Here is a 56,771-nt window from a genome sequence, read left to right on the forward strand (position 1 = left end):
AAGGGCCCATGGGGTGGGGGTCCATACCAGTGACGCCGGCAGGTGGGAGGTTTTTCGCGACTTTCGGCGGGTTGTTGTCAGCCGCACACCTGCGCAGCCTGTCACCATGGGGATCACACGCCGGATACTCGTCGCGGCCTCAGGGCTTGTGCTGTTGCTGGCCGCCGCCGCACCGACCAGCGCCGCACCGAAGACGACAGCTACAGCAGCACAGTCGGACGACCGTGCCGTGTACGAGATCGGCGCGGCCACACCCACACAGCGCACCGCGATCGCCGCCACCGGTGTCGATGTGCTCGGCGTGCGCGACGGCACGGTGACGATCGTCGCAGACACCGGGCAGGCCGAGTCGCTGCGCACGCTGGGATTCCAGCCACGACTCACCGCGGACCTCGACGCCTCGCTGGCCGAGCGCAATCCCGCGCCGCGTGCCGCGGCCGACTTCCCCGCGGGCGACGAGGGCTATCACACCTACGCCGAGGTGACCGCGGAGTTGGAGGCGACGCGGAACGAACACCCCGATGTGGCGCGGTTGTCCGGCGTCGGCACCTCCTACGAGGGCCGCGCGCTGCACCTGTTGAAGATCAGCGACAACGTGGCACAGGACGAGGACGAGCCCGAAGTGCTGTTCACCTGCAACCAGCACGCCCGCGAGCACCTGACCACGGAGATGTGCCTGCGGATCGTGCAGCGCTTCACCAACGGATACGGCACCGACGAGACCGTCACCGCCCTGGTGGACTCGCGGGAGATCTACGTGATCCCCAGCGTCAACCCTGATGGCGCCGAGTACGACATCTCCGGAGGTCAGTACCACGGCTGGCGTAAGAACCGGCAGGGCTCGGGCACGGATCTGAACCGCAACTGGGACTACCGGTGGGGCTGCTGTGGCGGTTCCAGTGGTAACCCGGGGTCGGACACCTACCGGGGGCCCTCGCCGTTCTCCGCACCGGAGACCGCCGCCGTCGCCGACTTCGTGAACTCGCGTGTGGTAGGCGGCAGCCAGCAGCTCAAGGCGCACATCGATTTCCACAGTTACTCCGAGCTGGTGCTGTGGCCCTACGGCTACACCTACGCCGACACCGCCGAGGGCATGACCGAGCAGGAGGCGCGGCGCTTCGCCGACCTCGGCAGGCGAATGGCGGCGAGCAACGGGTACAGCCCGCAGCAGTCCAGCGATCTTTACATCACCGACGGTTCGGTGAACGACTGGATGTGGGGGGAGCACAAGATCTGGAGCTACACCTTCGAGATGTATCCGCGAAGTGGTGGCGGGCTCGACGGGTTCTACCCGCCCGACGAGCGGATCGAGCAGGAGACCGCGCGCAACGACGAGGCGGTGGACATCCTGCTGGAGGCGGCGGGCGAGTAGGGGCCCCTACCCGCCCGGTGCCGCGGTGTTACCGGGGCCGAGCGCGGTGATCAGGTCACCGACGCTGTGCTCGGCCTCCAGCGGGTGGCGCAGGTGGCCTTCGGGGTTGACGTGGTAGTGGTTGCGGCGGCCGACCCTGGTGCGTTCCACGTAGCCGCCCTCGATGAGGTCGGCGAGGATCAGTTGTACGGCCCTGGGTGTGATCCCGACCTGTTCGGCGATCGAGGGGATGGTCTGGTGCGGGTCGCGCGACAGGCAGATGAGCACGTGTGCGTGGTTGCTGAGGAACGTCCACGTGCCGTTGGAGCCGCCGCGCCGGGGCGAGGCCGGGGTCCGCGCCATGTGCCAGACGATAGCCGACGGCGGTCTTCGTGGTCGCGAGCGACCCGATTGACAGGCGAACTCGAATTCGTCATTCTGGTGGGGGAGGGGAGTACCCACCCGGCCGGGTCCGTCAGTACGGTCCGCCTCGTCGGCGCCCGGGCTCGGCCGCGTCGCGCATGGCCTCGCCACACCGGCGCGGGGAGACCTCCGGTTCGACAACCGGAGGGACCGTCATGGCTGTCGCCTGGTGGGCATGGGCCGCCGTAATCGGTGTGCTGTTGCTGATGCTGGCCGTCGACCTCTTCGCGCACCGAAAGGCCCATGTCGTGGGCGTGCGGGAGGCCGCGGTGTGGTCGGTGGTGTGGGTCGCGCTCGGCGTCGCGTTCGGCGGGGTCGTGTGGCAGGTCTGGGGTGCGGAGTTCGGCGCGCAGTACTACGCCGGATACGTGATCGAGAAGTCGCTCGCCGTGGACAACGTTTTCGTGTTCGCGATCATCTTCTCCTACTTCGCCGTGCCACGTGAGTACCAGCACCGGGTGCTGTTCTACGGGGTACTCGGCGCACTGGTGTTTCGCGGGGCGTTCATCGCGGCCGGTTCGGTGCTGATCGCGAGCTTCGCCTGGATTCTTTACGTTTTCGGGGCGTTCCTCGTGATAACCGGTGTGCGCATGGCCCGTCACCGGGACGAGACGATCGACCCCCGGCGTAGCGTCGCGCTGCGGATGTTTCGCCGCTTCGTGCCGATCACCGATACCTACGAGGGGCAGCGATTCCTGGTGCGGCGCGCAGGTCGGTGGGCGGCAACGCCGCTGCTCGCCGTGCTGGTGCTGGTGGAGGTCACCGACATCGTGTTCGCCGTGGACTCCATTCCGGCCATCTTCGCGGTCACCCGCGAACCGTTCCTTGTCTTCTCGTCCAACGCCTTCGCGGTGCTGGGATTACGCGCGCTGTACTTCCTGCTCGCCGATCTGATGTACCGCTTCGTGTACCTGAAGCTCGGCTTGGCCGTTGTGCTGGTCTGGGTCGGCGCGAAGCTGTTGCTGCTGGAGGTCTACAAGATCCCGACGACGCTGTCCCTTGCGGTCGTCGGTGCGATTCTGGCGGTGGCGGTGACGGCCAGCTGGCTGCGGACGCGGGGCAGTGCCCCCGAACCGGAGCGCGAGTTCACGCGATCGGGTTCGAACTGATGTTCGAATGAAGTGCCATAATGGAGTCGTGACGGATGGTGAGGCCCTGACCCGGCTGACGGACGCGGAGTTGCTGGCGTTTCTGCGGGAGCGCGAGTCGACTCGGCGTCGCGCCTATGCCGAACAGTTGCGCGCGGTCGCTGAGATCGAGGCCCGGGGCCTGGCCGGTGAACACGGCCATCGGGGTGTCGGTGGGTTGGTTCGCGAGATGTTCGCGCTGAACCCGGCCGACGCGCGCCGGATGGTGGCGCATGCCAGGGCACTGAGTTCCGGTGTCGCCCCGTCCGGGGCGGCGGTGGACGCATCACTGCCGAGGGTGGTCGACGAACTCGCGGCGGGTGCGATCGGTCCGGAACACGTCGAGGCGATCCGGGGGGCGGTGGAAGCGCTGCCGCCCTCGGCGACAGTGCAGGAAAGGGCGGAAGCGGAGCGCATCCTGTGCGAGGCGGCCACGACAACCCGGCCCGGCCTCCTGGCCCGGCTGGGGCGCGAGATCAGCGCGCGGCTCGACCCGGACGGCGACCGCCCCCGCGAGGACCTCCTGGAGAAGCCGATGCGCAGGCTGGAGGTGCGGCAGCGTCCTGACGGTGGGGTGAGTGGCTCGTTCGACCTGGACAGTGAAAGCGGTGCGTTGTTGACGAACTTGCTGTCCCCGTTGGCCGTGCCGCGCACGGACGAGGCCGGGCCGGACACTCGCGGCCGTGCGCGGCGTTACGGCGACGCGCTGGCCGAGGTCGTTCGGCTCGCGGCACGCTCCCCTGAGGCTCCCGGCGAGGCCGGTGAGCCGGTGACGCTGCTCGTGTCCGTCGGCTTGGCCGAGCTGAAGCAGGGTGCCGGGCGTGGCTTGGTGGACGGCTACCTGGAACTGCCCTCGGCGCAGCTCCGCCGGATGGCATGTGACAGCAACGTCGCCCCCGTGGTGCTCGGCACGAAGGGGGAACCACTCGATGTCGGGCGCACCACCCGCACCGTGCCTCGGGCCGTGCGCCGGGCGCTCGTTCTCCGGGACGCAGGTTGCACCTTCCCCACCTGTGACCGCAAGGCCAAATGGTGCCAGGCCCACCACGTCAGGCACTGGATCGACGGCGGGCCGACCTCGCTGGACAACCTGACCCTGCTCTGCGGGCCGCATCATCGCCTGCTGCACCACAGCGACTGGGAAGCACGAATGATCAACGGCCGACCGTGGTACTTCCCGCCGGCTCACGTCGACCCCGGCAGGGCGCCTCGGCGCAACGCACTGCACGCACATCGGGCATCCGTTGGCGGGCGCGCGCCCGCCAACGTTCGATCCCGAAACGAGAACCGACGGTGTGGCCAAGCGAATTCGTGGCGCCCTGGTGCGGAGGCAACCCGCGCGAGACCCGCCGCCACAGAGCCGTGTGGGGCCACGGCATCCGGCGAGGACCGATGGGCACCCGCGGCCGGGGGCGGGACGTTCGACCCACCGGGGGTGGGCCGCCCGCCTCCTCACCGCTGGCTCGCGGCCGGGCAGGCTCAGTCCTATGCCGCAGCCCAACCAAACGGAGCTGACGATGGCGGTCGGTGAGCTGCTGAACCGCAGGCCCACCGTGGGGTTTGCCGTGGGGGTGGTGCGCGACGGCGACCTCGAGTTCTTCCACGGACACGGGACCGCGGACATCGCCTCCGGTGCGCCGATCACCCAGGACACCGTCTTTCGCGTCGCCTCCATCACCAAGACCTTCACCGCCGTCGCGGTGCTGCAGTTGGCCGAGCGAGGGCTGGTCGATCTCGACACGCCCGCCAACGACTACCTGCGCGGATTCCGGCTGGTGTCGCCCTCGTCCGATTGGCCACCCGCCACCGTGCGGCACCTGCTCACCCACACCTCCGGCGTCCCGGAGACGGTGCACGCCTCGCGGTCGCTGAAGTACGTCTTCGGTGAGAGCGTCGCCCTCACCCAGCCGCTTCCCACGCTCGCCGACTACTACCGGGGCGGGCTTCGGCTGGTGGCGCGGCCGGGCAGCGGGTTCACCTACACCGACCACAACTTCGCCACGCTCGGCCAGCTCGTCGAGGACGTCAGCGGGCAACGGCTGGACAGCTACTTTCACGAGCACGTGTTCCAACCGCTCGGCATGACCAGTACCGACCTGCTGCGCTCTGACCGGATTCGACCGCACCTGGCGACGGGGTACACCATCGGCAGGCGCGGCCCGAAGCCCGTCACCGACCGGCAGTGGATCGCCGCCGCCGCCTCGTCGATCTACTCCAGCCCCAGGGACATGGCCCGGTATCTGGCCGCACTGCTCGGCGGCGGCGCGAACCAGCACGGCCGGGTGCTGAGTCCAGTCACGCTTGCGACGATGTTCCAGCCGCAGTACCAGCCCGACCCCCGGATTCCCGGCATGGGACTGGCGTTCTCCCGCTTCGACCTCGGCGGCCACGTAGCTGTGGAGCACGAGGGCATCCTGCCCGGCTTCAATTCCGACATCTTTCTCGCGCCGGACGACGGCGTCGGCGTGCTGGCGTTCACCAATGGGGCACGGCAGGCGATGCTGTGGCTACCCGCCGAGGTGGGACGGCTGCTCGGCGACCTGATCGGTGCGCGCGAAGAACGCGTCCGCACCGACGTCGCGCAGCGCCCGGATCTGTGGGGTGAGCTGTGTGGCCGCTATCCCTTCCCCGCACCACTCACCGACCTGCGGGCGCGATCCATGTTCGGTGCCGGGGCCGAGGTGTTCGTCCGGCGCGGCGCGCTGACTGTGCGGCTGCTCAGCCCCGTTCCTGCCGCCTACCGGGGATTCACGCTGCATCCCGACGACGAGAACGACCCCTACGCCTTCCGTATCGATCTGGAGAACTACGGCATCGGCACCGCGAGGGTGGTCTTCGCGCCCGACCCCGACACGGGGCGAACGGCGTTGTTGTTCGAGCTGTTCCCCACCACGTTGCGCAGGCGGGTCGGCCCGCAGTCACCGGGCGGGCGCGTAGCGCGTGCGCTACGTTCCGCCGCGTTGACCGCTCGTGCTAGGCGATCGAACCAAGCGCCGGGCGGTGGCTGACGCGGCCGAGTGCGAAGCAGCGGCGCACGCTCACCACCACCCAGCCCGCCACGCAGCAGGTGGTGACCAGCACCGCCCACGCGAGCGGAGTGCCGTACGCCTGGCCCGCCGTGGCGTCGCCCAGCAGGTTGAGCAGCAGGCTGCCGGTGCCCGTGCCGACCAGGGTGCACAGCCCGAGTAGCCCGACGGTTCTGGTCACGCGATCGACGGGCACGCCGCGACGCGCGTCCCGGCTGAGCCATATCGCGGCGAGGACGCAACCCAACGCCGAACCCACGGAAAGCACGTCGACCAGGGTCGCCAGCCAGGACACCAGTGGTGCCTGCCGGGCCGTGGTCACCGGGTCAGCCAGCCAGACCGCGTCCCACAGCAGCATCAACCCCGGGAATGCCAGTGCCATCCGCGCGGCCGTGCGCCGCCCGTACCCGGCGGTCAACTCGACCTGCAACTGCCGCGCGACCAGCCGGAGATCACCGAAGTCCGAGAGGGCCCTGCGGCGGGCCTCGTTGTCGTCGAACCCTGCGTCGAGGTAGGCGTCTACGGCATCGTGCAGGCCGTCGGCCACCTCGCGAACCAGGTCCTCACGGGCCCGCCCAGGTCCCCGCAGCGATCCCCGCAGCGTCTCGACAGCCTCGCCGACCGGGCAACCGTTCACGTCACACCTCCCAGCACGCTGCCGACGACTCCACTGAACCTGATCCACTCCGACCGCCGCCGGGCGAGTTCCCGCCTGCCCGCACGACTGAGCGTGTACGTCCTACGCCTTCTCCCGCCGACGGTGCTCCATGACCCGTCGATCCAGCGGGCACGCTCCAGCCTGCGCAGGGCGGGGTACACAGTGCCGGTGGGCAGGTCCAGTGCCGCGCCGCTGCGCCGGTAAAGGGCCTCGATGATTCCGTAACCGTGCAGCGGTCCCTCCTCGAGTACCGCCAGCAGCATGCCGTCGAGGTGCCCTCGGATGGCGTCGGGATTCACAGGTAGAAAGGCTACGTCCAACGACTTCCTTCCGCACGGGAAACCCAGGGAACAGTCCGGGATATCTCAGGGTGATCCCTGAGCCATAGGTAGCGTGCCTACACATAGCCTCGACCGCGTGACAACGACCAGCGAGCCGGCGCGGACCGGCCCACGCCAGACGCTGTGGTTGCTGAGGGGCACGGTCACCCTCGGCGCCGTGGCGGTGCTGGCCCAACCCGTACTCGCGGGCGTGTACCTGACCGGCGAGTTCGACTTCCTCGGTTACCACGGCACCAACGCGACGATCGTGCAATCCCTGTTGCTGCTGCAGGGAGTCGCCGCACTGCTGTACTGGCTCGCCGGTAGCGGCTCCGTGCTGCCGTTGCTGTTCACCACAGCGCAGTTCATCGTGACGGGGCTACAGATCGGTATGGGTTACAGCAGGGCGCTGGCGGTGCACATCCCGCTCGGTGTGCTGGTCGTCATCATCTCGTTGCTGGCCTGCGCATGGGTGTACCGCCCGGCGGCGCGTGACCCACGGTCCTCCAGGAGCATGCGATGAGCCTGTCACGACGGGGTTTTCTGGGGTTGCTCGGTGGAGCCGGTGCGCTGGCGGCAGGCGTGGGGGGCTGCGCCGGGACGGCAGGCCAGACCGCGGAGTTGTTGCGCAGCAGGATCGCGCTGCCGGAGAAGTTCGCGGTCCCGCTGCCCGTTCCGCCGGTGAAGCGACCGGTGCGGTCGACGGCGGGGGAAGACCACTACGAGATCACGCAGCGGGTGAGCGAGGTGGAAATCGTGCCCGGCTACCGGACAGCCATCTTCGGCTACGACGGCAGCTTCCCCGGCCCCACCATCGTCTCGCGGTCCGGGCGCACCACGATCGTGACCCACCGCAACGAACTGCCGGTGCCCACCGTCGTACACCTGCACGGCGGGCACACCCCGGCCGAGCACGACGGCTACCCGGTGGACCTCGTATACCCGGTCGACGACCACGCCCGGCGCGTCCGGCACGGCGGCGCCATGGCGGGGGACAGCGGCCAGGGCAGCCGCACCTACGAGTACCCGCTCGATCAGCCTGCCGCGACACTGTGGTACCACGACCATCGGATGGACTTCACCGCACCGCAGGTGTGGCGCGGACTCGCCGGGTTCCATCTCGTCCACGACGACGTCGGCGACCGGCTCGACCTGCCGCACTCCGAACGCGACATTCCACTGCTGATCTGCGACCGGGCGTTCGCCGAGGACGGCTCACTGCTGTACCCGTCGATCGATCCGAACCTGCGCGACACGCCAGGGGTGCACCACGACCACATGGAGGGAGTGCTCGGAGACGTCGTGCTGGTGAACGGTGCGCCATGGCCCACGCTTGAGGTGGACGCCGCGCGGTACCGGCTGCGGCTGCTGAACGCCTCCAACGCGCGGCGGTACCGGCTGGCCCTGCGTCCCGCCCCGCGTGGTGGCGGCGGGTTCGTGCAGATCGCCTCGGACGCCGGACTGTTGCCGGCGCCGCTGCCGCACGACCGACTCGACATCGCACCGGCGGAACGGTTCGAGGTGGTGGTCGACTTCGCCCGCTACCCGGTGGGCACCGAGGTGGTGCTGACCAACGAACTCGGAGCCGGGCCAACCTCGGAAGTCATGCGATTCGTGGTTTCCCGCAGAGCCGCCGACGACAGTGTGCTCCCGCGCAGGCTCACCGAGATCGAGCCGCTGCGGCCAGGTGCGGCGGCGCCGAGGCGGGAGTGGGTGTTCAGCAGGGGTGACGTCGGCGGCGGTCGCGGTTGGACGATCAATGGCAGGCCGTTCGACCCCGAGCGGATGGATGCCAGGCCCCGACTCGGAAGGGCCGAGGTCTGGCGGCTGTACTCCGACCTGCATCACCCGGTGCACATCCACCTTTCGCCGTTCCAGGTCCTGCGCCGCAACGGCCGACCGCCGGGGCCCTTCGACACAGGCTGGAAGGACACCGTTGACCTACGGCCCGCCGAGTACGTCGATGTCGCGGTGCGGTTCGAGCGCTACCGAGGGACTTACCTGCTGCACTGCCACAACCTCGAACACGAGGACATGGCGATGATGTCGGCGTTCGAGACCAGATAGGGCAGCACGCGACGCGAGCAGCCGTTGGTCGGTCCGTCGGGTGTAGCTTCGGCCGCAGCGGTTACCCGGGAGGGCGATGGACACCCCCCGAAGCGGCCACGGCCGCCGCGTGCTCGTCCCATGAGTGCCGCCGCGGAACTCGGCGAGGACGAGAGGCTCGCCGACATGCTGGGGGCCGGGAATGTTCCCCTCCGCACTGCGGGTGGCCGCGCCTGAGCGTGCCTGCATGCCTATACTGCCGCGTGCCCGACCCGCTCTTCGAAGACCCGAGACTGGCCGCGCTCTACGACGTGCTTGACCCCAATCGGGAAGATCTGGACTGGTACGCGGCGATGACCGCGGAGTTCGGCGCGGGCAGAGTGGTTGACGTCGGTTGCGGGACGGGGACGTTCGCCCTGCTGCTCGCCGAACGTGGGCTCGAGATGACCGCACTTGACCCGGCGGCTGCTTCGCTCGACGTGGCGCGCGACAAGTTGGGTGCCCACAGGGTGCGTTGGATTCACGGTGACGCGACAGCGCTGGGAGCCCTTCGCGGTCCGGGATTCGACCTCGCGACGATGACGGCCAACGTCGCGCAGGCGATCGTCGAGCCGAACGCATGGCAGGCCACGCTTCGTGCGATCCATGGTTCGCTGCGACCAGGAGGCAGGCTGGTGTTCGAGACACGAGATCCGGCCGCTCGGGCGTGGTCGAAGTGGAATCGGGCGGCTTCTCGACGCAGCACCGAGCTACCGGGCGGGGGCACGGTGGACAGTTGGGTGGAGTTGCTCGATGTGAGCCCGCCACTGGTGTCCTTTCGCTGGACGTTCGTGTTCGAACCCGGTTCGCGGGTGCTGACCTCGGACTCCACCCTGCGGTTCCGGGACCGCACCGAAGTGGAGGCCGACCTCGCGGCGGCGGGCTTCAGGGTCGAGCAGGTGCGTGACGCGCCGGACCGGCCGGGAAGCGAACTGGTGTTCGTGGCGTCTCGTTAGCCGGAGCGGGCCGCAGGCATGTGTCGCACGGCACAGCTCTACGGTGTCGCTGGTGACGGTGAAGTGAACGGCGTCGTCGAGGGTTTCCTCGCGATCGGGGTTGTGATCGCGGTCGGCTACCTCGTCGGCAGGCTCGGAGTACTCGGTCCTTCGGCCACGCAGGTGCTGTCGAGGGCGGCCTTCTTCGTGGCCAGCCCCGCGCTGCTGTTCGTGACGCTGTCCAGGGCGGACGTGGCTGCCGTGCTGTCGGGCGACCTCGTGGTCACCGCCGTGACCAGCTCACTGGCGTGCCTGCTCTACGTGCCCGTCGGGCTGCTGCGCAGGCGCCCGCCCGGCGAGGTGACGATCGGTGCGATGGCCAGCGGCTACGTCAACGCGGGCAATCTCGGGCTGCCGGTGGTGACCTACGTGTTCGGCGACGCCACGGTGGTTGCGCCGGTGCTGCTGTTCCAGCTGGCCGTGCTCACCCCGGTGTTCACCACCGTGCTCGACGTACAGTCCGAGCGCGCCACCGGCGCCAGGCCGCCGCTGCTGCGCACACTCACCGCACCCGCCCGCAACCCGCTCGCGCTGGCCACGGCGGCCGGGTTGGTGGTGTCGGCGACCGGGATCGTGGTGCCGGGGCCCGTGCTCGCCCCGGTGGAACTGCTCGCCGATTTCGCGGTGCCGGGGATGCTGCTGGCGTTCGGTATCTCACTGCACGCGGCCGCGCTGCCGGGCAGGCAGCGTGACCTGCGCCCTTCGCTGGCCGCCGTGGTGCTGCTCAAGAACCTCCTACACCCGCTGCTCGCGCTGCTGCTCGGGTTGTGGCTGGGAATGGCGGGTGAGCGCCTGCTCGCTGTGGTGGTGTGCGCGGCGCTGCCCACGGCGCAGAACGTCTTCGGGTACGCGGTGCGCTTCGACCAGGGGGTGAGCCTGGCCCGCGACTCGGCGCTGGCCACCACCGTGCTGAGCCTTCCCATGATGTTCGTGGTGGTGGCGCTGCTCGGCTGAGGCCGGAAAGGGCGGGCCCAACGGCCCTGTGCCCGCCCCGTCCCGGCTCGTAGCGTCGGGCACCGCAGGTCACCCGGCCGACGCGCGAAGGGAACCAGCCGATGGCGACAATCCAGGGCGAGATCTTCATCGACCGGCCACCCGCCGAGGTGTTCGACGTGCTGGCCGACCCTCGAAACGAGCCAAGGTACAACCCCCGGATCGTCGGCGTGGACAAGCTCACCGAGGGACCGGTGGGCGTGGGCAGCCGGTTCGCCAGTACCGCGAGAACGCTGGGACGCGAGGGCACGATGACCGTGCGGCTCACCGGTTACGACCGGCCACGGCTGCTGACCTCGACGATCCACTCGGCGAGCATGGACATCAAGGGAGAGCTGACGCTGCGGCAGGCCCACGGCGGCACGCTGGCACGCTGGCGATGGGACATGCGACCACATGGCCTGCTCGCCATGGCCGGTCCGGTACTCGCCTGCGCCGGGCTGCGCACCGAGCGCAGGGTGTGGCGCGGCCTCAAACGCTACCTCGAGGCCGGAGCCGAACGCTGATTCCGCGAACTATCCGTCCGCTTCGGACAACGAAGAGGGGTGTGTGGTCAGCGCTGTCACGGTGACGGTCATGAACGGAAACAGCGGCAGGCTCCACAGTATCTGGTGCAGTTCGTCGGCGGAGTCCACGTCGAACACACTGATGTTGCTGTACTGCCCGACCACCCGCCACAGGTGCACCCAACTGCCCGCTCGCTGCAACTCCAGCGCGCGGGCCTTCTCCGTGGCGATCAGCTCCGCACGCCGACCCGGGTCGAGGTCGTGGGGGATCGCGACATCCATCCGGACATGGAACAGCACGGTGCTCAGCTCCTCGTGAAGGCCTTGACCGCGGCCGGGTCCAGCTCCACACCCAGGCCGGGCCCATCCGGCAGGTGCAGCTCGCCACGTTCGTACCGCAGTGGCGTGGTGATCAGGTCGGCGTTCATCAGCAACGGCCCGAACAGCTCGCTGCCCCACGTCACGGCGGGCGCCGCGCACGCGAGGTGCAGCGATGCGGCCGTACCGACAGGGCCTTCGATCGAGGTGCCGCCGTGGCAGGGAACTCCGGCCGCGGCGGCGATCTCGGCGATAGCCCTTGTCGCCCGCAGTCCGCCGGACTTCGTGGTTTTCAACGAGAACACGTCGGCGGCGCGCAGCCGGGAAAGCCGCAGCGCGTCTCGAGGCGTGCGCAGGCTCTCGTCCGCCATCACCGGGATCGGCAGCGCGCGGTTGATCTCGGCGAGGGCCTCGATCTCGCCACCGGGAACCGGTTGCTCGACGAGTTCGACCCCCGCCTCGGCCAACCTGGGCAGGTAGGTCAGTGACGTGAGCAGGTCCCAGCGGGCGTTGAGGTCCACCCGCACACCGACGGTGCCCGCGAGTTTCTCCGTGACCGCACGAACCCGCGCGACGTCGTCGGCCGGGTCCTGAGCCCCCATCTTGAGCTTGAAGCTGTGGTTGAGTCCCGCTTCCAGCCTGGACAGTGCCTCCTCCGCGACGGCGGCCGCCGGCTCGGTGCCAAGCGCCCAGGTGACAGGAATCGAGCGCCTGGCGGGGCCGCCGAGCAGGGTGTGCAGCGGTGTGTCCAGGCAGCGCGCCCACGCGTCGTGCAGCGCGACCTCCACGGCGGCCTTGGCGAACAGGTTGGCTGCCACCAGGTCGTCGATCTCGCGCAGGATCGTCGCGATGTCGGACACCTGCCTGCCCACCAGCAGCGGGGCCAGGTAGCGTTCGACGACCAGCCGCATGGTCTCCACCGACTCGCCGCCCCACCACGGGCCCCCTGGCACGACGCCCTCACCGACACCGGTCACTCCGCCCGCCGTGCGGACGAAAACCAGCAGCATCGGCTGCGCGGTCATGCCGGTGCGGGCGAACCGGTGCGGGCGGTGCAGCGGGATGTCGAGCAGCACGGTTTCGACGCGATCGATCTGGGTGTCGCGCAACGGAGTTCCTCTTCAGGTAGGGGGAATGCCGGGGAAGGACTCGGGGCAGCGGGGACGGGCGTCCCCGCTGCCCCTGGCCTCACGAGTCGTGCGGTTCGAGCACGAAGTCGTACTCGGCGCGCAGCTTGCCCTCACCGTCCGGACGCGGGTTCAGCACCAGTTCCGGCTTGGTGGCCTGCGCGACGTCGTCCTCCAGCCACTCGCCGCCCTCGAAGTAGAGCTGGGTGGTGATCTGGCGGTGACCGCTCGCCCGCACGATCAGGTGCAGGTGGGCGGGGCGCCACGGGTGCCAGCCCGCCGCCTCGATGAGCTTTCCGGTAGGGCCGTCGGTCGGGATCTGGTACGGCGCGGGTTTGACGGTGGTCACCTCGAACCGGCCGTCGCCGTCGGCCACGACGACACCGCGCAGGTTGCCCTCCGGCAGGTGCGGGGCGAATCCGGAGTAGTAGCCGTCGTCGTCGGCGTGCCAGATGTCCAGTTCGGCGCCTGGAATCGGGTTGCCTTCCAGGTCGCGAACCTGCCCGGACAGCGCCAGCGGGGTGCCCTTCTCGTCGGGCCGCATCGGCAGTGTCGCCACCGATGGCAGCTTGCGCTGGTCCGGCAGGTAGTACGGGCCGAGGATGCTGCCCTTGGTGCCGTGCTGGCGTTGCGCGGTGACCTCCTCGACGACGTGCTCGACGAACACGTCGAGGAACAGTGGCCACTCACCGCCTTCGCCGACCTCGATCAGCCACTGCTTGGCGGCCTGGAACTCGGCGTAGCTGACCTGCTTGGCGCGAATGGCTTCGTGCACGCCCGCGAGTACCGCCTGCACCACGTCGGCGATCCGCTCGCTGGTCACCTGGCCTTCGCCGTCACCTCGGGCCGTGCGGAACGCCTCTGTGGCCGAGGCTCCGGAAGCGGCGGCTGTGGGGGAGTGTTGTGTGGTCGTCATCGCTTGCTCCCGTTGCTGTTGGGGTTGATCAGGTCGGGGACGGTCCAGCCGTCCAGGTCGTACTCGGACATGCACTGCTCGGCGAAGCCCTTCATGGCATCGGCGGCACCGGACTGCTGCGCCGCGAACAGCAGTTCCGCGCGCACACCCTCGTGGTTGCCCGAGTAGTTGCGTTCGTAGAGTTCGTGCCTGCCACCGAACTCGCTGCCGACCGAGTCCCAGATGAGCTTCATCAGCTTCACCCGCTCGATCGCGTCCATGCCGTTGGAGCCGCGCACGTAGCGATCGAGGTACGGCCGGATCTCGGGGGACCGGAAATCGTCGGCGTGCGAGGGCAGGTAGATGAGGCCGGAACCCAGATCCTGCAGGATGATCTCGCGCACCCGCGGGTAGCCGACCGTCATGAACCAGCGGTAGGCCAGCCCGTAGTCAAGGTGCGGCAGCACCGCGCCGTCGATCCACTCGTCAGGGCTCGCCGCCATGGCGTCGGAGATGGCCCAGAACATGTTGCGCCAACCGATCACCTCGCCGACGCGCGTCTGGATACCCCGGAAGTCCTTGGTGCCGGTGGCTTCCACGCCCTTCATGAGCAGCCCCGCGATGAAGTCCAGCTTCACCGCAAGCCGGGTCACGCCGTGGAAGGTGAACCGGTGCAGGAAGCCGGAACCGGGGAAGAAGGTGCTCGCCTTCTCGGCGTCGCCGTAGATGAAGACGTTCTCCCACGGGATCTTTACCCGGTCCAGGATGAAGATGGTGTCGTTCTCGTCGAAGCGTGACGACAGCGGGTAGTCGAACGGAGTCGACGCGCTCTGGGCGTAGGAATGCCTGCAGATCAGTTTCATCCCCGGTGCTCCCATCGGCACCGTGCACACGAGCGCGAACTCGCGTTTCTTGATGGGAAGGCCGTAGTGGGCGATGAAGTTGTAGTTGGTGATCGCGGAGCCGGTGGCCACCACCTTTGCTCCGGAGACGATGAGGCCGTCGTCGCGTTCCTCCTCGACGTGGATGAAGATGTCCTTCACCTCGTCGGGCGCGCGATCGCGGTCGACAGGAGGGTTGATGATCGCGTGGTTCCAGTAAAGGACCTTCTCCTGCGATTCGGTGTACCAGCGGCGGGCGTTGTCGGCGAAGGGTTCGTAGAACTCGGAGTTGGCGCCCAGCGTGCCGAGGAACGCGGCCTTGTAGTCAGGACTGCGGCCCATCCAGCCGTAGGTCATCCTGGCCCAGTGCGCGATCGCGTCGCGGTCGGCCAGCAGGTCGGCACCGCTGCGTGGGGTTCGGAAGAAGGGGTGCGTGTAGCTGTTGTTGCCGGTGTCGGTCGGTGCTGTGACCACGTGCTGCTGCTCGGGGTCGTGCAACGAGTCGTAGAGGCGGGCGGTCATCCGCACCGAGTTGCGAAACGCCGGGTGGGTGGTGACGTCGTCCACCTTGTCGCCGTAGAGGAAGACCTCGCGACCGTCGCGGAGGCTTTCGACGTACTCCTCGCCGGTCATCGGCCGGGTGGTTCGCGAGCCGGAACTCACCGGCGCCGGTTGTTGCTGCATAACCACAAGGGGTTCCCTTCGTCGTCGTTGACGGGTGGTGTGGGTCGGTCAGGCCGCCGGCGCGGCCGGGAACCAGCCGAGGTCGGGGCAGTCGAGCGAAGCGGCCCAGTGCGAGCCGCTGTGGCGAGCGCCGAGCTGGTGGAACTGCCCCGCGTAGAACAGCAGGGGTTCGGTCTCGGTGGAGGCCAGTTCCACCACCTCGCCGAGGACGATGAGGTGGTCGCCGCCGTCGTAGGTACGCCACGGAACGCAGGAGATGGTCGCCGCGTTCCCGGCGAGCGCGGGCGCGGTGGCGCCCTGTGTCCATTCGGGCACGGTGTCCTTGGGCCTGCCCGCGAAATGCCATGCCAGGTCCAGCTGGTCCGCCGCCAGCACGTTGACAGCGAACGGCGCACCGTGCAGGTAGCCGCAGATCCTGGAGCGGCGGGTGACCGTCACCTGACACAGCGCCGGTTCGAGCGAGACGGCCGTGAACGCGTTCACCGTGGCGCCGTGTGGCTCGCCCCGGTCGTTGGCGCAGGTGACAACCGTGACGCCGGTCGCGAAGCGGCCGAAGGTCTTTCGCAGGTCGAGCTGGTCCAGTGTCCGCATCGACACCTCCTGTACGCTGTGCGTACTATCTGACCGCAATGCGTTCAAGGTCGAGAGTGCCCTCGGCGCGCGGCGGAGTCAAGACCTCGGATAAGGAAAGATGTCGACCATGAGCACGGCAGAGAACTCTCGCGATCTCATCCAGAGCATCGAGCGCGGGTTCGCGGTGTTGCTCGCCTTCGACGCCGACCGGCCGAACCCGACGCTCGCCGAACTGGCGGCCGCGACCGGGCTTTCCCGCCCAGCGGTCCGCCGCATCCTGCTCACGCTGCAGCACCTCGGGTATGTGCACGGCGAATCCGGACGGTGGTCGCTGACTCCCCGCGTGCTCAGCATCGGGCAGCACTACTCGGCATCCCACGCGATGATCGAGACCGCGCAACCGCACCTGCTCCGGCTCGCCGAGCACACCGGTGAATCGGCGTCACTCGCCGCGCTCGACGGCACCGAGGTCGTCTACATCGCCCGCGTACCGGTCCGGCGGATCATGAGCATCAACGTGTCGATCGGTACGCGGGTGCCCGCGCACGCCACTTCGATGGGTCGGGTGCTGCTCGCGTGGGCCCCACGGTCGTGCGTCGACGAGGTGATCGAGGCAGGCTTGCCCCGACTGACCGACCTGACCATCACCGACCCGGTCGAGTTGCGCAGCGCACTGCGGACGGTGCGCGAACAGGGCTACGCGATCGTGTCGGAGGAGCTGGAGGAAGGTCTGGTCTCGGCATCGGCTCCGGTGCGCGACCGCTCCGGAGCCGTGGTGGCGGCACTGGCTTCGTCCAGCTCGATCGGCCGCTCCTCGGTGGACGAACTGCGCAGGCACGTCGTGCCGCTGTTGGTGAGTACCGCCGAGGCGATCAGCGCCGACTACGGGCACCGGCGCGGTACCAAGGCGCGCTCCACCGTCACCGGCGAGCACGAGGGGTTCTTCTGATCCGCGCCTGTGACCCGCGACCGAGCGGGCCGACTCAGCTCCTCGGCAGCAGCCGAATCGGGATCTCACGCTCCGGTCCGAGCGTCACCAGCGGCTTGGGCGCGACCGTGACGTCCTCGGCGAGTGTGACGTCGAAGCGCCGCAGCAGGCCCGCGAGCAGCAGCAGCATCTCGGTCAGCGCGAACTGGTTGCCCACGCACAGATGCGGTCCGGAACCGAACGGGAGGTAGGCGCTGCGGTCGCGCTTGGCCGCCTGCTCGGGAAGGAACCGCTCTGGCCGGAACGCCTCCGGCTCGTCCCAGAACTCCGGGTGTCGGTGCACGTGGTAGGTGCTGAAGAAGATGTCGGTGCCCGCCGGGATGCGGTAGCCACCGATCTCGTCGTCCTCCGCCGTGGACCGCCAGCCCTGCCACTGCTGCGGGTACAGGCGCATCGTCTCGTCGATCACGCAACGGGTGAACACCAGCTTCGTGCAGTCGGCCAGAGTCGGGTCGCGACCCTCCAACTCCCGCGCGAGTTCCTGCTGGACGCGCTTTTGCACGTCGACATGCCTGGCGAGCCGGTACAGCACCCAGGTGAGCACATTGGCGCTGGTCTCGTGTCCAGCGAACAGCATCACGAAGATCTCGTCGCGCAACTGCTCGTCGGACATCCGCTCGCCGGTCTCGTCGTCCCGCGTCTCCATCAGCAGCGACAGCAGGTCGCCTCGGTCCACCGGATCGGCGCGCTGCCGGTCGATGACGTAGGTGATGACGTCGCTGACCTTGCGCAGGCTCGCCCAGAACCTGCGGTGGCTCGCGGTGGGTACGGAAAGCGGGACAAGTGGAAACCGCATGTAGGCGGACAGTTCATGGTCCATCCGATCGACCGCCCGCGCGAAGCGCGCGACACGCTCCTCCTCGTCCAGCGAGAACAGCGCCTTGGCGACGACGCGCAGCGTCAACTGCCGCATCTCCTTGTTGGTTTCGAGGATCTCCCCTTCGGCGGCGAGTCGCTGCCAGCGCTGCAGGGTGTCGCCGATGACGGCGAGCATGTGCTCGCTCATGGCCGCGACCCGCTGGTAGTGGAAGGAGGGCTGCACCAGTCGGCGTTGCCGTCGCCACTGCGGCCCGCCCGAGATCGTGGCCAGCCCGTTGCCGAACATGTTGCGTGCCATCTTGTGCGCGGCGGTGTCGCGAGGATAGTTGCCCGCGCGCTGCTGCAGCACGTGCTTGACGTGGTGCGGGTGGCGCAGCACCACGATTCGCGAGGTGGGCAGCCGGAAGGTCAGTACGTCGCCGTAGGTCTTGATGAGGCCACCGATGTAGTCCAGCGGCGACCGCTGGAAGGCGATGGTGCTGCGGAGCATGCTGATCGGTCCCGGTGGGGTGGAGCGGGACTTCGCCGGACCCGTGGACCCCTTCACGGACATGCGTTCCTGTTCCCTTCTGGCAGGATCGGCCGCCGACGACGCGGATGAACCGTCGGCCTCGCGGCATACTGCCAGAGCGAGTCGATCATGGGTAGCGCTCAACGGGTGCGAAACCGGTTCGCGGAAACTGCCTCGGGAGGTAGGACGCCGACTGCGGTAGCGTCCCGGCAACACACCGTCGCTGATCAGTCTGGGGAGAGCGTCATGACCGAGCGGCAGTACGACGCCGGTGACACGGCCGAGACGGCCGAGGAAGTCGAGCCGATCCGGCTGTCCGGACCGTGGTTGAACGAGGACCCGGCTGAGCTGTACGAACGGATCCGGCGAACATACGGGCCGGTGGCGCCGGTGCTGCTGGAGGGAGACCTTCCCGCGTGGTTCGTCTGCGGCTACGCCGAACTGGAGCGGGTGACCGCCGACTCGCGGTTGTTCGCCCGCGACACCCGGCGCTGGAACGCGTGGGACCGGGTTCCCGACGACTGGTCGCTGCTGGCCTACGTGCTCTACAACACGTCGGTGATGTTCACAGAAGGACCGCTGCACCAGCGTCGTTCGGCCGCCATCAGCGACGCGCTGGCCGATGTGGACCAGTTCGAACTCGTGTCCCTGTGCGAGCGCATCGCGGACCGGCTGATCGACGAGTTCGCGGGCAGCGGCAAGGCCGACCTGATCGGCCAGTACGCCGAGCTGATCCCGTTGAGCGCCGTCGCGGCGATCTACGGCATGCCGGAGACCGAAACCCCAGGACTCGTCCGCGACATCGCCAGCTCCATGGACTCCGGCGGGCCGGAATCCATGGAGGCCTACGACCGGGTGCGGGAGCGGATGCGCCTGCTGGTCGAGACCAAACGCGAGCACCCGGCGCCGGACGTGCCGTCCAGGCTCATCGCGCACCCGGCGGGTCTGGAGGACGAGGAGATCGTGCTCGACCTGCTCGTGCTGCTTTCCACCGCACACCAGCCAACGGCGAACTGGATCGGCAACACGATCCGGTTGTTGCTCACCGACGCCAGGTTCGCGGCCGACCTCGCAGGCGGAAGGGCGAGCGTCGGTCAGGCACTGAACGAGGTGCTGTGGCGCGACACTCCCATGCAGAACTTCATCGGCAGAGTCGCCAGCCGCGACACGATGCTCGGCGGCAGACAATTGCGTGCGGGTGACCTGGTGGTGCTGGGGCTGGCCGCGGCCAACGCCGACCCGGCCGTGCGCACGGCCGGGCGGGACACGGCGGGCAACAGCGCTCACCTTTCGTTCGGCCAGGGTGAACACGGCTGTCCCTACCCGGCTCCTGAACTCGCCGAGGTGATCGCCAGGACCAGCGTCGAGGTGCTGCTCGACCGCCTGCCGGATCTGGCCCTCGCGGTGCCGCCGGATGCGCTGCGGTGGCGCGACTCCGTGCTGCTGCGTGGCCTCACCGGCCTTCCGGTGCACTTCTCGCCGACCTACCCCGTCCGAGGCCACTGAACCCCCGCCCTCGGTCGTGGGGAGCGAACTCACAGCACGCTCACAGGCCATTCTTGTCGCTTCCTCAGCCACGCCACGAAGGATGGTGCTCAGGACAGGAGGAGTAGCACTGATGAGCGACGAAACCAACCCACAGCAGCGATACCCACAGCAGCAATACCCACAGCAGCAATACCCACAGCAGGGCGAGCGGCCGGAGGCTGACCGGCCAGCGCAACCGGGCACACCGACAGCAGCCTCCACAGAAACCCCCACAGAAACCCCCACAGAAAACCCCGCCGCATCCGCCGAGCGGCCCCGGCCTCGGCCGGAAAGCGCCGAGCCCGCCGGCACCACCACACCACGGCCGCGTGGTGGCGGGCTGTCGCGCTCGGTACGCGGGCGCGTGGCGATAGCGGCCGCGGCGGTCGGTTTGCTGCTGGTCGGCGGGTTCGGTGGGTTCGCGCTCGGCAACACCACCGACGGTGACGGCGAACGCGCGGGTGATTTCCCCGGCCACGCTCGCGGCTTCGACGGCGGCCGAGGAGGACCGCCGGGATTCGGTGGTCAGGGAGGCGGCATGTCACCGGAGCGCGGCTACCACCAGGAGGGTGCCGAGGACGGTGCGGCTGGCGGCTGACCGGTGACGCCCGCGGAGGCGGGCGTCACCTCGGTGTCACCTCGGCGAGCGCGTCGACCAGCCGCTGCACGCCGGCCTTGACGCGCTCGCGGTACCCGACCGAGTTCCACGGCTCCCAGCCGATGCCGTCGGTGTCTATGCGCCGATCGCCGAGGTGGACGGTGAGTCCGATGCGCTCAACGGGTGTGGTCGTGGCCGTGCGGTCCGGGCGAATCACCAGCGCCCGTTTCGACGAGGGATCGGCCATCCCGAGCAAGCCCCACGGCATCCGCAGCGTGAGCACGTTGCGATCCAGCTGCCACGTCGCGCGGCTGTCGTAGCCGGGCTCACCCGGCCGCATCTCGCCCCGGCGCAGATCACCGACGTCGAAGAACTCGGCGGGCAACTCCTCGCCGGTGCTGGGGATGGTGCGCGGGCCGTTGACGGTGAGCTGCTGCAGCCGCCAGCCGTCGACGGGTTCCGGGCGTGGCAGCGCGCCACGGAGGTTGTCCAGCAGCACCGGGTCCTGCGGCTCGCGTACCCAGGCTTTCGCGGTGTCGGCCGTGCCGTCGTTGATATCGACGACAACGGCGTAGTCCGCACCGTCGGCCGCGATGTCGGTGCCGGGCAGTACCCGCGTGCCGCCCCGGACGACGTCGAAGCCGAACGTGACGAGCCCTTCGAGCCGGTTCGCGCCCTGGATCTCCAGGTACACGTAGGACTCGTCGGTGCCGACCCGGACGGTGCCGCCGCTGTCCTCTGCGATCACCCTGTCCGCCGAGGCCGGTTCCGTGCCCGGGTCGGTGGCCACGACGCCGAAGTACTGCTCGTTGGTGAGCGGGTCGTGCCACAACTGGCGGCGGTCGGCGGGACGTTGTCGTGGTTGGGTGTTCCAGGTGAGCTTGAACCACTCGTCGGTCCAGGAGAACAGCAGCCCACCCGCCATGCCGAGATCACGGATCGTCCGCAGCAGTTCGGCGTCGATGGCCATGGCTTCCTGCTCGGAGTGGTTGCCCTGGCCCCTGCCCAGCGGCGCGAAGTGCGCCGTGCCCAGCGAGGACGGGGTCCCGAACTCCGAGAGCAACACCGGTGTGCCCGCGTGGTGGCGGCGCAGCGCGGCCAGATAACCCGCGTACGGATCGATCTTCCCGCGCCTGCGCATCCGCAGGCCCGGTTCGTAGCGCTGGAAGTCGGGGTAGTGAGGGTAGGCGTGGTAGCTGGCGAACGTTCCACCCGGCCAGGCGCCGGTTGCCTCGATCCGGTTGGCGTCCAACGCCACGAGGTCCTCGCCCTCTCTTGGCTCCTCCGGATGCGTGAGCGGGTCGAGCGTCGGCCAGTTGACGAACGCGATCGGCACGCTCGTTCCGCGTTCGGCCTCCGCCTCGGCCAGTTCGTCCATCCGCGCCGCCAGCCATCGCTCGCTCGGGTTGGCCGCTTCGGTGCTGCGGAAGTAGCGACCCCGGTACGGGGCGAGTCCGGCGTTGCGTTCGTTGGTGGAGCGCAACGCGTAGGGGTCCAGTTCGGCACCGATGATCCAGCCGGTCAGCCACGGCGACACGTCGGCCGTCCACGTGCCCGCGGCCCTGCCCCGCCGCGGAGCGCGCTCCAGCTCCCCGTGCACGGCGGAGGAGGCGTCACGCAGCTCGTTGGTGAACGACGTGGTCATACCGCGCTCGTAGAGGTCTCCGCTGTCCAGATAGGACTCTTCGGGGAGGTAGACGCCCTGCATCAGATACAGCGGAGCGTCCGGATGGTCGGCGTTGTAGTCGGCGAGCTCGGTGTAGAAGTCGGGCGGCATGATCGTGTAAACGCGCACCACGCGGAACCCGAGCTCGCGCATGAGCGGCAGCCAGCGCCGCACGTCCCTCGCGCTGACAGCCAGCTCGCCCGGCTGGTGCCCCGGCGTGGTCGGTCCGAGGTTTACTCCTGGCAGGAAGCCCACGTCACCGTGCCGGGTGTGCAGGAGGTAGCGGTCGCCGCGGGTTTCGGCCAGCGTGCTGAGCCCACCGGCCTGCCGAGGCCGAGGAGCCCAGGACGGCCCTGCCGGTGCGGGGGTGAAGTCCGTTCCGCCGGTCTCCCGGCCGGATCCGGTGCACGCCGCGGCGGCTACGAGCAGAGCGACCACCAGCATGGCCGCCAAGCCGGCTCGTCTGCGCACGGCCGAGACTCCTGACGCGAGGATGCGTGACTGCGGGAAAGCCCGAAACTAGCAGCCTGCCGCGACCGGAGCCGGTTGAGCGACCGAGTTCGGCGATCACCCGGCCAGGTGGTGTGCGCTGCCTACTCGACGATCCAGCCGTGGTGGCGGGCCGACCTGACCAGGTGCTGGCGAATGTTCAGGATCTGTTCCGCGGTGGCGGCGGGCGCAGCCCGCAGCAGGATCTCAGTGACCTCTTCCAGGTACTCCCGCTCGGAGAGCGCGTCGGAGGGCTCGTCCTCGCCGCGCTGCCGGGCAGCACCCAGCACGGGTGTGACGCCACGGGAGCTCTGCTCGAGCAACTGCACATGGGAGGCCTTGAGCCCGCGCTCACCGTCCTCCACCTCGAACTCCACCCGCGCACCGGGGCCGAGCAGGTTCTTGTCGAAGTCGAGGTCGTTGACGTGGATGAACACGTCCTCACCACCGGTGTCCGGCGCGACGAAACCATAACCCCGAAACTCGTCGAACCGGACAACCTTACCCGTAATCGGCACCACGAACTCCCAACCAAGGTGACTGATCCGCCGCGCGGGCGAAGAGGCCGGTGGCGGAATTCCCGCGACAACCCTGCGGGCGCCGCCGAGGATACGGGGCGCTCGATGAGGGCACAACACGGTGGGCCACCCAGCGCGAGCGGCGCCATGTGGTAGCGCGGCCGCGCGGGGAGCGATTCCTCCGAGATCGTCACCCGGTTCAGGTGGGACTCATTCGCCCGGCGGGGCCCGAACCGTCTCACGTCGGTCGCACGTCGAGTTTGCCAGCCTCCCGATCGGCCCGCAGTTGCGTCTTGAGCACCTTACCGCTGGGGTTGCGCGGCAACGCGGGCACGATCGCGACCCGGCGCGGCCGCTTGTACCTGGCGAGCCTGTCCGCGCACCAGGCGTCGAGGTCGGTCGGCGTCGGGGGGTCGTCGGAGTGCCGTGGCGCGATCACCGCGAGCGGGGTCTCGCCCCAGCGCTCGTCGGGCATGCCGATGAGCGCGACCTCGCCGATCTTGGGGTGGGCGGCGAGTACGTTCTCCACCTCGGCGCAGTAGATGTTCTCGCCACCCGAGATGATCATGTCCTTCTTGCGGTCGACCACGTAGTAGTAGCCGTCCTCGTCCTGGCGCACCAGGTCACCGGAGTGGAACCAGCCGCCGCGGAATGCCTCTGCGGTCTCCCGGGGCTTGTTCCAGTACTCCTTCATCACCATCGGGCCGCGGTAGACGATCTCGCCGACCTCGCCCTGCGCCACGTCGTTCATGTCGTCGTCCACGAGGCGCACCTCGACGTTGAGCATGGGCGTGCCGACGGAGCCGATCTTGCGGATCGAGTCCTCGCCGCGCAGCACCGTGGTGACCGGGCTGCATTCGGTTTGCCCGAAGGCGGTGGTGACCTCTGCCTGCGGGAAGGTGTCGATCATGGTCCGCAGCAGGGTCGTCGAGGCGGGCGCGGCACCCCACGAGATCTTGCGCAGCGACGACAGGTCCCGCTCGGCGATGTCGGGCACGGCGCAGATCGCCTGCCACTGCGCGGGCACGAGGAAGCACGACGACACCCGCTCGCGTTCCATCACATCGAGGGTCGCCGCGGGGTCGAACTGCCCGGAGGGCAGCAGCACCGTCCGCCCGCCGAGCAGCAGGTTGGGCAGCATTCCGGAGAGCCCCGCGATGTGGAACAGCGGCGCGGCGGCGAGCCACACCCGGTCGTCGTTGGTCACGCCAAGAGTGGCCATGTTGCTGAAGGCGTGCAACAGCAGGTTGAAGTGGGTCAGCACGGCGCCTTTCGGGCGGCCCGTGGTGCCGGAGGTGTACATGATGAACGCCGGTTCGTGCTCGTCCACCGGCACTTCCTCGAACTGCGGTGAAGTGTCGGCGAGCGCCCGCTCGTAGTCGCCGGCTCCAGGCCCGGCGAGCCCGACCGCCTGCGAGTCGCCGCCGTAGACCAGACACGCGGTCTCGGTGTCGAGCTGGTTCCTTGCCTTGGCCAGCTGTTCGGCCAGTTGTGCCTGCACGACGCACGCCTTGCTCCCGCTGTCGGCGAGCACGTAGGCGATCTCGTCGGCGACCAGCCTGAAGTTCACCGGCACGCAGATGGCGCCGAGCCGGGCACTGGCGAAGAACGTCTCGATGACCTCAAGGGTGTTCAATCCCAGCACGGCGATGCGATCGCCGCTGCGAACCCCCCGCTCGCGAAGCGCACCGGCGAGCCTGCTGACCCGCTCGTCGAGCTGCGCGTACGTGCGGGTCTCGTCCTCGAAGCGGAACGCGACGCGCTCGCCGATGGTTCGAGCGTGCCGGGCGAGCTGGTCACCCATCGTCATGCCACGACCGAGCAGGCGGGGGATTTCGGGTGTCATCGGCGACCTCACCGGGTTCGAGGGTGTGACCTGCCTCATGCTCACCTGCCGACGCTGTCGCGGTCAAGGCTGACTGTTATTCCTCCGCCGGGTGCCGCGCCGGGTCCTCGCCGAAGAGCAGGGTTCGCGCGATCGACTTCCACAGCCGCACGTGCCTGTCCGAACCGGGAGGCCGCTGCTCGAACGCGTACGGCAGCGCGGCGCCCCGCATGCTGGTGAACAGCAGTTCCCGCAGCTCGTCGTAGCGCGGGTGAGCCACCACGGCGGGGCCCCAGATCCGGTCGGCCACTTCGTGGATCGCCTTGCGCAGGCTGCGCTCGGCAGGGCGAAGCGCGGCGGCGAGCGCGGGGTTGGTGCGCGCGGCCGTCCACAGTTCCATCGCCGCCCAGAAATGCGGCTCGTGGAAGGTCAGCCACAGCAGTTCCACGCAGCGGTCGACGCGGCGCGGCCCGGCAGGCTCACCGGTCAGCGCCTCGGCGACCCGTTCCTGGGTCCGGGTCAACCGCTCGGTGGCCAGGTGCTGCGCGGCGGCGACGAGCAGGCCGTCGCGGGAAGGGAAGTGGTGCAGCAGCCGTCCCCGCGACACACCGGCCTTGGCCTGGATCGCCAGCGTGGAGGCACCCGAGTAGCCGTGCTCGACAAGACACTCCACGGCGGCGTCGAGAATCAGCGCGCGGCTGTCCGCGCTGCGTTCCTCGCGGCTACGCGGTGTCGCTCGCGCTCGCTGTGCCGGTTGGGCCATCGGCACAGCGTACTGGCCACCTCCGCCACGCGACAGAAACAGTCGGCATTGACTGATCTTGGTCGACCCTGACAGGCTGCCAGCGGTACCGGCCGCTGGTCCGGGACTCGCGAGTCCCGCTCGAGTCCGTTGGTCGGCACGGGCCGAGCCGGCCGGCCGAGTGAAGACAAGGAGCGGCGATGGATTTCGAGTTGCCCGCCGAGTTGCGCACACGCCTGGCGGAGTTGGACCACTTCATCGACACCGAGATCGTCCCGCTGCAACAGCAGGACGACAACGAGCGCTTCTTCGACCATCGGCGCGAGTTCAGCCGTACCGACTTCGACAACGGCGGCACTCCTCGACCGCAATGGGAGGCGCTGCTCGGCGAGATGCTCGACCGCGCCGACCGAGCGGGCTGGCTACGCTACGGGCTGCCCGAAGAGGTGGGCGGCAGCGGTGGGTCCAACCTCGACATGGCGGTGATCCGCGAGCACCTGGCCGCGAGGGGGCTCGGCCTGCACAACGACCTGCAGAACGAGTCGTCGGTGGTGGGCAACTTCCCGTTCGTACACATGTTCCTCGCCTTCGGCACCCCGCGGCAGCGGGATGAGTTCGTCGAGGACATGTTGGCCAGGCGAAAGCGCGTCGGCTTCGGGCTAACCGAACCCGAGCACGGCAGCGACGCGACGTGGCTGGAGACCACGGCGCGCCGCGACGGCGACGACTGGATCATCAACGGCCGCAAGCGGTTCAACTCCGGGATGCACACCGCCACCCACGATGTCGTCTTCGCGCGCACCTCGGGCGAGCAGGGACAGGCCCGCGGCATCACCGCGTTCATCGTGCCCACCGACACCCCTGGCTTCACCGTCGACTTCCACTGGTGGACGTTCAACCTGCCCACCGACCACGCGGAGGTGACGCTCGCGGACGTGCGCGTTCCGTCCTCGGCGGTGTTCGGCGATGTCGGCGAGGGACTCGCGCTCGCACAGCACTTCGTGCACGAGAACCGCATCCGGCAGGCGGCCTCCGGGGTGGGTGCCGCGCAGTACTGCATCGACCGCAGCGTGGCCTACGCCAGGGAACGTGTCGCGTTCGGACAGCCGCTCGCCGCGAGGCAGGCGGTGCAGTGGCCGCTGGTGGAGTTGCAGACCGACGCCGAACTGGTGCGCACGCTCGTGCGCAAGACGGCATGGGAACTCGACCGCACCGACCACGCTTTGATCAGCGACAAGGTGTCGATGTGCAACTACAGGGCCAACCGCCTGGTGTGCGAGGCCGCCGATCGCGCGATGCAGGTGCACGGAGGCATGGGCTACACCCGGCACCTGCCGTTCGAGCACATCTACCGGCACCACCGCCGCTACCGAATCACCGAGGGCACCGAGGAGATCCAGCTACGCAAGGTCGCGGGCTACCTGTTCGGGTTCGCCGGGCCGGGGAGGCGGGCCAAGGCGTGAGCGACGAACTCGCGGGCCTGCTCGGGCAGCGGCTGAGCCGGCTGTGGGGAACCGCCGTCGATATCCGTGGCCTGCGTCGACTCACCGGCGGCGCCAGCAGGCAGACGTGGGCGTTCGAGGCGGTACCCGCGCGGGGGCGGGCCGTCCGGCTGGTGCTGAGGCGGGACCCGCCGGGGCACGGCGACGCGCGGACGATGGCGATGGAGGCGGCGCTGCTGGCCTCGGCCGCCGAACAGCGGGTGCCGGTGCCACGGCTGGTCGACCACTGCGGCGACGACGACGTACTGGGCGCGCCATACATGCTCACCGAACACGTCGACGGCGAGACCATTCCGAGGAAGCTGCTGCGCGAACCCCGGTTCGAGCGGGTGCGTGCCACGCTGGCCGCCGAGCTGGGGCGCGTGCTGGCACGCCTGCACCGAATCCCGGTCTCCGCCGTGCCCGGACTGCCCGACGCCGATCCACTCGAGGCGCTCGTGCGGACCTACGACCAGCTCGCCGAACCGCTGCCGACGGTGGAGGTGGCACTGCACTGGCTACGGGCCAATCGCCCACCGGCTGCCGAGGAGACCGTGGTGCACGGTGACTTCCGCAACGGCAACCTCATCGTCGACACCGACGGTCTGCGCGCGGTGCTGGACTGGGAACTGGCACATCGCGGCGACCCCGTCGAGGACCTGGGGTGGCTGTGCGTCAAGGCGTGGCGCTTCGGCTCCGCACTACCGGCGGGCGGTTTCGGCACCAGGGAGCAGCTGCTGGCCGGGTACGCCGAGGTGGCAGGTACCCGCCCCGATGCCGCTCGGCTGCACTGGTGGGAGGTCTACGGCACGGCGAAGTGGGCGGTGTACTGCCGGTATCAGGCGCAGCGCCACCTCAGCGGGCAGACCCGCTCGGTCGAGCTTGCCGCCGTGGGACGCAGGGTGTGCGAGCAGGAACACGACCTGCTGCTCGCGCTGGGGTTCGGGGCGGCACGCGCCGCCGATCGCGAACCCGCCGACCCGGTGCCGCTGCACGGAAGGCCAACGGCGGCCGACCTGGTGGAGGCGGTGGGGGAGTTCCTGCGCACCGAGGTCGCCGCGCAGGCCGACACCGCTTTGCGTTACCACGCGCGGGTGGCCGCGAACGTGCTCGACATCGTGCGCAGGGAGCTCGCGGTGGGCGCCGCGCAGGAGGCCGACCACACGCGACGCCTCGCGGGCCTGCGGATGCGTGACCGGCGGGAGTTCGCTGCCGCGCTGCGTGATGGCAGGCTCGATCCGTTCGAACCGGCAGTGCTCGACGCCGTGCGGGCCGACGTCGCCGACCGGCTGGCGGTGGCCAACCCCGGCTATCCGGACCAGCCGCACTGAGCTGCTCGGGCCGCGCGCCGCCTGGTCAAACTCTGGCGTGCCGGGCGAGCTGGGTGAGCAGACCCCTCCCGGGAGCAGTCTGTCGCGCTCACCGCGCCCGCTGATCGGCGGAGAAACCCGAGCGGTGTCGAGCACGGGCGCGTTCACACGCCAGCCATGCCCGACTGGTGCGATTCGGCGGCCTTGCGCACCGTGGTGGCCGTGAACACCACCGCCGCCGCGGCGACAATCGCCAGCGCTCCAAGGCCGAGCGCGTAGCTGCCGAAATTGCCGTAGACGGCACCCATCACCAGCGGGGGAACGAAGCCTCCCAGACCACCCGCCGCGCCGACCACACCGGTGACCGCGCCCACCTTGTCAGCCGGGGCCAGCAGCGCGACCAGTGCGAACGTCGCGCCACTGGCGGCGCCGAGTGCCGCGGCCATGGCGAGGAACGCGATGGTGGCCACCGGCATGAGGCTGAGGGTGAAGCTCTGTGTGACCGCGCCGAGCGCGACGACGGCCATCGAGCCCGCGAGCACGCGGATCGGGCCCAGCCGGTCGGAAAGCCAGCCGCCGATCGGTCGCATGAGGACCGCCAGCAACACGAAGCCCGCCATGCGGTTCGCCGCGTCGACGGGGGAGAGCTGGTACGCGGTGCGCAGGTAGGCGGGCAGGTAGACGGAGAACGCGACATAACCGCCGAAGGCCACGGCATAAAGCGCCGAGGCCTCCCAGGTGGCGGGCAGCCGCAGCGTGGCGGCGAGCCGGTGGGCCAGCGACTCCGGCGGTGGTGTGTGCGCGGGGGAGTCCCGCATCACCACGGCCGCCACGACGGCGTACACGGCGAGCGCGATCGCGGTGAACACGAACGGCGCGGTGATCCCGAAGGCGTTGGCGAGGTCCACTGTGGTAACCGCGCTGATCGCCGTACCGCCCATACCGGCGCCGAAGATGCCGATCGCCAGTCCCCTGCGGTGCGGGGGAAACCAGGCGCTGACGAACGGCACCCCGATGGCGAACGCGGTACCCGCGAGACCGAGGAAGAAGCCGCCGATCAGCAGGGCGGCCAACGAGCTGTGTCCAAAAAGGCCGAGGAAGAGTATCGGCACGATCGTGCCGACGGACACCAGCGGGAACATGACCCTGCCACCGTAGCGGTCTGTGAGCGCACCAACGGGGATTCGCCCGAGTGAGCCGACGATCACCGGCACCGCCACGATCAACGCCACCTCGAACGCACCGAGCGACAGTTCCTCCTCGAACCGAGGCCCGAGCGGGCTCAGCAGTGCCCACGCCCAGAAGTTGAGGGCGAAACCCAGCGTGGCCATTCCGAGCATGAACCACGCTGTGCGACCGTGTTCCCCGCTGTGTGCGGGCGAGGCTGAGTTCGGCATCGACGCCATCCGTTCGGTGCTCGGGGAAGAACTTCGGGCAGCTACCGAGTATCCGGGCGCACCGCCCGTGCGAGTAGGGATCGCGGGCCCGGGCAATGCAGCCCGAACGTCCGCACCGACCAGGGGCCTTGGTCCCTGGCACGAGCGTCATCCGGTCGGATGAGGTGATCAGTACGCCCTATCAAGGGCAAGGAGGGTCCGCCGTGCTGGCCGGCCGGATCCAACACTTGTGCCGAGAGCTCCGCTGGCGTACCAGCCCGGCTGGTGGGCGCGTGGTCGGCCCCGATCGCGTACCTGTGGCGATCCGGCCCGCGCCGATCTGCCTGCCGACCGGCGCGGGACTCGCGGGCGAGAGTGCAGAACTCGCGGGCGGGAGCGGGGGACTCGCGGGCGGGAGCGGGGGACTCGCGGGCAGGGGTCAGAACTCGCAGCTGCGCCCCGCGCACCCGCCGGTGAACGTGGTGTCCGCCGTCGGGGCGGGCTCGGCCAGGGTGAGCACCTGGTCCTCCTTGCTTCCGTAGCGGTACACCGTGATGCCCTTGACCTTTGCCCGCCAGGCGGCGAGGAAGGTGGAGCGTACGTCGCCGACGGTGGCGCCGGCGGGCAGATTGATCGTCTTGGACACGGCCGCATCGACGTGCCGCTGCACGGCGGCCTGCATCCGCAGGTGCCAGTACGGCGCGATCTCCAGCGCGGTGGGGTAGGCGGCGCGCACGTCGGCGGGCACGTTCGGGTTGTCCCGCACGCCGCCGGTGCGTGCGATGTTCGCTGCCAGTTCGTCGGTGTAGAAACCCCGATCCCTGGCCAGCCGTTCGAAGTGCGGGTTGGTTTCCAGTAACTGCCTGCCAAGCACCGTACGCACGTAGGCGATCGCGAACATCGGTTCGATGCCCGACGTGGTGCCCGCGATCAGCGAGATGGTGCCCGTCGGAGCCACGGAGGTCACCTGGGCGTGCCGCCGTGCCGTCTCGCGCGGCCGCGCGCCGCGTTCGAACGCGGGATAGGGGCCTCGTTCCCGCGCCAGCCGCTCCGACGCGGCGTGGGCATGCCGCCGCACGTGTGAAGCCACCCGCCCGGCGAGGCGCACCGCGTCGTCGCTGTCGTAGGGAATGCCCAGCGAGGCGAGCAACTCGGCCAGGCCCATGAAGCCGAGGCCGATCTTGCGGCCTGCCTTGGTGGCCTGTTCGAGTTCGGGGAACGGGTAGCGGCTGACGTCGATGACGTCGTCCAGGAACCGCACCGAGAGTTCGGCTGCTTCCCCGAGGCGGTCCCAGTCCACCCGGCCGCCCGTGGCGAACCTGGCCAGGTTGAGCGAACCCAGGTTGCAGGACTCGTACGGCAGTAGCGGTACCTCGCCACAGGGGTTGGTCGCCTCGATGCGACCCAGCCGCGGCAGCGGGTTGGCCCTGTTGATGGTGTCGAGGAACAGCAGCCCTGGATCTCCGCTGCGATGCGCGGCCTCACACATGGCGTCAAGCAACTCGGCTGCGGGCACGCGCGCCACCTTGCGGCCGCTCCGGGGGTTGACCAGCCACTGCGTGCCTCCGCTCTCCGCGGCACGCAGGAAGGCGTCGGAGACCCCGACCGAGAGGTTGAAGTGCGACAGCTCGCCGGGCGCGTTCGCCTTGGCGGCGAGGAACTCGCGGATGTCGGGGTGCGACACGTCCAGCACGGCCATGCCCGCGCCTCGCCTGCGACCACCCTGCTGGATCACCTCGGACGCGTGGTCGTACAGCCGAAGGAACGACAGCGGGCCGCTCGCGGTGCCGCCGGTGCTGACGATGCGGTCACCTCGCGGCCGCAGGTGCGAGAACGCGTACCCGGTGCCCCCGCCCGCCTGGTGGATCAGCGCGCTGTGCCCGAGCGACGAGAAGATGGACCGTAGCGAGTCCTCCACGGGGAGTACGACACAACCGGAAAGCAGCCCGATCGGGGTGCCTGCGTTCATCAGCGTCGGCGAGTTGGGCAGGAACTCCAGCCCCCGCAGCAGGGCGGAGAAGCGCGACGCCCACCGCTGCGACGAGCCCGCGCGGTAGTCCTCTTCCGCCTGCGCGACGAACGTCGCGGACCGGTCCAGCAACTCGCCGGTGGATTCCACCGGACGGCCTCGCGCGTCGGTGAGCAGGTACCGCTCCCGCAGCACGGTCACGGCGGCGAGGCTCAGCTTGAGCTCGTCGCGGACCTCCAGCAGGGCCTTGGCGTCGCGCAACTCGGCGCGGTGCCTGCGGTAGACGAGATAGGCGCGGACGGTTTCGGCGTGCCCGGCGTCGATCAGCTCCCGCTCGACGACATCCTGGATCTGCTCGACGGTCGGGGGCTCGCGCCGGTACCGGCGCGACAGCGTGTCCACCACGGCCTCGGCCACCCGCTCGGGCAAGGCGGGGTCGGTGGAGCCCGCCTCCCTCGCCGCGCCTGTCACGGCGGCCTCGATCCGGGCCGCGTCGAACGCCACCAGCCTGCCGTCACGACGGCGCACCCGAGCAGGTGGCCGCCGCCTGGTCGACGAGGCAGCCATTCGAGGTTCGCGCTAGGCCTGCCTGCTCAGCGAGCTGACGACATCGGTGAGGTTGTCGATCTGCTGGCGCAGGTCGCGTAGCTGGTCTTGCATCTCGGCGTGTTCGGCGTGCTCGTCGTAATGCGCCTGCGCCGCGCGTTCGGCAGCTCCGGCGCGTGCCGCGGTCACCTGCGGTGAGAACAGCTCGCGCAGATCGTGTGGCAACTGCTGCAACGCGTGCTCGAGGGTCCCCGGTGAGAGCAGCTCGGACATGCCGGTGGAGACCCCGGTGATGGTGTTGCGGACATCGGTGCGGCGAACGGTCGCCTGGGTGGAGAAGCGCTCGATGCATTCCTCGGTGCTGAAGCGCACCGGGACCCTGCTCGGTACCCAGCCGTCGTAGTAGGTGCCACGCAGTAACTCCGGCAGCTGCGCGGCGAAGTGGGCGGCGGCCTCCACGGTCAGCCGGTCACGTAGCGCGTGCAGCCAGGCGCGTAGCGCGCGATAGGTGTAGCGGCGGTCCTGCGTGCCGAGCGCGTCCGAGATCGTCGCCAGCCACTCGTGTGCGCTGTTCTGGGCCCTGGCGAGCGGGTCTTGATGGTTGGGCATGGTGTCCTCCCTGCTGGTGCCGGTTCGGCTCCAGTGCTCGCGGCTTGAGCGAGAGCAAAGGCCCGCCCGGTGCGGTTTCCCGCCACCGGGCGGGTCACCGGGTTTCCCCGGCACTCGCAGCATGACCCCGGTTGCGAGGGCCTGTCATGGGGCCGAAGGTCCCTTTGGGACGCTTCCACGAACCGCACGCCATCGGGTGGGTGCGGGTTTGCGCCGGGTCGTGCCCTGCTATCCGACTTCGATGGGTATCGGGAACGTGGGCACCGAGAACATGGGCACCGAGAATCCAGCGCCACGGATCGTGTCCGGCAGCGCGAATCCCGCACTGGCCGCGGGGGTCTGCGCGCTGCTCGGGGTCGAGCAGGTGGAGGCGGAGCTCGAGCGCTTCCCCGACGGGGAGCTGCGCCCCGCCGTCGGCGACGTTCGCGATCGTGACGTCTACGTGCTCGGCACCACCGGCGGCGGGCACGTGCACGACCAGCTCATGGAACTGCTGTTGCTGCTGGACGCCTGCCGCCGTTGCGGCGCCGCGAGGCTGACCGCGGTCGTGCCGTACTTCGCCTACGCCAGGCAGGACCGCCGCACCGGCCCGGGGCAGGGAATCGGCGCCAAGGTGGTGGCGGACCTGTTGGTCGGGGCAGGTGCGCAGCGGCTTGTCGTCGTCGACCCGCACACCGAGGCGCTGGCGGCGATGGTGCCCTTGGTCGTGGAAACCGTCAGCGCCGTCGACATCCTCGCGGCGGCACTTCGACCGGTGCCGCCGGACGCCGTGCTGGTCGCACCGGACCTCGGTGCGGCCAAGCTGGCCGAGCGCTACGCGGCCCACCTCGACCTGCCCGTCGCCGTGGTGCGCAAGACCCGGCTCAGTGGCACGGCGGTGCGGGCGGAGCGGCTGGCCGGTGACGTCTCGGGCAGGCACCCGATCGTCGTCGACGACATGATCAGCACGGGCGGCACCGTGGAGGCCGCGGCAGCGCTGTGCGCCGACGCGGGATCAACCAGGGAGCTGACGGTGGTCGCCAGCCACGGGCTGTTCTCCGGCTCCGCACCCGCCGTGTTCGGTGAGTTGCCGGTGAAGCGACTACTCGTGACCGACAGTGTCACCCCGCCGGAAGGCATCCCGGTACGGGTGTGTTCGCTCGCGCCGCTGCTCGCGGACACGATCGCGCGACTGTCGGGAATGCGCTCGGTGCGTTGAGACACCGCCCGCGGGCGCTGTGCGGCGTCAGGACCGGCCCCGCGCGAGCAGGATCTGGTGTGCCTCCCGGGCGGCCCGTGTTCCCCGGTCGCCGATCGGCTCGTCCACCGGTGTCTGTTCCAGTCCCTTCGCCAGCGCGCTGACGGCACCGATCAACGCCTCCACCGATGCCTCGAGTTCGCGCAGCCTTGACTCCAGTGGTGGCGCGGTGCGTTCCCGGACCCGCTCGCCGGAGAGCGTCTCGCTCAACCTGCGTGGCAGCAGTTCGAGCAGCCGGTCGATGTGGCCGGGTGAGCACAGCTCTCGCACGGCGGCGGTGGTTGCCTCCGCCAGCGTCGGCACCTCATCGGCCGAGACGTCCGCCTCGCGGGCAAAGCGCTCGGTGAACTCGCCCGGCTCGAAGTGGGCTGGGACCCTGGCGGGGTCCCAGCCTTCGAAGAACGTTCCGCGCAGCTGCTCCGGCAACTGGCCCGCCAGGTGGGCGGCGTCCTCGACCCCGAGCAACTCCCGCACCGTGTGCAACCAGGCTCGCAGCACCCGGTAGCTGTAGTGCCGGTCCGCTCCGCCCAGCCGCTCGCCCACCACGGCGAGCCAGTGTTGCGAGGTGTACTCCGCCCGTACGACCGGGTCGCTTTGTCCCTGCTGCCACGTGGTGTCGGCCGCTTCGCGCTCCTGTGCGGTGGCCATGGTGGTCAGCTCTGGGCGGTGATGGTTTCGACGAAGCGGGCGATGGCGTGTTCGGGCAGGTGCCTCGCGATGTCGGCCTCGCTGATCATCCCGACGAGCCGGTGGTTGTCGCTCTCGACGACGGGTAGCCGGCGGATCTGGTGCTCTTCCATCAGGGTGAGCACGTCATCGATGTCGGTGTCGGTGTCGGTGTAGTAGGGAGTGCCCTGGGCCAGTTCGCCCGCGGTCATCGTGTTGGGGTCGGCGCCCTGGGCGACGCATTTGATGACGATGTCGCGGTCGGTGATGATGCCGTGGAGCCGGTCGTCGTCACCACAGATCGGCATGGCGCCTATGTCGAGTTCGCGCATCCGCTGAGCGGCGTGGGCGAGGGTCCGGTGTTCGCCGATGCACTCGGCGCCGGTGTGCATGATGTCTTTTGCTTCAGTCATGGCTGCACCGTGCGCGGTGCGCGCGAGAGCAGGGAAGGGCCGAAAGTCCCAGGCCGGTACCGATGTCACCGGGCAGAGGGAGGACAGGCCGAACGGCCCTGCCGTGCCGTCGTCGTGGGCCGCACGCTTCGCGGTATGGCCGGTTACTGGTACACGCTCGGGCTGGTTGCCGTGCTGGTCGTGCTCAACGCTCTGCTCGCCGGCAGCGAGGTAGCCCTGGTGTCGCTGCGGCAGGAGCAACTGCGGTTGCTGGAACAGCGTGGCGGCAGGCGCGAGCGGCTACTGGTCAGGCTCGCCCGCGATCCGAACCGCTTTCTCGCCACCATCCAGATCGGCATCACACTGGCGGGGTTTCTCGCTTCGGCGACGGCGGCGGTGTCGCTTGCCCAACCGCTCGCCCGTCCCTTGGGGTTTCTCGGGGCGGCCGCGGAACCGGTGGCGGTCGGGTTGGTCACCCTGGTGCTGACGTTCATCACACTCGTGCTCGGCGAGCTCGCCCCGAAACGGCTGGCGATGCAGTACGCCCAGCAGTGGTCACTGCTGGCGGCCAAGCCACTGCACTGGCTTTCCGTGGTGTCGCGCCCGGTGGTGTGGCTGCTGGGCAAGGCGACCAGCCTGGTGGTGCGGGTGTTCGGCGGCGACCCGACAGCAGGCAGGGAGGAGCTGACCCTCGACGAACTGCGCCACGCCGTGGCGGGCAGCCAATCGCTGACTCCCGAGCAGCGTGCCATCGTTACCGGCGCGCTGGATTTGCGGCGGCGCACGTTGCGTGAGGTGCAGGTGCCTCGTGGCAGCGTGTTCACCCTCACCGCCGACGTGCCCGCGCCGCGGGCCCGGGCCGCACTGGCGGCCTCGGGGCATTCCCGTGCACCCGTGGTCGGTGGCCGCGACCTCGATGACGTGGTCGGTGTGGTCAGCCTGCGCGAGCTGGTCGGCAGGGACGACCAGGATGTCGCGGGCGCGGCGCGGCCCGCCCAGGTGCTGCCCGGTGTGGCGGTGGTGGGCGACGCGCTGCTGCGAATGCAGGCCGAGCGCGAACCGTTCGCCCTTGTCGTCGACGAGCACGGTTCGGTGACCGGCATCGTCACGGTGGAGGACCTGCTCGAGGAGATCGTGGGCGAGATCTACGACGAGACCGACCGCGACCTCGCCGCCGTGCGTGTCGAGCAGGACGGCGCGTTGACGCTGCCAGGCACGTTTCCCGTGCATGATCTTGCCGACCTAGGGGTCAGGCTGACCGACGCCCCGCGCGGCGACTACGTCACCGTGGCGGGCCTGGTGCTGACCGAGCTCGGGCGCATTCCCACCACACCCGGCGATGTCGTTAGCCTGTCCGGCTGGTCGTTCGAGGTGGCGGCGGTGCGGCGCAGGGCGGTCACCTCCGTGCGCGTACGGCGACGCGCGCAGCCGCGCCCGGCGTAACGTCGCTGGTCCGGATGGGTCACGCAGGCGGGGACCAAGTGCCCTAGGTAGGCCGTGGCGCGGTGGGAACAGTGGGTGCCATGACGCCAACCAGCCGGCACGAACAACCGGCCGTGCACGTGAGCACCCACGGCAGGGTGGATCCAGCCGTTGTTGGCTACACCCTCGACCGGTTGCGCGGCCTCGGCAGCGACTACCCGGTCGACGCGGTGCAGGTGGAACTCGCCAGGCAGGGGCGTGGAATGCGAATAGAACTGACGGCTGTGCTGGCCGGAAGGCAGGTTCGCGCGGTGCACACAGGGGACAGCCCGAGAAGCGCCATCGACCACGCCCACAACGAGTTCGTCCGCCAGGTCGAACTCGCAGGCCGATGGACCCGACTCCTTCGCTCCGAACATGGCATCCGGTGACGACCACACCCGCTCCGACGGCCGCGACGAGTGGCTGATCCGGCGCGCAACCGAGGACACCGAAAGCCGCAGGGTCGACGACACGCTCTTCACTCTCGGCGCGGGTGGGTACGCCGTGCGCGGCTCGAGCGAGGACGAGCCGCCAGGCGATGACCCGGTGGTGCTGGTGTCCGGTGTGTACACCGGTTCCGGCTCCGATCAGCGGCCTATGGCGGGTCCGGACTCCACCAGGCTGGATGTCACCCCAGCTGCCGCCGCCGACGAGCGGGTTCTCGATCTGCGCGCGGGCATGCTGTGGAGGCAGGAGCGGGGCACGCCCTCACCGTTGCGTACGTTGCGGTTCGTGTCGGCACGCAGGCCGGGCGTGATGGCGCTGCGGGCGCAGGCCGAGGAGGGCAGGCTGCATCCCGGCGAGCCGTTGCGGGCGTCCCAGGACGGCGAGCCGGTGCGGTTCGGGCACGACCGGGATTCGGCGTGGGTGCGCGTGGGCGGCGAGCAGTCGATCAGCGCCGCCGCCGTGCAACGCAGCTGGCTAGAGCGCGGCACGCGCACCGTGGAGCGGCTGGCCGCCTACGGCACCGGCGGCGTCGAGGAGACCCGGGCGGCGGCTGAGGTCGCCGGTGCCATCGGTTTCGAGCGGCTGCTCGCCGAACACCGCGAGATCTGGGCCGACCGGTGGGAAACCGTCGACGTGCGGGTGCCCGGTCATCCGGACGTGACGCTGGCCGCGCGGTTCGCGCTGTTCCAGTTGTGGTGCAACGTCGGTGGTCAGGGTGAGGCGGCCGTCGGCCCGCGCGGGCTGTCCGGATACGGCTACGCAGGGCACGTGCTGTGGGACGCCGACGTCTTCGTGCTTCCCGCGATCGCGAGCATGAACACGGAGCTGGCACTCGACATGGTCGACTACAGGGTGCACCGGCTGCGGGCCGCCCGCGAGGCGGCCCGTTCCTGCGGCAGAGCGGGGGCCCGGTTCCCGTGGGAATCGGCCGTGGCAGGCGACGACGTCACCCCGACCTCAGGTGACCTCGCCGGCAGCCACGTGCCGATCAGGACGGGTCAGCTGGAGGAGCACATCACGGCCGATGTGGCGTGGGCGGTGCTGCACTGTGCGCGCTGGACCGGTGAGGAGCGGTTCCGGCGGGGCGGGCGAGCCGCGCTGGTGGTGGAGACGGCCAGGTACTGGGCGTCTCGACTGCGCGTGGACCCGGGGGGAAGGGCGCACATCGACGCGGTGATGGGTCCCGACGAGTACCACGAGCCGGTGTCGGACAACGCTTTCACCAACGCGATGGCTCGCTGGAACCTGCGCGCCGCGGCGGAGTTCGTCGACGAACCCGAGCGCGGGGAGTTCCTCGACCTCGCCGAGCGGATCGTGGTCGGTTACGAGTCCGAGACCGGCCGCTACGAACAATTCGCGGGCTACTTCGATCTCGAGCCACTGGTGGTCTCGCGGGTCGGTCCGCCGCCGCTGGCCGCCGACGCCGTGCTCGGCGGTGAGCGGGTCGCCGGCTCGCAGGTCATCAAGCAGCCCGACGTGTTGATGCTGCATCACCTGCTGCCCGACGAGACGGTGCCGGGTTCGTTGCGGCCGAACCTGGACTTCTACCTGCCGCGTACCTCACACGGCTCGTCCTTGTCGCCGGGGGTCTGCGCCGGACTGCTCGCCCGTGACGGGCGGCCCGACGAGGCGCTGGACCTGCTGCGGATCGCGCTGCGCATGGACCTCGACGACCTCACCGGCACCACGGCCAACGGGTTGCACATGGCAACGATGGGCAGCGTGTGGCAGGCGTTCCTGTTCGGGTTCGCGGGCGCGTGGGTGCGCGACGGGGTGCTCGACCTCGACCCGGTGCTGCCGAGCGAGTGGCCGTGCCTGCAACTACGGTTTCGCTGTCTCGGCCGCAAGGTGCGGCTGGAGGTCGGCCACGACACCGTCGAGGTCACCGCCGACGGTCCGCTCGCCGTGCGGCTTCGCGGTGGTGAGGTGACCGAGGTGACCGGACCCACCAGGTTCGAACTGACCCGGCGGGAGGCCCGGCTACCCACCTGACCCGCGAGTTCCCCGCTCCCGCCCGCGAGTTCCCCGCTCCCGCCCGCGAGTTCCCCGCTCCCGCCCGCGAGTTCCCCGCTCCCGCCCGCGAGTTCCCCGCTCCCGCCCGCGAGGGGGGCCGCCGCGAAACCAGGCACATCAAGTTGCTAATGTCTGCAACTGATAAACCAGCAAACGTCGCAGGTCTGGTGGCGCGAGAGGAGACTCTTGAGCAGGCCCCTCTACCAGTTGAAGGCCGAGTTCTTCAAAACCCTGGGCCACCCGGCACGGATTCGGGTGCTCGAGTTGCTGAGCGAGCGCGAGCACGCGGTTGCGGAGTTGCTGCCGGAGATCGGGGTCGAGCCCGCGAACCTGTCCCAGCAGTTGGCGGTGCTGCGACGCGCTGGTCTGGTGACCACTCGTAAGGAAGGTTCCACCGTGTTCTACTCGCTGACCAGCACTCACGTGGCCGAGTTGCTCGCGGTGGCGCGCAAGATCCTTACCGGGGTGCTGTCGGAACAGGTCGAGTTGCTCGACGACCTGCGTACCCCAGTGCCAGGGGAGCGCTGAGGTGTTACGGCTGTGGCGCGCGATCCGGCGGGCCGGCCGCATCGCCGAGCCCGCACCAGAAGCACCGGCGACGGCGGCGCCCCCGGCCGCCGAGCTGGCGGGCTCGGTGCAACTGCGGCACGTCGACGCCGGTTCCTGCAACGGCTGTGAGATCGAGATCTCTTCGGCCTTCGGCCCGGTGCACGACGCGGAACGCTACGGCGCCCGCCTGGTCGCCTCGCCACGGCACGCCGACGCCCTGCTGGTGACCGGCCCGGTGACCCGCAACATGGCGGAGCCGCTGCGCCGCACCTACGAGGCGGTGCCGGAACCGAAGTCCGTGGTGGCCGTCGGCGACTGTGCCCGCGACTGCGGCGTGTTCGCCCGTGCCTACGGCGTGGCGGGACCGGTGTCGCGGGTGGTGCCGGTCGACCTGGAGATCCCTGGCTGTCCACCGAGACCGGAGGCGATCGTCGAGGGGCTGCGAAAGCTGACCGGCCGATGAACCTGGCGGCGACGGGCCTCGGTGCGGCCATCTCACTGGGGTCGGCGACAGCGCTGGCCGCTCTGCTCGTTCCCGGCACCGCACGCCCTGCCGTGGGTGGAACGGGTACCGCGCTCACCGGCCTGGCGGGGATGCTCGCGGGCGCTGCCGCGCTGGCAGGCCAGTCGTTCTCGCTGAACCTTCCGATGCTGCTACCGCTGTCGGGGGTGTCGCTGACCCTGGACGCGCTCGGCGGCCTGTTCACGGTGGTGACCGGTGGCGTCGCCGTCGCGGCCGGGGTGTACGGCATCTCCTACGGCGGGCACGGCTTGCGGCGCAGGGGCGTTCAGGTCGCGTTGCCGCTGTTCGTGGTGTCGTTACTGCTGGTGCCCAGCGCGGCCAGCGTGGCCACCTTCTTGCTGTGCTGGGAACTGATGGCGCTGGCCTCACTCGTGCTCGTGGTGGCCGAACACACCAGCCGCCCGGAGGTCGCCTCAGCGGGCCGCTGGTACGCGGGCATGACGCAACTGGGTTTTCTGACCATCCTTATCGGACTGTTGCTGTTCACCGCGCACGCGGGCGACGACTCGTTCCAGCGACTGCGGGCCGCCGCGGCCGAGCTCCCCGCGGGAGTGGCCGGTGCGGTGTTCGCGTTGACCCTTGCGGGGTTCGCCTCCAAGGCGGGGATCGTGCCGCTGCACGCTTGGCTGCCGAGGGCCCACCCGGAGGCGCCGAGCCATGTCTCGGCGTTGATGTCGGCCGCGATGGTGAACCTGGGCGTGTACGGGATCGTGCGGGTCGGCTTCGACCTGCTCAGCGGTGGCCCGGCGCTGTGGTGGCTCGTCGTACTCGGGATCGGGGCCGCCTCGGCGGTGTACGGCATCCTGCACGCCGCGCTGAGTAACGACCTCAAGCGCCTGCTCGGCTACTCCACCACCGAGAACCTCGGCCTCGTGCTGGTCGGCATCGGCGCGGCGGGGCTGTTCAACTCCTCTGGCCACCGGGCGCTCGCCGGGGTGGCGCTGGCCGCCGCGCTACTGCACGTGGTGGGGCACGCAGCCTTCAAGACGGTGCTGTTCCTCTCCGCCGGCTCGGTGCTGCACGCCACCGGAACCCGCGATCTCGACGCGCTCGGCGGCCTGCGCGGGCGGATGCCGGTGACCACCGCGTTGTTCGGGCTTGGCGCGTTGGCCGCCTCCGCGTTGCCACCGGGAACGGCGTTCGTGTCGGAGTGGCTGCTGCTGCAAGCCCTTGTGCACGGTCTGCCAGCCGCGGGAACCGTCACCACCGTCGCGATGCCGGTCGCGGTGGCGGCCGTCGCGCTGACCGCTGGGCTGGCAGTGGTCACCTTCGTGAAGGCGTTCGGGGTCGGGTTCCTGGCGAGACCGCGAGGCGAGGGAGCCGAACGCGCGCACGAGAGCCCGGTAACCATGCTGGTCGGGACGGCTATCGCGGCGGTGCCGACCGTGGCGCTCGCGCTGGCCCCCACGGTGCTGTTGCCCGCACTCGGCGCGGTGAGCGCCGACCTGGTCGGCGGCCAGGACCCGGTGTCGGGGGCGGTGACGTTGCGGCTCTCCGGTGTCGCCGGTTCGCTGTCGCCGCTGCTGCTTGCGGCCGCGCTGCTGGCCGCGACCTTGACGGTGACCCTGCTGGTGCGCACGTTCGCCGGGCGCCCTGGCAGGCGGGCCGCAAGGCTGTGGGACTGCGGGGCGGGCCCGTTGTCGGCGCGGATGGAGTACACCGCGACCTCGTTCACCGAGCCGGAGCAGCGAGTCTTCGACAGCATCGCCCGGCCGCAGACCGAGGTGGACACCCACCACCACGACCGGGACCGCTACCTGGTGAGGGCCGTGCGCTACCGCAGAGTGCTGCCCGACCGCATCGAGCGCTACCTCTACCGGCCGGTACTCGCGTTCCTCGCCGCGTGGGGCAGGACGGGACGGTGGCTGGCCACCGGTAGCGTGCATCGCTACCTCGGTTACGGGTTCTACACGCTGTGCGGTGCGCTGCTCCTGCTGGCGGTGACCCGGTGAGCGCGCTCGGCGTCCTCGGCGCGGCGACGCAGGCGGTACTCGTGGTGGCAGGGTCGCCGCTGCTGGTCGGCGTGATGCGGCAGATCCGCGCGCGGCTCGAGGGCCGCGCGGGCGCGGGTGTGCTGCAACCCTGGCGTGATCTGCGCAAGCTGACCCGCAAGGAGCGGCTCGCTCCACGCGGCACGAGCGAGTTGTTCCGGTCCGCCCCGGTCGTGCTGGTGGCGACCACGCTCGTCGTCGCCGTGGTGGCGCCGCTGGTGACCGCGACACCCGCCTCGGGCGCGCTTTCCGACCTGTTCGCCGTGGTGGCCTTGCTCGCGCTGGGCACCGTGGCGCTGGCACTGGCCGGACTCGACACCGGCACCGCGTTCGGCGGGATGGGCGCGAGCAGGGCGATCATGATCCTCGCCCTTGCCGAACCCACGCTACTGGTGGCGATCTTCGCGCTGTCGGTCCGGGCGGGCTCGACCAACCTCGGCACCATCGTGTCGTCCGCTGTGGACGATCCGGCCGGCGTGTTCTCCCCGGTGACCGTGCTCGCCGCGGCCGCGCTCGCGATCGTGGTCGTCGCAGAGGCGGGCAGGCTACCCGTGGACAACCCCTCCACCCACCTCGAGCTGACGATGGTGCACGAGGCCATGGTGCTGGAGTACACCGGCCCTGACCTCGCACTGGTGGAACTCGCCTCCGCCATGCGGCTGACTGTGCTGCTGGCACTGCTGGCCAACCTGTTCCTGCCGTGGGGTGTGGCCACCGACGGCACACCGCTCGCGTTGCTGGTCGGCGTAGCGGCATTGGCGGCCAAGGTCGGGTTGCTCGGCGCGTTGCTGGCCGCCGCGGAGGTGTTCCTCGCGAAGCTTCGGCTGTTCCGGGTGCCGGAACTGCTCGCCGGGTCGTTCCTGTTCGCCCTGCTCGCCGTCGGCGCGTCGTTCCTGCTGGGCTGAGTGGAGTGGACATGACCGAGACGCTGTACGCGCAGGCACTGAACCTGGCCGCTGGGGCGCTGCTGCTGACCGCCATGCTGATCCTGTGGCGCCGCGAGCTCGCCATGACCATCCGGGTGCTGGCGGCGCAGGGTCTGGCGCTCGCCCTGCTCGTCGCCGTGCTCGCCGCACGGGAGGGTGGCTTCGAGCTGTGGATCGCCGCCGCCGGGCTGGCGCTGCTGCGGGCGGGGCTGCTGCCGTGGCTACTGTGGCGGGCGCTCGCCGAGTCGGCGGACGGGCAGCCCGCGCGGGAGACCCGTCCGCTGGTCGACGTGGCGTCGTCACTGCTGGCCGCCGCGGCGCTGGCGCTGCTCGCCTACGCGGTGTCGCGCCCGCTGGTGGAGCTGGCACCGTCCGCGGCGACCCGTGCCATCCCCGTCGGGCTCACCGTGGTACTGCTGGGCTTCTTCGTACTCGTCACCCGCCGCAGGGCACTGTCGCAGCTCGTCGGTTTCCTGCTGCTGGACAACGGCATCACCGCCGTGGGTTTCCTCACCACCGAGAGTGTCGGTCTCATGGTGGAGCTGGGCGTCTCGCTCGATGTGCTGCTCGCGGTGCTCGTGCTGCGCGTGCTCACCACCAGGATGCGGGAGACCTTCGGCGACACCGACCTCGACGAGCTCAGAGAGTTGCGGGACTGATGACGCCACCTGTGCTTTCCGTGTTGCCACTGGCCGTGCCAGCCGTGGCCGCGCTCGCTTTCGCGGTATTCGGCAGCCGACCGGCCGCGCGCTGGATCGGTGCCGCGAGCTCGGTGGCTCTGCTTGCCGTGGCCGTGACACTGGCCTACGCGGTGGTGACCTCGGGGCCGGGTGCCGCTCTCGGCGGGCTGCTGTGGCTCGACGCCGTTTCGGTGTTCATGCTGCTGGTCATCGCCGCGGTCGCGGTGCTGGCGACCTCGGGGACACCCGGCCACTTCCGAGCCGAGATCGCGGAGGGGAGGGCGGGCCCGCGCACGGCCGCGAGGCACGGCGCGCTCGTACAGGCGTTCATCGCCGCGATGAACGCGGCCGTGCTCGCAGCCAACCTCGGCATGCTGTGGATCGCGATCGAGGCCACCACGATCATCACGGCGTTCCTCGTCGGGCAGCGGCGCAGCAGGGCCGCCGTGGAGGCGGCATGGAAGTACGTGGTGCTGTGCTCGACGGGCATCGCGCTGGCGCTGCTGGGCGCGCTGCTGCTCAACTACGCGAGCAGCACCGGGGGCGGGGGCGCCGGGCTGAACCTGGTGGCGCTCGCCGACAGCGCTCACCTGCTCGATCCCGACGTCACCCGCATCGCCGTGGTGCTGTTGATCCTCGGCTTCGGCGCCAAGGCCGGGTTGGCGCCACTGCACGCATGGCTGCCGGACGCGCACTCGCAGGCTCCCGCACCGGTGTCGGCGTTGATGTCCGGTGCGCTGCTCGCGGTGGCGTTCTACGCCGTGCTGCGGGTGAAGGTCGTCGCCGACGCGGCACTGGGAGCGGGCTTCGCCAGGGCACTGCTCACGGTGATGGCGCTCGCCTCGCTGGCCGTAGCGGCGACCCTGCTGCTCGCGCAGCGCGACTACAAGCGGATGCTGGCCTACTCCAGCATCGAGCACCTCGGGCTGGTGGCGCTGGGCGCCGCGATCGGTGCCCCGCTGGCCGTGGCGGCCGCGCTGTTGCACGTGCTCGGACACGGGCTGGCCAAGGCGGCGCTGTTCCTAGGCGCTGGCCGGGTGCTGCAACTCACCGGCAGCAGCAAGATCGCCTCCGTCCGTGCTCTGGCCGCCCGCGCGCCGGTGCTGGCGGGGGGCGCGGGTCTTGGCGTGCTCGCGTTGACGGGACTGCCGCCGTTCAGCCTGTTCGCCAGCGAACTGGGCATCGCACGCGCGGGGCTCGCGACCCCGGGCATGGGCTGGGCCACCACCGCGGCGCTGCTGCTCGTCCTGGTAATAGCTGGCACGCTGGTGTGGCACAGCAGCCGCATGCTGCTGGGTGCCCCCGCCGACGTGCCGGGCGCGGCCGTCGCACCCGTGCGCACCGACACCACCGTGGTGGTGCTGGTCGTTGGGCTGCTGGCCTGCGCGGCGCTCGGGGTCACGGTGGGTCCACTGGACACTTTGCTGGAATCGGCCGCCGACATCCTCGTGGGGGCATCGTGACCACATTGGACCCGATCGTCGCAGGGCAGGCAGCCGGGCACCGGCGCAGCGCACTGACCGTGGCCGCCGACGACCTCGCCGACACCGCGAACGCGCTGCTGCGTGGCGGTTTCCGGGTGGCGCTGGTGTCCGGACACGACGAAGGGGACTCGTTGCGGGCGGTGTACCTGTTCACCGCCACAGGCCCGGACCGGCGCGTCGAACTGCACGTGCCGCTGCGGCGTGCCGATCCCGTGGTGCCCAGCCTCGCCGCGATGTCGTTTCCCGCAGGCCGGTTCGAACGGGAAATGCGTGACCTGTACGGCATCGTGCCGAGACATCACCCGCTGCCGCGCAGACTCGTGCGGCACTTCCACTGGCCCAAGGGCTGGTACCCGATGCGGGCCGACGCGGCCGAGGCACCGCGGTTCGGTACCGCCGACGGGCCTTATCCCTTCCGCACCGTGGAGGGCCAGGGCGTGTACGAGATCCCGGTGGGGCCGGTGCACGCGGGCATGATCGGGCCAGGCCACTTCCGCTTCTCCGTGGTGGGCGAGACCATACTGAACCTCAAGGCGCGGTTGTGGTTCACCCACCGCGGTGTGGAGAAGCTGTTCGAGGGCCGCCGTGCGCCCGAAGGTGTGGAACTCGCCGAGCGGGTGAGCGGGGACACCTCGGTCGGGCACACGCTCGCCTACTGCCAGGCCGTCGAGGACGCCCTCGGGCTCGACGTCGACCCCGCGGCGCTTCGGGTACGGGCGATCCTGCTCGAACTGGAGCGGCTGTACAACCACGTCGCCGACCTCGGAGCACTGTGCAACGACGTCGGGCACGGCATTCTCAACACCCACGCGCTGCGTATCCGGGAGGAGCTGCTGCGGCTGGGGGACCTGGCGACCGGGCACCGGCTGTTGCGCGGCGCTGTCTACCCCGGTGGTGTCAGCGTCGCTGTGTTGCCCGACGTGGCCCGGCTCGCGGCCGTCGGTGAGGACATCGCCGAACTGGTCGAGCTGGCGCTCGGCCACAGTGTCGTGCGAGACCGGTTCACCGGCACCGCCACTCTCACCCGGCAACAGGCGTGGGACCTTGGCACGCTCGGATATGTCGCCAGGGCAAGCGGGTTGGGTTTCGACGCGCGGCACGACCACCCGCAGTTCCAACCGCCGCTGCCGAGGTCGGTGCACAGCCGGACCGACGGTGACGTGCTGGCGCGCTTCCTGGTGCGGGCGGAGGAGGCCGCGGCGTCCGTCGAGCTGATCCAGGCTCTGCTTGCCGACGTGGCAGGCTACCGGGGCGCGCCACCGGACCCGGCGAGGTCGCTACCCGCCGTCGCGGGGTCAGGGGTGGGCATCGTCGAAGGCTGGCGAGGCACGATCGTGCACCGGATCGAGTTCGCCGACGACGCGACGCTGGCCAGGGTGAAGATCGTCGACCCGAGCTTCTTCAACTGGCCCGCGCTCCCGGTGGCCCTCGCGGACACGATCGTGCCCGACTTTCCGCTGGCCAACAAGAGCTTCAACCTCTCCTACGCTGGCAACGACCTCTGAGTCCGTGCGAGCGGTGAACTCGCGGGCGGGAACGCAGAACTCGCGGGCGGGAACGCAGAACTCGCGGGCAGGAGCGGGGGACTCGCGGGCGGGAGCGGGGGACTCGCGGGCGGGAGCGGGGGACTCGCGCGGTCAGGTGAGTGCGGGCAGGAGTGGGGGAGTGTCCGGGGTCGGCCACTCCAGTAGTACCAGCGTGGCGTCGTCGCGGAGTTGCCCCTGCTGGTGGTCGAGCACGGCGTGGCTGAGCCGCCGCAGCGTTTCGGGCGCGGGCAGCCCGGCGGCGCTGTGCCGCTCCACCAGGTCGGTCAGCCGGTCGAGCCCGAACTGCTCACCCGCGTCGTCGCGAGCCTCGATCACCCCGTCGGTGTAGAGCAGCACCCGGTCGCCCGGTTCCAGCCGCTCGGTGGCGGGCTCGGTCTCGGTGTCGTCCAGGTGCCGCAGGCCGAGCGGCAGCCGCCTGCCCCCGTCCAGCGTCTTGCGAGCCTTGCCCGCGCGCAGCAGCACCGGCGGTGGGTGACCCGCGTTGAGGTAGGACAGCACGCCGGTGTCCAGCCGCAGCCGTGCCAGCACCGCGGTGGCGAACCTGCGTTCCGGCGCGTTGCCGCGCAGCACCTCGTCGGCGCGGGCGGCGATTGCGGGCAGCGACGCGTCCCGCCTGCGCGCGTTGCGGGTCGCAGCCATCGCCAGCGAGCACACCGTTCCGGCGAGCAGGTCGTGCCCGGTGGCGTCGAACACCGCCACGTCGCCCACCTCGTTGTCGGCCGCGTAGTCGAAGCCGTCGCCGCCTGCCTCGTCGTAGTACTCCACGGTGGCGCTGATGGTCATGTCCCTGCACGCGAACGTGCGCGGGGGCAGCAGTTGCCACAGCAACTCCGCCGACACCGTCAACGGCCTGGGCCTGCGAATGCGGTGCAGGTAGTCGCTGAAAGGCAGCTTGGTGACCAACACCGTGCCGAGCAGCCCGGCCAGCGCCCAACAGTGTTCGCGTAGCCGCCGGTCCGTGGGATCGGTCCGCTCCGGCAGCAGGAGCTGCAACACCCCCAGCCTGCTCGCCCCATCCAGCACCGGGACCCACAGTATCGGCCGCCGGGTGCGTTCGTCGGTGGCGGCCAGCAACTCCACCAGTTGGAACGCCCTACCCGCCAGCGTGCTCTCGATCGACACCGACTCGGCGAGGTCGGCGCGTACCGGATGCAGGTCGCGCTGCGGGACATCAGCCAGGTAGAGCTCGGCTTCCATACCGACCTTCGCCGCCGCGTTGGTGAGTATCCACGGCAGGTCGCTTCCACTCGCGAGATGCGCCTGCGCGATCACCTCGCGCAGCACGCCGTAGAAGTCCGAACGGGAGTCCACGAGTCCACCGTAGACGCATGCGGGGCAGGCCGCTCCACCTCGAGCGGTACACCTGCGACGGACCAACGGCTGTCCCACGGCCGGGTGTAATTCGCCGGAGAACCCGGTGGCCGCAGCGCGGCGTGCTGCGGAGCGAGCCGAAGCGACCGATCCTGCTTGCAGACCCGCGAGCCTCGTCGACCGTGTGGGGGTGCCCGGCTGTGACCTCGGATGCGCTCGACCTCGCCCGTTGGCAGTTCGGGGTCACCATCGTCTACCACTTCCTGTTCGTGCCCGTGACCATCGGGATGGCCTGGTTCGTCGCGGGTATGCAGACCGCGTGGCAGCGCACCGGCAAGGAGCGCTACCTGCGCGCCACCCGGTTCTTCGGCAAGCTCTTTCTGATCAACTTCGCGCTCGGGGTCGTCACCGGCATCGTGCAGGAGTTCCAGTTCGGGATGAACTGGGCGCTGTACTCCCGCTACGTCGGTGACGTCTTCGGCGCGCCGCTGGCCATCGAGGCGTTGGTGGCCTTCTTCCTCGAGTCCACCTTCATCGGGTTGTGGATCTTCGGGTGGGACCGGCTGAGGCCGAAACTGCACCTGGCCACGATCTGGCTCGTCGCGATCGGCACCACCGCGTCGGCCTACTTCATCCTCGCGGCCAACTCGTGGATGCAGAATCCGGTCGGCACCAGGGTCACCGAGGACAGGGCCGAGATGGTGTCGCTGGCACAAGTGTTCTTCCAGCCGTTGCAGGTGTGGCATTTCGTGCACACCCTCGCGATCGCGCTCATCACGGCGGGGCTGCTGGTGCTCGCCGTCGCCGTCTACTGGCTGCGGCGTGGTAAGGACGTACGGCTGTTCCGGGCGGTCGGCAGGAACGCGCTGCTGGTGACGTTCGTGTCGTCCGTGGTCGCCATCGGCGCTGGCCACTTCCAGGCGCAGATCCTCACCGACGTGCAGCCGATGAAGATCGCCGCCGCCGAGGCGCTGTACGAATCCGCCTCACCGGCCCCGCTGTCGCTGTTCGCGGTGGGGCCGTGGGAAAAGCGCCCCGAGCGCGTCGACGTGAACATCGAACTGCCGTACGCGCTGTCGGTGCTGTCCACCAACAGTGTCGACGGGCGGATCAAGGGCATCAACGAGGTGCAGCAGGAGTACCGGCAGCAGTACGGCCCCGGTGACTACACACCGATCATCGGCACCATCTACTGGACCTGGCGAGTCATGATCACGATCGGGTTCGCCGTACTGATCTTCAGCGCCGTCGGGCTGTGGCTGACGCGGAAGGGCAGGCCACTGGAGCGAGCGCGCCGGTTCCACACCTGGGCCTACCTGTTCCTGGCCACTCCCTTCATCGCCGCGACGGCGGGCTGGCTGTTCACCGAGATGGGCCGCCAGCCGTGGATCGTGCAGGGCCTGCTGTTCACCAGGGAAGCGGTCTCGCCCTACGTCGGCGTCTCGTCCGTGGTGTTCACCCTCGTCGGGTTCACGCTCGCCTACACGATCCTCGGTGCCGTGGAGGTCTGGTTGATCACCAGGGCGGTGAAGAAGGGTCCGGAGGAGAAGTTCGAAGGCGCGTCCACGAAGGCGCCGCTGCCGCCGATGCTGTACTGACGAAGAGAGTTACCGCGAATGGTCGCAGACCCTGGACTGCTCAACCTGGAAACGCTGTGGTTCGTGCTGATCGCCGTGCTGTGGATCGGTTTCTTCGTGCTGGAGGGTTTCGACTTCGGTATCGGGATGCTGTACCCGTTCCTGGGCAGGGACGATCCCGAACGGCACGCGTTGCTGGCCACGATCCTGCCGGTGTGGGACAGCTACGAGGTGTGGCTCATCGTGGCGGCCGGCGCGATGTTCGCCGCGTTCCCCGGCTGGTACGCGGGCCTGTTCTCGGGCTTCTACCTGCCGCTGTTCGGCATCCTGGTGGCGCTCATCGTGCGGGGTGTGGCGATCGAGTACCGCAACAAACACACCGGCGGTAGCTGGCGGCGCACCTGGGACGTGGCGATGCCGATCTCGTGCCTGCTGGCGTCCTTCCTCTTCGGTGTGTTGTTCGCGGGGATGCTGAACGGGCTTGAGATGGACGCCGACGGGCTCATCACGGTGGGTCCGGCCGCGCTGTTCAGTGGCTACGCCGTGCTCGCCGGGCTGACGTTCGTGGCGGTGTTCCTGCTGCACGGCGCGCTGTTCCTCACCCTGCGCACGCGTGACGAGCTCGAGGTCCGGTCACGTCGCGCGGCGTTGTTGTGCTGGCCTGCCGCCGCCGCCTTGCTGACCGGCTTCCTCGCCTGGACGGGGGTGCGGGCCGCCTCGCCCGACCCGCAGAACATCCTCGTGCTGGCGCTGATCAGCGCCACCTTTCTCGCCGGTGTCGCCGCGGGCCCGCTGGTGTGGCTGCGGCGCGCGGGCAGCGCGTTCGCGGCGACCTCGGCGGCCATCCTGCTGCTTGTGGCCTCACTGCTGGTGTGGCTGTACCCCAGGGTGCTCGTCTCCGCCAGCCCTGGTGTGCAGAGCCCCACGGTCTTCTCCACCGCTTCCAGCAGGTACACCCTCGTCGCGATGACGATCGTGGCGATCATCTTCGTGCCGATCGTGCTGGCATACCAGGCGTGGGCGCTGCGAGTGTTCCGCGCCCGGTTCAGCAGGGACGACTTCGCCGACCCGCCCAGCGCGGCGGACCTGTTGCGTCGTGGCCCGCTCGGAGGCGGCGCGAGTGACCGCGGCGCCACCGACAGCACCGACAGCACCGACACCACCGACACCACCGACGGCGAACCCGGTGGGCAACCGGGAACCGGGCGGTAGCCGCCGATGCGGGTGGTCGATCCGCGACTGCTGCGGCACGCGCCGAGCGCACGGCGGTTCCTGGTGTTGGCCGGGCTGCTCGCCGCGTTGTCGGTGGCGGTCACGATCGCACAGGCGGTGCTGTTCGCCCATATCGTGGTGGCGGCGTTCCTCGAAGGCAGCGGCGTGGCGACACTGCTGCCCGCGCTTCTCGCCTTCGGTGGTCTCGCGCTGGTACGCGGGGCGCTCACGTGGGCGCTGGACAGCGGCGGCAACCTGGCCGCGCAGCGCGTCGCGCGGGAGCTTCGTGCGCGGGTACTGGCGCACGTGGTACGGACCACGCCCGGAGACGTGCCGACCGCGGAGGTGGCGACCGCCACCACCGAGGGCACCAGCGCGCTCGAGCCGTACTTCGCGCGGTTCCTGCCGAGGCTGTGGCTGGCCGTACTCGCACCGACGGCGATCCTGGTATGGGTCGCCGTCCACGACCTGCCTTCGGCACTGGTGATGCTGGTGACGCTGCCGCTGATCCCGGTCTTCGGCGTGCTCATCGGGAAACTGACACAGGCCAGAACCCGCGCACGCTGGCAGGCGCTGGCGCGGATGAGCGCGCACTTCCTCGACGTGGTGTCCGGGCTCACCACGCTTCGGGTGCACCGGCGCGGGGTGGCGCAGGCACGCGGTATCGCCGACACAACGCAGGCCTACCGGCGCGAGACGATGGGGGTGCTGCGGGTCGGCTTCCTGTCGGCGTTCGTGCTGGAACTGGCCGCCACCGTGGGGACGGCGCTGATCGCCGCAGAGATCGGTATCCGGCTGGTGGCAGGCGGGCTGACCCTGCAGCCCGCACTGATGGTGTTGCTGCTGGCGCCGGAGCTGTACGGCCCGCTGCGCGCCGTGGCGTCCGACTTCCACGCCAGCGCCGACGGGGTGACCGCCGCGTCGCGCCTGCTCGACCTGCTACGGCGACGTCCCGCCGTCGCCGTGCCGGAGCCGGCCCGCCCGCCGCGTTTCGGCGTGGTGCGGTTCGAGGACGTGGTCGCCGCCTACCCCGGCAGGGGCACGGTGCTGGACGGGGTGAACTTCGAGCTGCGGCCGGGGGAGCGGGTCGCGCTGGTTGGCGCGAGCGGAGCGGGCAAGACGACGCTGCTGGCGCTGTTGCTGCGGTTCGCCGACCCGGTGGCGGGCCGGATCACGGTGGACGGGGTGGACCTGCGCGAGTTCGATCCCCGCGAATGGCGGCGGCTGCTGACCTGGCTGCCGCAGCGGCCCCGGCTGCGGCCCGGCGCGGTGCGCGACGCGGTGCTGTGTGACGGCGGACCGCGGATCGCCGAGCGCCTCGGGGTGGGCGATCTGCTGGAACGCTCGGTTGGCGAGGACGGGGCGGGCCTGTCGTCGGGGGAGGTGTCGCGGCTGGCGCTGGCTCGCGCGCTCGGCCGAGACGTCTCGCTGACCCTGCTGGACGAGCCGACCGCACATCTCGACCCGGCCTCGGCCGCCGTGGTGGCCGCGACGCTGCGAGAGCTGCCCGCCCACCGAACCGTCCTCGCCGCGACCCATGACGCCGACCTGCTCGGCGTGGCCGACCGCGTGGTCGAACTGAGAGACGGCCGGGCACGGCAGCCACAGCGGGCGGTGACATCGTGAGAAGCAATCCACTGTGGAGGATGTTGGGCTTTGCCCGCCCACTGGCGCGCCGGTTCTGGCTCGCCGCACTGCTCGGTGCGCTGGCCGTGGGCTCGGCGGTCGCGCTGCTGGCGACCTCCGGCTATCTCATCTCGCAGGCCGCGCTGCAACCGCCCATCCTCTCGCTGGCGGTGGTCATCACCGCCGTACGAGCCTTCGGCCTCGCGCGCGCCGTTTTCCGCTACGCCGAGCGGCTCGTCTCCCACGACGCCGCCCTGCGGCTGCTGCGCAGGCTGCGGGTACGGTTCTTCCGGCGGCTGGAGCCGCTGGTTCCCTCCGGGCTTCCGGGCGCGAGGACGGGTGACCTGCTCAGCGGCTTCGTCGCCGACGTCGACGCCGTGCAGCACCTTTACCTTCGTGGTCTCGCCCCGCCGCTGGTGGCACTCGTGGTGGCTGCCGGTGCGGTCACGGCGGCGGCGCTGTTGCTGCCCGCGGCCGGGGTGTGGCTGGCGGTGGGGCTCCTGCTGGCGGCTTTCGGGCTGCCACTGGCCACGGCGGCGTTGGCGCGCGTGGCCGCCCGCAGGCAGTCCACCGCGAGGGCGCGGCTGTCCACGGAGGTGGTCGAGTTACTGGAATCCGCCCCCGAGTTGATCATCCACGAGCGCGAAGGCGAGCAACTACGCCGGGTCGGCGCGGCCGACGCGGCACTGGGCAGGATCACGCGCGTCGACGCGCTCGGCGGCGGCCTCGCCGAGGGTGCGGTGGACGTGCTCACCGGGCTGACGACAGTCGCGGTGCTCGTGGCGGGTGTGGCCGCCACCGAGGCGGGCACGTTGCCTGGTGTGCTGCTCGCGGCGGTGGCGCTGCTGGCGACCGCCGCGTTCGAGGCCGTCCGCCCGCTGCCGGAGTCGGCAAGGCACCTCGCGGGCTCGGCGGGCGCGGCCAGCCGGCTGCTGGAGCTCACCGACCGGGAGCCGCCCGTGCGTGAGCCCGCGCGGCCGCTGCCACCGCCCGCCGGTGAGTTGCTTCGGGTAACGGACGTGCGCGTGCGCTACGCCCAGGACGGGCCGTGGGTGCTCGACGGCGTCGATCTGGAGCTTCGACCTGGCCGCCGGGTGGCGCTCGTCGGTGCCAGCGGCGCGGGCAAGTCGACACTGGCGGCGTTGCTGGTGCGGTTTCGCGACCCCGACGCCGGAACCGTCACCCTCGACGGCCGCGACCTCACCCGCTACGCGCAGGACGACGTGCGCAGGCTGGTCACGCTCGCGGGCCAGCAGGCCCACCTGTTCCACACCACGATCGGCGAGAACGTGCGGCTGGCGCGGCCCGAAGCCGGGCGGGCCGAGGTCGAGGACGCGCTGCGTCGCGCACGGGCACTGGACTGGGTGCGGTCCTTGCCGGACGGCCTGGAGACCGACGTCGGTGAGCACGGTTCGCTTGTATCCGGCGGGCAGCGGCAACGCATCGCGCTGGCGCGCGTGTTGCTGTCGAACGCCCGGTTCCTCGTGCTGGACGAGCCGGCCGCGCACCTCGACCCCGGCACGGCGGACGAACTCATCGCAGACATGCTCGACGCCACGACGCAACGCGGCGTGCTGCTGATCACCCATACGCTGCGCGGGCTGGCCGAGGTCGACGAGATCGTCGTTCTCGACCGCGGCCGGGTGGTCGAGCGGGGTCGTCACCCGGATCTGGTGGCGCGCGACGGGCACTTCGCGCGGCTGTCCGGTGTGACCCACGTCGCGCGCTGACCGCTTCGCGCGGGACTTTGTCCCCTACCTCACGCCGGGTCTTTCGGCCAGATTGTCGCCTGGCGGGACATAGGTGAGGAGGCGAACAGGTGCGGATCGGCCGGGCAGGCGGGCCTGCGGACATCGTGGTGGAGACAAGGGGAGAGGTCGTCGAAAGCGCACGCGAATACGTACGTGGCCAGCTCGCGGCGCTAGCGCGGCGGCTGCCGGACAGCGTCACGCAGGCCAGATTGAAGTTGACCGCGTTCACCCGGCCCAGTGCGCCGGTGCCCGCACTCGTTCAGGCCAACCTCACCGTGGGGGGTATCGGGGTGCGGGCACAGGTGGCCGCCGCCTTCCTCCCCGAAGCGGGCAAGCTGGCGCGGCAACGGTTGCGCGAACACCTGGCGCGGCTGGCCGGTGCGGGCCACGCCCGGCCCTGGCAGGGCACACCGGCGGCACGGTGGTGGTCGCAGCAGCCTGCCGCGCCGAGGATCGTGCGAGACAAGAGCTACCAGCTCACCCGGTGCCACCCCGGCGAGGCGGCGCGCACCATGGACGTGATGGACTACGACTTCCATCTCTTCGTCGACGACGAGACCGGTGAGGACAGCATCGTGTTCCGCATCGGGCCCACCGGCTACCGGCTGGCGAGGCTGCGCTCGCTCGCCCCGCCGACGGCACCGGTGGATGTCCCGCTGACCGTGAACGTGCACCCGGTGCCCAGCGAGACCACCGACACGGCTACCACGTGGCTTTCGACCTGCACCGACCTGCCGTTCCGGTTCTTCAAGGACACCGAAACGGGCAGGGGCACGGTGCTGTACCGCCGCTACGACGGCGACTACGGCCTGCTGCGCGGACGGTGACGCCGGTTCACAAGCCGAGCGTCTTGCCGATGATGTCGCGCTGGATCTCGCTCGTCCCGCCGTAGATGGTGGAAACCACGGTGGAGCGCACCAGCCGTTCCATGCCGTACTCGGTGGCGTAGCCGTAGCCGCCCAGCATCTGCATGCCGTCCAGCGCCATCGCCTTGGCGAACTCGGTGGCCTTGAGCTTGGCCATCGAGGCCTCGCGAGGGAACAGTTCGCCGGGGTTGGCGTCCATCCTGCGCGCGACGTCGTGCACGAGCAGGTTGGTGCACTCCAGTTCGGTGGCGTGGTCGGCGATGCGGTGCCGCAGGGCCTGGAACTTGCCGATCGGGCGGCCGAACTGCTCGCGCTGCTTGACGTAGGACAGCGTGTTGTCGAAGGCGCGCCTTCCGACGCCGAGCATGTTGCCAGCCAGGATCATCCGCTCGATGTTCAGCCCTGCCATGAGCTGCGGCCACGCGCGGCCTTCGACGCCGACCACGGCGTCCTCGCCGAGCCCGCAGTCGGTGAAGTAGAGGTCGTTGACCTCCTTGCCGCCCATGGTCTCGATACCCTTGATCTCCAGCCCCGCCGTCTTCGCTGGCACGTTGAACATGGTCAGGCCCTCGTGCTTGCCGCCCCCGGTGGAGGTACGGGCCACGAGCAGGATGTGCTCGGCGATGTGCGCGTTGGAGCACCAGGTCTTCTGACCGTTGACGACCCAGCCGCCGTCACGCTTCTCGGCACGGCAGGTCAGCGCGCCCACGTCCGAACCGGCGCCCGGCTCCGACATGGAGATGGACAGCACCTTGCCGTTGACGAAGTCGGTGAGCACCCGCTCCTTCTGGGCGTCACTGCCGAACTTCTCGTACGCCGCAGCGGCGATGACCGAGGTGGCGAAGCCGCTGATGGGCGCCTGCCAGTAGCCGGTCTGCTCAAGGAAGAGCACCAGCTCGGCCATGCCCTGCCCGGAGCCGCCGTACTGTTCCGGCATCGTGATGCCGAGCCAGCCCAGCTCCGCCATCTTGCCGTACAGGCCGGGGTCGTGCGGGAACTCGGTGGCGCTACCCACCTCCCTTCGGCAGAAGTCGGCTACCGCCTCGACAAAAGCCTGCTGTTCCTGGGTCAGTTCGCGACTCACTTCGCTGCCTCCTCGGTGTACAACTCGCTGATCTCGCCGGCGTAGACCTGCCCGATCACCCTGCGCTTCAACTTCATGGTCGGGGTCAGTTCGCCGGACTCGGGGGTCCACGGCCGTTGCAGGACGCGGAACTTCTTGACCTGCTCCGGTCGTGACAGCTGCTCGTTGGCGGTACGCACGGCGGTCTCGATCTCGGCGAGCACCCGGGGGTGCTTGGCCAGTTCGCTCACGTCGGTCGCCTCGATGCCCGCTGCCTTCGCCCAGGCGGGCGCCACCTCTTCGTCCAGAGTCAGCAGTGCCGTGAGGTAGGGCCGGTTGTCGCCGATCACCGCGGCGTACCCGATCAGCGGGTGGGTGCGCAGCAGTCCCTCCGCCTTGCTGGGCGCGATGTTCTTACCGCTGGAGGTGATGATGAGTTCCTTCTTGCGGTCGGTGATGGTGAGGAACCCGTCCCCGTCCAATGTGCCGATGTCGCCGGTGGCCAGCCAG

At 70.0% G+C, this 56,771-nt stretch carries 51 protein-coding genes and 1 pseudogene (1 of these 52 running past the window's edge); 30 read left to right on the plus strand and 22 right to left on the minus strand.

Translation table 11 applies throughout. The features are described 5' to 3' along the window. Positions 1-106 precede the first annotated feature (106 nt). Complete coding sequence (locus tag FHU38_RS11595) at positions 107-1,372, plus strand: M14 family metallopeptidase (RefSeq protein WP_167170069.1); 1,266 nt, start codon at positions 107-109, stop codon at positions 1,370-1,372. A gap of 6 nt (positions 1,373-1,378) precedes the next feature. Here the strand turns inward: FHU38_RS11595 and FHU38_RS11600 are convergent, their stop codons facing one another. Beyond that, the gene (locus FHU38_RS11600) at positions 1,379-1,714 is read right to left on the minus strand and encodes a helix-turn-helix transcriptional regulator (protein ID WP_167170072.1); all 336 of its coding nucleotides are present in this window, start codon (positions 1,712-1,714) and stop codon (positions 1,379-1,381) included. Positions 1,715-1,929: 215 nt separating this feature from the next. On the opposite strand from FHU38_RS11600, the gene FHU38_RS11605 reads away from it, so the two are divergent. From FHU38_RS11605 to FHU38_RS11615, 3 genes are read left to right on the plus strand one after another with little or no spacing between them, the layout of a single operon-like run. Beyond that, positions 1,930-2,883 carry a TerC family protein gene (locus FHU38_RS11605; RefSeq protein WP_167170075.1) on the plus strand — a complete coding sequence of 318 codons (954 nt, stop codon included), beginning with the start codon at positions 1,930-1,932 and terminating at the stop codon, positions 2,881-2,883. Positions 2,884-2,911: 28 nt separating this feature from the next. After that, positions 2,912-4,432 carry an HNH endonuclease signature motif containing protein gene (locus FHU38_RS11610; protein ID WP_167170078.1) on the plus strand — a complete coding sequence of 507 codons (1,521 nt, stop codon included), beginning with the start codon at positions 2,912-2,914 and terminating at the stop codon, positions 4,430-4,432. Then, a complete protein-coding gene (locus FHU38_RS11615; protein ID WP_208415639.1) occupies positions 4,419-5,909 on the plus strand; it encodes a serine hydrolase domain-containing protein in 1,491 nt (496 codons plus the stop codon). The genes FHU38_RS11610 and FHU38_RS11615 overlap by 14 nt, the downstream gene beginning before the upstream one ends. On the opposite strand, the gene FHU38_RS11620 is transcribed toward FHU38_RS11615, so the two are convergent. Beyond that, the gene (locus FHU38_RS11620; protein ID WP_167170084.1) at positions 5,875-6,564 is read right to left on the minus strand and encodes a permease prefix domain 1-containing protein; all 690 of its coding nucleotides are present in this window, start codon (positions 6,562-6,564) and stop codon (positions 5,875-5,877) included. The two genes, FHU38_RS11615 and FHU38_RS11620, sit on opposite strands and share 35 nt — an antisense overlap. Further along, the gene (locus FHU38_RS11625; RefSeq protein ID WP_167170088.1) at positions 6,561-6,884 is read right to left on the minus strand and encodes a PadR family transcriptional regulator; all 324 of its coding nucleotides are present in this window, start codon (positions 6,882-6,884) and stop codon (positions 6,561-6,563) included. The genes FHU38_RS11620 and FHU38_RS11625 overlap by 4 nt, the downstream gene beginning before the upstream one ends. Before the next feature lie 118 nt (positions 6,885-7,002). Here FHU38_RS11625 and FHU38_RS11630 point away from each other — a divergent pair, with 118 nt between their 5' ends. The 5 genes from FHU38_RS11630 to FHU38_RS11650 all read left to right on the plus strand — a co-directional run bounded on the left by FHU38_RS11630 (position 7,003) and on the right by FHU38_RS11650 (position 11,484). After that, entirely contained in the window at positions 7,003-7,428 is a 426-nt protein-coding gene (locus FHU38_RS11630) for a hypothetical protein (RefSeq protein WP_167170091.1), read from the plus strand. After that, on the plus strand, positions 7,425-8,972 hold the full coding sequence (locus FHU38_RS11635) for a multicopper oxidase family protein (protein ID WP_167170094.1): 1,548 nt from the start codon (positions 7,425-7,427) through the stop codon (positions 8,970-8,972). The genes FHU38_RS11630 and FHU38_RS11635 overlap by 4 nt, the downstream gene beginning before the upstream one ends. Positions 8,973-9,214: 242 nt before the next feature. Further along, positions 9,215-9,946 carry a class I SAM-dependent methyltransferase gene (locus tag FHU38_RS11640; RefSeq protein ID WP_167170096.1) on the plus strand — a complete coding sequence of 244 codons (732 nt, stop codon included), beginning with the start codon at positions 9,215-9,217 and terminating at the stop codon, positions 9,944-9,946. A gap of 63 nt (positions 9,947-10,009) precedes the next feature. After that, a complete protein-coding gene (locus FHU38_RS11645; protein WP_167170099.1) occupies positions 10,010-10,939 on the plus strand; it encodes an AEC family transporter in 930 nt (309 codons plus the stop codon). Positions 10,940-11,040: 101 nt separating this feature from the next. Continuing rightward, positions 11,041-11,484, plus strand: coding sequence for an SRPBCC family protein (locus FHU38_RS11650; protein WP_167170102.1), 444 nt, complete (start codon positions 11,041-11,043; stop codon positions 11,482-11,484). A 9-nt stretch (positions 11,485-11,493) separates the two neighbouring features. Here FHU38_RS11650 and catC read toward each other — a convergent pair whose 3' ends face one another. The 5 genes from catC to FHU38_RS11675 all read right to left on the minus strand — a co-directional run bounded on the left by catC (position 11,494) and on the right by FHU38_RS11675 (position 15,980). After that, positions 11,494-11,784, minus strand: a complete 291-nt coding sequence (gene catC, locus FHU38_RS11655; protein WP_167170105.1) for a muconolactone Delta-isomerase — start codon at positions 11,782-11,784, stop codon at positions 11,494-11,496. Positions 11,785-11,789: 5 nt separating this feature from the next. Beyond that, positions 11,790-12,911 (minus strand): muconate/chloromuconate family cycloisomerase, encoded by a 1,122-nt coding sequence (locus tag FHU38_RS11660; protein WP_167170108.1) that lies wholly within the window; start codon positions 12,909-12,911, stop codon positions 11,790-11,792. Between the two features lie 79 nt (positions 12,912-12,990). Further along, positions 12,991-13,845, minus strand: coding sequence for a catechol 1,2-dioxygenase (gene catA, locus FHU38_RS11665; RefSeq protein WP_167170111.1), 855 nt, complete (start codon positions 13,843-13,845; stop codon positions 12,991-12,993). Beyond that, a complete protein-coding gene (locus tag FHU38_RS11670; protein ID WP_167170114.1) occupies positions 13,842-15,389 on the minus strand; it encodes a 4-hydroxyphenylacetate 3-hydroxylase family protein in 1,548 nt (515 codons plus the stop codon). The genes catA and FHU38_RS11670 overlap by 4 nt, the downstream gene beginning before the upstream one ends. Positions 15,390-15,437: 48 nt before the next feature. Next, complete coding sequence (locus tag FHU38_RS11675; protein WP_167170116.1) at positions 15,438-15,980, minus strand: flavin reductase family protein; 543 nt, start codon at positions 15,978-15,980, stop codon at positions 15,438-15,440. A 100-nt stretch (positions 15,981-16,080) separates the two neighbouring features. Between FHU38_RS11675 and FHU38_RS11680 the strand changes: the two genes are divergently transcribed. Continuing rightward, positions 16,081-16,911: an IclR family transcriptional regulator domain-containing protein gene (locus tag FHU38_RS11680; protein WP_167170119.1), complete on the plus strand. Its 831-nt coding sequence runs from the start codon at positions 16,081-16,083 to the stop codon at positions 16,909-16,911. 34 nt (positions 16,912-16,945) lie between these two features. Here the strand turns inward: FHU38_RS11680 and FHU38_RS11685 are convergent, their stop codons facing one another. Continuing rightward, positions 16,946-18,322: a cytochrome P450 gene (locus tag FHU38_RS11685; protein WP_167170122.1), complete on the minus strand. Its 1,377-nt coding sequence runs from the start codon at positions 18,320-18,322 to the stop codon at positions 16,946-16,948. Between the two features lie 204 nt (positions 18,323-18,526). On the opposite strand from FHU38_RS11685, the gene FHU38_RS11690 reads away from it, so the two are divergent. Then, positions 18,527-19,786 carry a cytochrome P450 gene (locus tag FHU38_RS11690; protein WP_167170125.1) on the plus strand — a complete coding sequence of 420 codons (1,260 nt, stop codon included), beginning with the start codon at positions 18,527-18,529 and terminating at the stop codon, positions 19,784-19,786. A 112-nt stretch (positions 19,787-19,898) separates the two neighbouring features. Beyond that, entirely contained in the window at positions 19,899-20,405 is a 507-nt protein-coding gene (locus FHU38_RS11695) for a hypothetical protein (RefSeq protein WP_167170127.1), read from the plus strand. Positions 20,406-20,430: 25 nt separating this feature from the next. Here FHU38_RS11695 and FHU38_RS11700 read toward each other — a convergent pair whose 3' ends face one another. The 4 genes from FHU38_RS11700 to FHU38_RS11715 all read right to left on the minus strand — a co-directional run bounded on the left by FHU38_RS11700 (position 20,431) and on the right by FHU38_RS11715 (position 25,666). Beyond that, entirely contained in the window at positions 20,431-22,542 is a 2,112-nt protein-coding gene (locus FHU38_RS11700) for a hypothetical protein (RefSeq protein WP_167170130.1), read from the minus strand. A gap of 122 nt (positions 22,543-22,664) precedes the next feature. Then, a complete protein-coding gene (locus tag FHU38_RS11705) occupies positions 22,665-23,078 on the minus strand; it encodes a cold shock domain-containing protein (RefSeq protein WP_167170133.1) in 414 nt (137 codons plus the stop codon). Between the two features lie 238 nt (positions 23,079-23,316). Further along, positions 23,317-24,924 carry a long-chain-fatty-acid--CoA ligase gene (locus tag FHU38_RS11710; RefSeq protein ID WP_167170136.1) on the minus strand — a complete coding sequence of 536 codons (1,608 nt, stop codon included), beginning with the start codon at positions 24,922-24,924 and terminating at the stop codon, positions 23,317-23,319. Positions 24,925-25,000: 76 nt separating this feature from the next. Next, complete coding sequence (locus FHU38_RS11715) at positions 25,001-25,666, minus strand: TetR/AcrR family transcriptional regulator (protein ID WP_167170138.1); 666 nt, start codon at positions 25,664-25,666, stop codon at positions 25,001-25,003. A 179-nt stretch (positions 25,667-25,845) separates the two neighbouring features. Between FHU38_RS11715 and FHU38_RS11720 the strand changes: the two genes are divergently transcribed. Both FHU38_RS11720 and FHU38_RS11725 read left to right on the plus strand, forming a co-directional pair. Continuing rightward, on the plus strand, positions 25,846-27,108 hold the full coding sequence (locus tag FHU38_RS11720; protein ID WP_167170141.1) for an acyl-CoA dehydrogenase family protein: 1,263 nt from the start codon (positions 25,846-25,848) through the stop codon (positions 27,106-27,108). Further along, positions 27,105-28,457, plus strand: a complete 1,353-nt coding sequence (locus FHU38_RS11725) for a phosphotransferase family protein (RefSeq protein ID WP_167170144.1) — start codon at positions 27,105-27,107, stop codon at positions 28,455-28,457. Before FHU38_RS11720 ends, FHU38_RS11725 begins: the two co-directional genes overlap by 4 nt. A gap of 143 nt (positions 28,458-28,600) precedes the next feature. Here FHU38_RS11725 and FHU38_RS11730 read toward each other — a convergent pair whose 3' ends face one another. From FHU38_RS11730 to FHU38_RS11740, 3 genes are all read right to left on the minus strand, one after another. After that, positions 28,601-29,833: an MFS transporter gene (locus tag FHU38_RS11730; protein WP_167170147.1), complete on the minus strand. Its 1,233-nt coding sequence runs from the start codon at positions 29,831-29,833 to the stop codon at positions 28,601-28,603. Positions 29,834-30,251: 418 nt separating this feature from the next. Further along, positions 30,252-32,309, minus strand: a complete 2,058-nt coding sequence (locus tag FHU38_RS11735; RefSeq protein WP_208415641.1) for an adenosylcobalamin-dependent ribonucleoside-diphosphate reductase — start codon at positions 32,307-32,309, stop codon at positions 30,252-30,254. Between the two features lie 51 nt (positions 32,310-32,360). Then, entirely contained in the window at positions 32,361-32,936 is a 576-nt protein-coding gene (locus FHU38_RS11740) for a DUF2267 domain-containing protein (protein WP_167170153.1), read from the minus strand. Between the two features lie 241 nt (positions 32,937-33,177). Between FHU38_RS11740 and FHU38_RS11745 the strand changes: the two genes are divergently transcribed. Continuing rightward, positions 33,178-34,134, plus strand: coding sequence for a ribose-phosphate diphosphokinase (locus tag FHU38_RS11745; RefSeq protein WP_243852239.1), 957 nt, complete (start codon positions 33,178-33,180; stop codon positions 34,132-34,134). Between the two features lie 27 nt (positions 34,135-34,161). Here the strand turns inward: FHU38_RS11745 and FHU38_RS11750 are convergent, their stop codons facing one another. Both FHU38_RS11750 and FHU38_RS11755 read right to left on the minus strand, forming a co-directional pair. Continuing rightward, positions 34,162-34,821 (minus strand): DUF2267 domain-containing protein, encoded by a 660-nt coding sequence (locus FHU38_RS11750; RefSeq protein WP_167170156.1) that lies wholly within the window; start codon positions 34,819-34,821, stop codon positions 34,162-34,164. Between the two features lie 5 nt (positions 34,822-34,826). Continuing rightward, the gene (locus FHU38_RS11755) at positions 34,827-35,252 is read right to left on the minus strand and encodes a CBS domain-containing protein (RefSeq protein ID WP_167170159.1); all 426 of its coding nucleotides are present in this window, start codon (positions 35,250-35,252) and stop codon (positions 34,827-34,829) included. 135 nt (positions 35,253-35,387) lie between these two features. Here FHU38_RS11755 and FHU38_RS11760 point away from each other — a divergent pair, with 135 nt between their 5' ends. The 3 genes from FHU38_RS11760 (at position 35,388) to FHU38_RS26960 (ending at position 39,134) form a co-directional block, all read left to right on the plus strand. Further along, positions 35,388-36,674, plus strand: coding sequence for a hemolysin family protein (locus FHU38_RS11760; protein ID WP_167170162.1), 1,287 nt, complete (start codon positions 35,388-35,390; stop codon positions 36,672-36,674). A gap of 80 nt (positions 36,675-36,754) precedes the next feature. Beyond that, the gene (locus tag FHU38_RS11765) at positions 36,755-37,084 is read left to right on the plus strand and encodes a hypothetical protein (protein WP_167170165.1); all 330 of its coding nucleotides are present in this window, start codon (positions 36,755-36,757) and stop codon (positions 37,082-37,084) included. Further along, positions 37,071-39,134 (plus strand): glycoside hydrolase family 65 protein, encoded by a 2,064-nt coding sequence (locus tag FHU38_RS26960; protein WP_208415642.1) that lies wholly within the window; start codon positions 37,071-37,073, stop codon positions 39,132-39,134. Before FHU38_RS11765 ends, FHU38_RS26960 begins: the two co-directional genes overlap by 14 nt. 14 nt (positions 39,135-39,148) lie before the next feature. On the opposite strand, the pseudogene FHU38_RS28170 reads toward FHU38_RS26960, so the two are convergent. After that, positions 39,149-39,271, minus strand: a pseudogene (locus FHU38_RS28170) (hypothetical protein); the annotation flags it as partial. Positions 39,272-39,341: 70 nt separating this feature from the next. Between FHU38_RS28170 and FHU38_RS11775 the strand changes: the two are divergent. The 7 genes from FHU38_RS11775 to FHU38_RS11805 are packed head-to-tail and all read left to right on the plus strand — an operon-like array spanning position 39,342 to position 46,813. Next, positions 39,342-39,683 (plus strand): ArsR/SmtB family transcription factor, encoded by a 342-nt coding sequence (locus FHU38_RS11775; protein ID WP_167170169.1) that lies wholly within the window; start codon positions 39,342-39,344, stop codon positions 39,681-39,683. Between the two features lies 1 nt (position 39,684). Continuing rightward, positions 39,685-40,167 carry an NADH-quinone oxidoreductase subunit B family protein gene (locus FHU38_RS11780; RefSeq protein WP_167170172.1) on the plus strand — a complete coding sequence of 161 codons (483 nt, stop codon included), beginning with the start codon at positions 39,685-39,687 and terminating at the stop codon, positions 40,165-40,167. Continuing rightward, on the plus strand, positions 40,164-42,179 hold the full coding sequence (locus tag FHU38_RS11785) for a proton-conducting transporter transmembrane domain-containing protein (protein WP_167170175.1): 2,016 nt from the start codon (positions 40,164-40,166) through the stop codon (positions 42,177-42,179). The genes FHU38_RS11780 and FHU38_RS11785 overlap by 4 nt, the downstream gene beginning before the upstream one ends. After that, the gene (locus FHU38_RS11790; protein ID WP_167170178.1) at positions 42,176-43,123 is read left to right on the plus strand and encodes a respiratory chain complex I subunit 1 family protein; all 948 of its coding nucleotides are present in this window, start codon (positions 42,176-42,178) and stop codon (positions 43,121-43,123) included. Before FHU38_RS11785 ends, FHU38_RS11790 begins: the two co-directional genes overlap by 4 nt. A gap of 11 nt (positions 43,124-43,134) precedes the next feature. Further along, the gene (locus tag FHU38_RS11795; protein ID WP_167170181.1) at positions 43,135-43,803 is read left to right on the plus strand and encodes a hypothetical protein; all 669 of its coding nucleotides are present in this window, start codon (positions 43,135-43,137) and stop codon (positions 43,801-43,803) included. Then, a complete protein-coding gene (locus FHU38_RS11800) occupies positions 43,803-45,287 on the plus strand; it encodes a proton-conducting transporter transmembrane domain-containing protein (RefSeq protein WP_167170184.1) in 1,485 nt (494 codons plus the stop codon). The genes FHU38_RS11795 and FHU38_RS11800 overlap by 1 nt, the downstream gene beginning before the upstream one ends. Then, on the plus strand, positions 45,284-46,813 hold the full coding sequence (locus FHU38_RS11805) for a hydrogenase large subunit (protein ID WP_313886746.1): 1,530 nt from the start codon (positions 45,284-45,286) through the stop codon (positions 46,811-46,813). Before FHU38_RS11800 ends, FHU38_RS11805 begins: the two co-directional genes overlap by 4 nt. Positions 46,814-46,945: 132 nt before the next feature. On the opposite strand, the gene FHU38_RS11810 is transcribed toward FHU38_RS11805, so the two are convergent. After that, the gene (locus tag FHU38_RS11810) at positions 46,946-48,166 is read right to left on the minus strand and encodes a PP2C family protein-serine/threonine phosphatase (RefSeq protein ID WP_167170187.1); all 1,221 of its coding nucleotides are present in this window, start codon (positions 48,164-48,166) and stop codon (positions 46,946-46,948) included. 200 nt (positions 48,167-48,366) lie between these two features. On the opposite strand from FHU38_RS11810, the gene FHU38_RS11815 reads away from it, so the two are divergent. From FHU38_RS11815 to FHU38_RS27985, 5 genes are all read left to right on the plus strand, one after another. Continuing rightward, positions 48,367-49,764, plus strand: coding sequence for a cytochrome ubiquinol oxidase subunit I (locus FHU38_RS11815; RefSeq protein ID WP_167170190.1), 1,398 nt, complete (start codon positions 48,367-48,369; stop codon positions 49,762-49,764). A gap of 18 nt (positions 49,765-49,782) precedes the next feature. Beyond that, entirely contained in the window at positions 49,783-50,955 is a 1,173-nt protein-coding gene (cydB, locus tag FHU38_RS11820; RefSeq protein WP_167170194.1) for a cytochrome d ubiquinol oxidase subunit II, read from the plus strand. Between the two features lie 6 nt (positions 50,956-50,961). After that, positions 50,962-52,581: a thiol reductant ABC exporter subunit CydD gene (cydD, locus tag FHU38_RS11825; protein ID WP_167170197.1), complete on the plus strand. Its 1,620-nt coding sequence runs from the start codon at positions 50,962-50,964 to the stop codon at positions 52,579-52,581. Further along, a complete protein-coding gene (gene cydC / locus FHU38_RS11830) occupies positions 52,578-54,311 on the plus strand; it encodes a thiol reductant ABC exporter subunit CydC (RefSeq protein ID WP_208415643.1) in 1,734 nt (577 codons plus the stop codon). The genes cydD and cydC overlap by 4 nt, the downstream gene beginning before the upstream one ends. A gap of 89 nt (positions 54,312-54,400) precedes the next feature. Next, a complete protein-coding gene (locus FHU38_RS27985) occupies positions 54,401-55,159 on the plus strand; it encodes a sigma 54 modulation/S30EA ribosomal C-terminal domain-containing protein (protein WP_313886747.1) in 759 nt (252 codons plus the stop codon). 7 nt (positions 55,160-55,166) lie between these two features. Here FHU38_RS27985 and FHU38_RS11840 read toward each other — a convergent pair whose 3' ends face one another. Together FHU38_RS11840 and FHU38_RS11845 are read right to left on the minus strand one after the other, a co-directional pair. Next, positions 55,167-56,282: an acyl-CoA dehydrogenase family protein gene (locus FHU38_RS11840; protein ID WP_167170201.1), complete on the minus strand. Its 1,116-nt coding sequence runs from the start codon at positions 56,280-56,282 to the stop codon at positions 55,167-55,169. Next, positions 56,279-56,771: the end of an AMP-dependent synthetase/ligase gene (locus FHU38_RS11845; RefSeq protein WP_167170204.1), read on the minus strand. It continues 1,361 nt past the right edge of the window; the window shows 493 of its 1,854 coding nt (coding positions 1,362-1,854); its start codon lies off the right edge, out of view — the gene reads right to left on this strand; its stop codon occupies positions 56,279-56,281. Before FHU38_RS11845 ends, FHU38_RS11840 begins: the two co-directional genes overlap by 4 nt.

It is taken from the genome of Saccharomonospora amisosensis (assembly GCF_011761185.1).
Taxonomy (GTDB): domain Bacteria; phylum Actinomycetota; class Actinomycetes; order Mycobacteriales; family Pseudonocardiaceae; genus Saccharomonospora_A; species Saccharomonospora_A amisosensis.

What these genes read in the sequence shown, in the direction of transcription:
- FHU38_RS11595 (WP_167170069.1), top strand. Translation starts at nt 107, where the DNA reads ATGGGGATCACACGCCGGATACTCGTCGCGGCCTCAGGGCTTGTGCTG.
- FHU38_RS11600 (WP_167170072.1), bottom strand. Translation starts at nt 1,714, where the DNA reads ATGGCGCGGACCCCGGCCTCGCCCCGGCGCGGCGGCTCCAACGGCACG.
- FHU38_RS11605 (WP_167170075.1), top strand. Translation starts at nt 1,930, where the DNA reads ATGGCTGTCGCCTGGTGGGCATGGGCCGCCGTAATCGGTGTGCTGTTG.
- FHU38_RS11615 (WP_208415639.1), top strand. Translation starts at nt 4,419, where the DNA reads ATGGCGGTCGGTGAGCTGCTGAACCGCAGGCCCACCGTGGGGTTTGCC.
- FHU38_RS11635 (WP_167170094.1), top strand. Translation starts at nt 7,425, where the DNA reads ATGAGCCTGTCACGACGGGGTTTTCTGGGGTTGCTCGGTGGAGCCGGT.
- FHU38_RS11650 (WP_167170102.1), top strand. Translation starts at nt 11,041, where the DNA reads ATGGCGACAATCCAGGGCGAGATCTTCATCGACCGGCCACCCGCCGAG.
- catA (WP_167170111.1), bottom strand. Translation starts at nt 13,845, where the DNA reads ATGACGACCACACAACACTCCCCCACAGCCGCCGCTTCCGGAGCCTCG.
- FHU38_RS11670 (WP_167170114.1), bottom strand. Translation starts at nt 15,389, where the DNA reads ATGCAGCAACAACCGGCGCCGGTGAGTTCCGGCTCGCGAACCACCCGG.
- FHU38_RS11675 (WP_167170116.1), bottom strand. Translation starts at nt 15,980, where the DNA reads ATGCGGACACTGGACCAGCTCGACCTGCGAAAGACCTTCGGCCGCTTC.
- FHU38_RS11680 (WP_167170119.1), top strand. Translation starts at nt 16,081, where the DNA reads ATGTCGACCATGAGCACGGCAGAGAACTCTCGCGATCTCATCCAGAGC.
- FHU38_RS11685 (WP_167170122.1), bottom strand. Translation starts at nt 18,322, where the DNA reads ATGTCCGTGAAGGGGTCCACGGGTCCGGCGAAGTCCCGCTCCACCCCA.
- FHU38_RS11690 (WP_167170125.1), top strand. Translation starts at nt 18,527, where the DNA reads ATGACCGAGCGGCAGTACGACGCCGGTGACACGGCCGAGACGGCCGAG.
- FHU38_RS11695 (WP_167170127.1), top strand. Translation starts at nt 19,899, where the DNA reads ATGAGCGACGAAACCAACCCACAGCAGCGATACCCACAGCAGCAATAC.
- FHU38_RS11710 (WP_167170136.1), bottom strand. Translation starts at nt 24,924, where the DNA reads ATGACACCCGAAATCCCCCGCCTGCTCGGTCGTGGCATGACGATGGGT.
- FHU38_RS11715 (WP_167170138.1), bottom strand. Translation starts at nt 25,666, where the DNA reads ATGGCCCAACCGGCACAGCGAGCGCGAGCGACACCGCGTAGCCGCGAG.
- FHU38_RS11720 (WP_167170141.1), top strand. Translation starts at nt 25,846, where the DNA reads ATGGATTTCGAGTTGCCCGCCGAGTTGCGCACACGCCTGGCGGAGTTG.
- FHU38_RS11730 (WP_167170147.1), bottom strand. Translation starts at nt 29,833, where the DNA reads ATGCCGAACTCAGCCTCGCCCGCACACAGCGGGGAACACGGTCGCACA.
- FHU38_RS11740 (WP_167170153.1), bottom strand. Translation starts at nt 32,936, where the DNA reads ATGCCCAACCATCAAGACCCGCTCGCCAGGGCCCAGAACAGCGCACAC.
- FHU38_RS11745 (WP_243852239.1), top strand. Translation starts at nt 33,178, where the DNA reads ATGGGTATCGGGAACGTGGGCACCGAGAACATGGGCACCGAGAATCCA.
- FHU38_RS11750 (WP_167170156.1), bottom strand. Translation starts at nt 34,821, where the DNA reads ATGGCCACCGCACAGGAGCGCGAAGCGGCCGACACCACGTGGCAGCAG.
- FHU38_RS11755 (WP_167170159.1), bottom strand. Translation starts at nt 35,252, where the DNA reads ATGACTGAAGCAAAAGACATCATGCACACCGGCGCCGAGTGCATCGGC.
- FHU38_RS11760 (WP_167170162.1), top strand. Translation starts at nt 35,388, where the DNA reads ATGGCCGGTTACTGGTACACGCTCGGGCTGGTTGCCGTGCTGGTCGTG.
- FHU38_RS11765 (WP_167170165.1), top strand. Translation starts at nt 36,755, where the DNA reads ATGACGCCAACCAGCCGGCACGAACAACCGGCCGTGCACGTGAGCACC.
- FHU38_RS26960 (WP_208415642.1), top strand. Translation starts at nt 37,071, where the DNA reads ATGGCATCCGGTGACGACCACACCCGCTCCGACGGCCGCGACGAGTGG.
- FHU38_RS11785 (WP_167170175.1), top strand. Translation starts at nt 40,164, where the DNA reads ATGAACCTGGCGGCGACGGGCCTCGGTGCGGCCATCTCACTGGGGTCG.
- FHU38_RS11795 (WP_167170181.1), top strand. Translation starts at nt 43,135, where the DNA reads ATGACCGAGACGCTGTACGCGCAGGCACTGAACCTGGCCGCTGGGGCG.
- FHU38_RS11800 (WP_167170184.1), top strand. Translation starts at nt 43,803, where the DNA reads ATGACGCCACCTGTGCTTTCCGTGTTGCCACTGGCCGTGCCAGCCGTG.
- cydB (WP_167170194.1), top strand. Translation starts at nt 49,783, where the DNA reads ATGGTCGCAGACCCTGGACTGCTCAACCTGGAAACGCTGTGGTTCGTG.
- cydD (WP_167170197.1), top strand. Translation starts at nt 50,962, where the DNA reads ATGCGGGTGGTCGATCCGCGACTGCTGCGGCACGCGCCGAGCGCACGG.